This is a genomic window from Blastococcus deserti (assembly GCF_042682525.1).
Classification (GTDB): domain Bacteria; phylum Actinomycetota; class Actinomycetes; order Mycobacteriales; family Geodermatophilaceae; genus Blastococcus_B; species Blastococcus_B deserti.
Map to the genome: position 1 here is coordinate 1 of NZ_JBHUHP010000010.1, position 55,111 is coordinate 55,111.

59 protein-coding genes and 1 other RNA gene (1 of these 60 cut by a window edge) are annotated in these 55,111 nt (G+C 73.8%); 48 read left to right on the plus strand and 12 right to left on the minus strand.

What is annotated here, in order from left to right:
* Positions 1-57: 57 nt before the first annotated feature.
* From ACFSHS_RS10810 to ACFSHS_RS10840, 7 genes are all read left to right on the plus strand, one after another.
* Entirely contained in the window at positions 58-777 is a 720-nt protein-coding gene (locus ACFSHS_RS10810; protein WP_376875209.1) for a PIG-L deacetylase family protein, read from the plus strand.
* 29 nt (positions 778-806) lie between these two features.
* Positions 807-1,232: RNase P RNA component class A (gene rnpB, locus ACFSHS_RS10815), an RNA gene on the plus strand.
* Between the two features lie 136 nt (positions 1,233-1,368).
* A complete protein-coding gene (locus ACFSHS_RS10820; protein WP_376875212.1) occupies positions 1,369-2,640 on the plus strand; it encodes an alpha-hydroxy acid oxidase in 1,272 nt (423 codons plus the stop codon).
* 80 nt (positions 2,641-2,720) lie between these two features.
* On the plus strand, positions 2,721-4,163 hold the full coding sequence (locus ACFSHS_RS10825; RefSeq protein WP_376875215.1) for an Nramp family divalent metal transporter: 1,443 nt from the start codon (positions 2,721-2,723) through the stop codon (positions 4,161-4,163).
* Positions 4,160-5,137: a sugar kinase gene (locus ACFSHS_RS10830; RefSeq protein ID WP_376875218.1), complete on the plus strand. Its 978-nt coding sequence runs from the start codon at positions 4,160-4,162 to the stop codon at positions 5,135-5,137. The genes ACFSHS_RS10825 and ACFSHS_RS10830 overlap by 4 nt, the downstream gene beginning before the upstream one ends.
* A 2-nt stretch (positions 5,138-5,139) precedes the next feature.
* A complete protein-coding gene (locus ACFSHS_RS10835) occupies positions 5,140-6,021 on the plus strand; it encodes a dihydrodipicolinate synthase family protein (RefSeq protein ID WP_376875221.1) in 882 nt (293 codons plus the stop codon).
* A 68-nt stretch (positions 6,022-6,089) separates the two neighbouring features.
* The gene (locus ACFSHS_RS10840) at positions 6,090-6,635 is read left to right on the plus strand and encodes a bifunctional adenosylcobinamide kinase/adenosylcobinamide-phosphate guanylyltransferase (protein ID WP_376875224.1); all 546 of its coding nucleotides are present in this window, start codon (positions 6,090-6,092) and stop codon (positions 6,633-6,635) included.
* A gap of 3 nt (positions 6,636-6,638) precedes the next feature.
* Here ACFSHS_RS10840 and ACFSHS_RS10845 read toward each other — a convergent pair whose 3' ends face one another.
* Positions 6,639-7,700 carry a Gfo/Idh/MocA family protein gene (locus ACFSHS_RS10845; RefSeq protein ID WP_376875226.1) on the minus strand — a complete coding sequence of 354 codons (1,062 nt, stop codon included), beginning with the start codon at positions 7,698-7,700 and terminating at the stop codon, positions 6,639-6,641.
* Positions 7,701-7,857: 157 nt separating this feature from the next.
* Here ACFSHS_RS10845 and ACFSHS_RS10850 point away from each other — a divergent pair, with 157 nt between their 5' ends.
* The 12 genes from ACFSHS_RS10850 to ACFSHS_RS10905 all read left to right on the plus strand — a co-directional run bounded on the left by ACFSHS_RS10850 (position 7,858) and on the right by ACFSHS_RS10905 (position 17,880).
* Entirely contained in the window at positions 7,858-8,334 is a 477-nt protein-coding gene (locus tag ACFSHS_RS10850; protein ID WP_376875229.1) for a Chromate resistance protein ChrB, read from the plus strand.
* Complete coding sequence (locus tag ACFSHS_RS10855; RefSeq protein ID WP_376875232.1) at positions 8,331-8,762, plus strand: chromate resistance protein ChrB domain-containing protein; 432 nt, start codon at positions 8,331-8,333, stop codon at positions 8,760-8,762. The genes ACFSHS_RS10850 and ACFSHS_RS10855 overlap by 4 nt, the downstream gene beginning before the upstream one ends.
* Before the next feature lie 13 nt (positions 8,763-8,775).
* Entirely contained in the window at positions 8,776-10,158 is a 1,383-nt protein-coding gene (gene chrA, locus ACFSHS_RS10860; RefSeq protein WP_376875235.1) for a chromate efflux transporter, read from the plus strand.
* A 66-nt stretch (positions 10,159-10,224) separates the two neighbouring features.
* The gene (locus ACFSHS_RS10865) at positions 10,225-10,878 is read left to right on the plus strand and encodes a prepilin peptidase (RefSeq protein ID WP_376875238.1); all 654 of its coding nucleotides are present in this window, start codon (positions 10,225-10,227) and stop codon (positions 10,876-10,878) included.
* Positions 10,879-10,999: 121 nt separating this feature from the next.
* Positions 11,000-11,194, plus strand: a complete 195-nt coding sequence (locus tag ACFSHS_RS10870) for a Flp family type IVb pilin (protein ID WP_376875241.1) — start codon at positions 11,000-11,002, stop codon at positions 11,192-11,194.
* A gap of 109 nt (positions 11,195-11,303) precedes the next feature.
* Positions 11,304-11,699 carry a TadE/TadG family type IV pilus assembly protein gene (locus ACFSHS_RS10875; protein ID WP_376875244.1) on the plus strand — a complete coding sequence of 132 codons (396 nt, stop codon included), beginning with the start codon at positions 11,304-11,306 and terminating at the stop codon, positions 11,697-11,699.
* The gene (locus tag ACFSHS_RS10880) at positions 11,687-12,643 is read left to right on the plus strand and encodes a pilus assembly protein TadG-related protein (RefSeq protein WP_376875247.1); all 957 of its coding nucleotides are present in this window, start codon (positions 11,687-11,689) and stop codon (positions 12,641-12,643) included. The genes ACFSHS_RS10875 and ACFSHS_RS10880 overlap by 13 nt, the downstream gene beginning before the upstream one ends.
* Before the next feature lie 12 nt (positions 12,644-12,655).
* Positions 12,656-13,405, plus strand: coding sequence for a Flp pilus assembly protein CpaB (cpaB, locus tag ACFSHS_RS10885; RefSeq protein WP_376875250.1), 750 nt, complete (start codon positions 12,656-12,658; stop codon positions 13,403-13,405).
* Positions 13,402-14,592: an AAA family ATPase gene (locus ACFSHS_RS10890; protein WP_376875253.1), complete on the plus strand. Its 1,191-nt coding sequence runs from the start codon at positions 13,402-13,404 to the stop codon at positions 14,590-14,592. The genes cpaB and ACFSHS_RS10890 overlap by 4 nt, the downstream gene beginning before the upstream one ends.
* Positions 14,592-16,022 carry a CpaF family protein gene (locus ACFSHS_RS10895; RefSeq protein ID WP_376875256.1) on the plus strand — a complete coding sequence of 477 codons (1,431 nt, stop codon included), beginning with the start codon at positions 14,592-14,594 and terminating at the stop codon, positions 16,020-16,022. The genes ACFSHS_RS10890 and ACFSHS_RS10895 overlap by 1 nt, the downstream gene beginning before the upstream one ends.
* Positions 16,019-16,966, plus strand: coding sequence for a type II secretion system F family protein (locus ACFSHS_RS10900; protein WP_376875259.1), 948 nt, complete (start codon positions 16,019-16,021; stop codon positions 16,964-16,966). Before ACFSHS_RS10895 ends, ACFSHS_RS10900 begins: the two co-directional genes overlap by 4 nt.
* Positions 16,966-17,880, plus strand: coding sequence for a type II secretion system F family protein (locus tag ACFSHS_RS10905; RefSeq protein WP_376875262.1), 915 nt, complete (start codon positions 16,966-16,968; stop codon positions 17,878-17,880). Before ACFSHS_RS10900 ends, ACFSHS_RS10905 begins: the two co-directional genes overlap by 1 nt.
* 77 nt (positions 17,881-17,957) lie before the next feature.
* Here ACFSHS_RS10905 and ACFSHS_RS10910 read toward each other — a convergent pair whose 3' ends face one another.
* The gene (locus tag ACFSHS_RS10910) at positions 17,958-18,320 is read right to left on the minus strand and encodes a DUF8129 domain-containing protein (RefSeq protein ID WP_376875265.1); all 363 of its coding nucleotides are present in this window, start codon (positions 18,318-18,320) and stop codon (positions 17,958-17,960) included.
* A 156-nt stretch (positions 18,321-18,476) separates the two neighbouring features.
* Here ACFSHS_RS10910 and ACFSHS_RS10915 point away from each other — a divergent pair, with 156 nt between their 5' ends.
* From ACFSHS_RS10915 to ACFSHS_RS10930, 4 genes are read left to right on the plus strand one after another with little or no spacing between them, the layout of a single operon-like run.
* On the plus strand, positions 18,477-19,607 hold the full coding sequence (locus ACFSHS_RS10915) for a baeRF2 domain-containing protein (protein ID WP_376875268.1): 1,131 nt from the start codon (positions 18,477-18,479) through the stop codon (positions 19,605-19,607).
* 31 nt (positions 19,608-19,638) lie between these two features.
* Positions 19,639-19,896: a DUF2795 domain-containing protein gene (locus ACFSHS_RS10920; RefSeq protein WP_376875270.1), complete on the plus strand. Its 258-nt coding sequence runs from the start codon at positions 19,639-19,641 to the stop codon at positions 19,894-19,896.
* A 10-nt stretch (positions 19,897-19,906) separates the two neighbouring features.
* Positions 19,907-20,149, plus strand: a complete 243-nt coding sequence (locus ACFSHS_RS10925; protein ID WP_376875272.1) for a hypothetical protein — start codon at positions 19,907-19,909, stop codon at positions 20,147-20,149.
* Position 20,150: 1 nt separating this feature from the next.
* Positions 20,151-20,537 carry an acyl-CoA thioesterase gene (locus tag ACFSHS_RS10930; RefSeq protein ID WP_376875274.1) on the plus strand — a complete coding sequence of 129 codons (387 nt, stop codon included), beginning with the start codon at positions 20,151-20,153 and terminating at the stop codon, positions 20,535-20,537.
* Between the two features lie 168 nt (positions 20,538-20,705).
* On the opposite strand, the gene ddaH is transcribed toward ACFSHS_RS10930, so the two are convergent.
* Positions 20,706-21,548 carry a dimethylargininase gene (gene ddaH / locus ACFSHS_RS10935; RefSeq protein ID WP_376875277.1) on the minus strand — a complete coding sequence of 281 codons (843 nt, stop codon included), beginning with the start codon at positions 21,546-21,548 and terminating at the stop codon, positions 20,706-20,708.
* Positions 21,549-21,779: 231 nt separating this feature from the next.
* Here ddaH and ACFSHS_RS10940 point away from each other — a divergent pair, with 231 nt between their 5' ends.
* Genes ACFSHS_RS10940 through ACFSHS_RS10950 form a run of 3 tightly spaced genes read left to right on the plus strand, consistent with a single transcriptional unit; the run spans position 21,780 to position 24,190 of the window.
* Positions 21,780-22,667, plus strand: a complete 888-nt coding sequence (locus ACFSHS_RS10940; protein ID WP_376875280.1) for an alpha/beta fold hydrolase — start codon at positions 21,780-21,782, stop codon at positions 22,665-22,667.
* Positions 22,668-22,719: 52 nt separating this feature from the next.
* Entirely contained in the window at positions 22,720-23,148 is a 429-nt protein-coding gene (locus ACFSHS_RS10945; protein ID WP_376875283.1) for a ChaB family protein, read from the plus strand.
* 52 nt (positions 23,149-23,200) lie between these two features.
* Positions 23,201-24,190: an SDR family oxidoreductase gene (locus ACFSHS_RS10950; protein ID WP_376875286.1), complete on the plus strand. Its 990-nt coding sequence runs from the start codon at positions 23,201-23,203 to the stop codon at positions 24,188-24,190.
* Positions 24,191-24,194: 4 nt separating this feature from the next.
* Here the strand turns inward: ACFSHS_RS10950 and ACFSHS_RS10955 are convergent, their stop codons facing one another.
* Together ACFSHS_RS10955 and ACFSHS_RS10960 are read right to left on the minus strand one after the other, a co-directional pair.
* A complete protein-coding gene (locus tag ACFSHS_RS10955; protein WP_376875289.1) occupies positions 24,195-25,505 on the minus strand; it encodes a M24 family metallopeptidase in 1,311 nt (436 codons plus the stop codon).
* A gap of 125 nt (positions 25,506-25,630) precedes the next feature.
* Complete coding sequence (locus ACFSHS_RS10960) at positions 25,631-26,809, minus strand: GGDEF domain-containing protein (protein ID WP_376875292.1); 1,179 nt, start codon at positions 26,807-26,809, stop codon at positions 25,631-25,633.
* Between the two features lie 123 nt (positions 26,810-26,932).
* Between ACFSHS_RS10960 and ACFSHS_RS10965 the strand changes: the two genes are divergently transcribed.
* From ACFSHS_RS10965 to ACFSHS_RS10980, 4 genes are all read left to right on the plus strand, one after another.
* Positions 26,933-27,406 carry a cupin domain-containing protein gene (locus tag ACFSHS_RS10965; RefSeq protein ID WP_376875295.1) on the plus strand — a complete coding sequence of 158 codons (474 nt, stop codon included), beginning with the start codon at positions 26,933-26,935 and terminating at the stop codon, positions 27,404-27,406.
* Positions 27,407-27,477: 71 nt separating this feature from the next.
* Entirely contained in the window at positions 27,478-27,660 is a 183-nt protein-coding gene (locus ACFSHS_RS10970; protein WP_376875298.1) for a hypothetical protein, read from the plus strand.
* Between the two features lie 92 nt (positions 27,661-27,752).
* Positions 27,753-28,448: an NADPH-dependent F420 reductase gene (gene npdG / locus ACFSHS_RS10975; protein ID WP_376875301.1), complete on the plus strand. Its 696-nt coding sequence runs from the start codon at positions 27,753-27,755 to the stop codon at positions 28,446-28,448.
* An 82-nt stretch (positions 28,449-28,530) separates the two neighbouring features.
* Complete coding sequence (locus tag ACFSHS_RS10980; RefSeq protein ID WP_376875304.1) at positions 28,531-29,289, plus strand: helical backbone metal receptor; 759 nt, start codon at positions 28,531-28,533, stop codon at positions 29,287-29,289.
* Here the strand turns inward: ACFSHS_RS10980 and ACFSHS_RS10985 are convergent.
* A complete protein-coding gene (locus tag ACFSHS_RS10985; protein ID WP_376875307.1) occupies positions 29,279-29,509 on the minus strand; it encodes a hypothetical protein in 231 nt (76 codons plus the stop codon). The genes ACFSHS_RS10980 and ACFSHS_RS10985 overlap by 11 nt on opposite strands.
* Before the next feature lie 97 nt (positions 29,510-29,606).
* Between ACFSHS_RS10985 and ACFSHS_RS10990 the strand changes: the two genes are divergently transcribed.
* Entirely contained in the window at positions 29,607-29,987 is a 381-nt protein-coding gene (locus ACFSHS_RS10990) for a DUF2784 domain-containing protein (RefSeq protein ID WP_376875310.1), read from the plus strand.
* Positions 29,988-30,030: 43 nt separating this feature from the next.
* On the opposite strand, the gene ACFSHS_RS10995 is transcribed toward ACFSHS_RS10990, so the two are convergent.
* The 4 genes from ACFSHS_RS10995 to ACFSHS_RS11010 all read right to left on the minus strand — a co-directional run bounded on the left by ACFSHS_RS10995 (position 30,031) and on the right by ACFSHS_RS11010 (position 34,849).
* Positions 30,031-31,167 carry a glycosyltransferase gene (locus ACFSHS_RS10995; protein WP_376875313.1) on the minus strand — a complete coding sequence of 379 codons (1,137 nt, stop codon included), beginning with the start codon at positions 31,165-31,167 and terminating at the stop codon, positions 30,031-30,033.
* Positions 31,168-31,258: 91 nt separating this feature from the next.
* On the minus strand, positions 31,259-32,089 hold the full coding sequence (gene panB, locus ACFSHS_RS11000; protein ID WP_376875316.1) for a 3-methyl-2-oxobutanoate hydroxymethyltransferase: 831 nt from the start codon (positions 32,087-32,089) through the stop codon (positions 31,259-31,261).
* A complete protein-coding gene (locus ACFSHS_RS11005; RefSeq protein ID WP_376875319.1) occupies positions 32,086-33,921 on the minus strand; it encodes an NAD+ synthase in 1,836 nt (611 codons plus the stop codon). Before ACFSHS_RS11005 ends, panB begins: the two co-directional genes overlap by 4 nt.
* Positions 33,922-33,991: 70 nt before the next feature.
* Positions 33,992-34,849 carry a slipin family protein gene (locus tag ACFSHS_RS11010; protein ID WP_376875322.1) on the minus strand — a complete coding sequence of 286 codons (858 nt, stop codon included), beginning with the start codon at positions 34,847-34,849 and terminating at the stop codon, positions 33,992-33,994.
* 202 nt (positions 34,850-35,051) lie between these two features.
* Here ACFSHS_RS11010 and ACFSHS_RS11015 point away from each other — a divergent pair, with 202 nt between their 5' ends.
* Positions 35,052-35,405, plus strand: a complete 354-nt coding sequence (locus tag ACFSHS_RS11015) for a DUF488 domain-containing protein (RefSeq protein WP_376875325.1) — start codon at positions 35,052-35,054, stop codon at positions 35,403-35,405.
* Here ACFSHS_RS11015 and ACFSHS_RS11020 read toward each other — a convergent pair.
* On the minus strand, positions 35,384-36,376 hold the full coding sequence (locus ACFSHS_RS11020) for a universal stress protein (protein ID WP_376875328.1): 993 nt from the start codon (positions 36,374-36,376) through the stop codon (positions 35,384-35,386). The two genes, ACFSHS_RS11015 and ACFSHS_RS11020, sit on opposite strands and share 22 nt — an antisense overlap.
* 151 nt (positions 36,377-36,527) lie before the next feature.
* Here ACFSHS_RS11020 and ACFSHS_RS11025 point away from each other — a divergent pair, with 151 nt between their 5' ends.
* The 9 genes from ACFSHS_RS11025 to ACFSHS_RS11065 all read left to right on the plus strand — a co-directional run bounded on the left by ACFSHS_RS11025 (position 36,528) and on the right by ACFSHS_RS11065 (position 45,928).
* Positions 36,528-36,986: a MarR family winged helix-turn-helix transcriptional regulator gene (locus tag ACFSHS_RS11025; protein ID WP_376875331.1), complete on the plus strand. Its 459-nt coding sequence runs from the start codon at positions 36,528-36,530 to the stop codon at positions 36,984-36,986.
* A gap of 29 nt (positions 36,987-37,015) precedes the next feature.
* Positions 37,016-37,717, plus strand: coding sequence for a helix-turn-helix transcriptional regulator (locus ACFSHS_RS11030; RefSeq protein WP_376875334.1), 702 nt, complete (start codon positions 37,016-37,018; stop codon positions 37,715-37,717).
* Positions 37,718-37,774: 57 nt separating this feature from the next.
* Positions 37,775-38,206, plus strand: coding sequence for a hypothetical protein (locus ACFSHS_RS11035; protein ID WP_376875337.1), 432 nt, complete (start codon positions 37,775-37,777; stop codon positions 38,204-38,206).
* Positions 38,203-38,865 (plus strand): GTP cyclohydrolase I FolE, encoded by a 663-nt coding sequence (gene folE, locus ACFSHS_RS11040; protein ID WP_376875340.1) that lies wholly within the window; start codon positions 38,203-38,205, stop codon positions 38,863-38,865. The genes ACFSHS_RS11035 and folE overlap by 4 nt, the downstream gene beginning before the upstream one ends.
* Positions 38,866-38,870: 5 nt before the next feature.
* Complete coding sequence (locus ACFSHS_RS11045) at positions 38,871-40,103, plus strand: NAD(P)/FAD-dependent oxidoreductase (protein ID WP_376875343.1); 1,233 nt, start codon at positions 38,871-38,873, stop codon at positions 40,101-40,103.
* 171 nt (positions 40,104-40,274) lie between these two features.
* Positions 40,275-41,615 (plus strand): type I glutamate--ammonia ligase, encoded by a 1,341-nt coding sequence (glnA, locus tag ACFSHS_RS11050; RefSeq protein WP_376875346.1) that lies wholly within the window; start codon positions 40,275-40,277, stop codon positions 41,613-41,615.
* Between the two features lie 72 nt (positions 41,616-41,687).
* A complete protein-coding gene (locus ACFSHS_RS11055; protein ID WP_376875349.1) occupies positions 41,688-42,419 on the plus strand; it encodes a type 1 glutamine amidotransferase in 732 nt (243 codons plus the stop codon).
* A 7-nt stretch (positions 42,420-42,426) separates the two neighbouring features.
* On the plus strand, positions 42,427-45,537 hold the full coding sequence (locus ACFSHS_RS11060) for a bifunctional [glutamine synthetase] adenylyltransferase/[glutamine synthetase]-adenylyl-L-tyrosine phosphorylase (protein ID WP_376875352.1): 3,111 nt from the start codon (positions 42,427-42,429) through the stop codon (positions 45,535-45,537).
* Positions 45,538-45,595: 58 nt separating this feature from the next.
* Positions 45,596-45,928: a CDGSH iron-sulfur domain-containing protein gene (locus ACFSHS_RS11065; protein ID WP_376875355.1), complete on the plus strand. Its 333-nt coding sequence runs from the start codon at positions 45,596-45,598 to the stop codon at positions 45,926-45,928.
* A gap of 22 nt (positions 45,929-45,950) precedes the next feature.
* On the opposite strand, the gene ACFSHS_RS11070 is transcribed toward ACFSHS_RS11065, so the two are convergent.
* The gene (locus tag ACFSHS_RS11070; RefSeq protein WP_376875358.1) at positions 45,951-46,964 is read right to left on the minus strand and encodes an iron-containing redox enzyme family protein; all 1,014 of its coding nucleotides are present in this window, start codon (positions 46,962-46,964) and stop codon (positions 45,951-45,953) included.
* A 74-nt stretch (positions 46,965-47,038) separates the two neighbouring features.
* On the opposite strand from ACFSHS_RS11070, the gene ACFSHS_RS11075 reads away from it, so the two are divergent.
* The 7 genes from ACFSHS_RS11075 to ACFSHS_RS11105 all read left to right on the plus strand — a co-directional run.
* Complete coding sequence (locus ACFSHS_RS11075; protein ID WP_376875361.1) at positions 47,039-47,884, plus strand: SDR family NAD(P)-dependent oxidoreductase; 846 nt, start codon at positions 47,039-47,041, stop codon at positions 47,882-47,884.
* Between the two features lie 118 nt (positions 47,885-48,002).
* A complete protein-coding gene (locus ACFSHS_RS11080) occupies positions 48,003-48,875 on the plus strand; it encodes an FAD binding domain-containing protein (RefSeq protein WP_376875364.1) in 873 nt (290 codons plus the stop codon).
* 1 nt (position 48,876) lies between these two features.
* Complete coding sequence (locus tag ACFSHS_RS11085; RefSeq protein ID WP_376875367.1) at positions 48,877-49,347, plus strand: (2Fe-2S)-binding protein; 471 nt, start codon at positions 48,877-48,879, stop codon at positions 49,345-49,347.
* On the plus strand, positions 49,344-51,647 hold the full coding sequence (gene pucD / locus ACFSHS_RS11090; protein ID WP_376875370.1) for a xanthine dehydrogenase subunit D: 2,304 nt from the start codon (positions 49,344-49,346) through the stop codon (positions 51,645-51,647). The genes ACFSHS_RS11085 and pucD overlap by 4 nt, the downstream gene beginning before the upstream one ends.
* Before the next feature lie 118 nt (positions 51,648-51,765).
* Positions 51,766-52,332, plus strand: a complete 567-nt coding sequence (locus ACFSHS_RS11095; protein WP_376875373.1) for a DUF1353 domain-containing protein — start codon at positions 51,766-51,768, stop codon at positions 52,330-52,332.
* Between the two features lie 182 nt (positions 52,333-52,514).
* Positions 52,515-54,311 carry a bifunctional metallophosphatase/5'-nucleotidase gene (locus tag ACFSHS_RS11100; protein WP_376875376.1) on the plus strand — a complete coding sequence of 599 codons (1,797 nt, stop codon included), beginning with the start codon at positions 52,515-52,517 and terminating at the stop codon, positions 54,309-54,311.
* An 84-nt stretch (positions 54,312-54,395) separates the two neighbouring features.
* Positions 54,396-55,111, plus strand: partial view of a glutamine amidotransferase gene (locus tag ACFSHS_RS11105; RefSeq protein WP_376875379.1) — the 5' portion only. 13 nt of this gene lie beyond the right edge of the window; only the first 716 of its 729 coding nucleotides appear in the window; it begins with the start codon at positions 54,396-54,398; its stop codon lies off the right edge, out of view.

Consider the following 55,111-nt stretch of genomic DNA (forward strand, 5'->3'; position numbering starts at 1 on the left):
CACCGACCGAACCGCCGCGGCAGCCCTGCCGCAGGCGGCTTGACATAGGAGCAACGCATGCCGACCCGCCCGATGCCCGACGACTGGGAGCGTGCCCTCGTCGTCGCCGCCCATCCCGACGACATCGAGTACGGCATCGCGGCCGCCGTCGCGGTGTGGACCGCGGCCGGCAAGGACGTCCGTTACCTCCTGGCCACGCGCGGCGAGGCCGGGATGGCGGGGGTCGCCCCGGATGTCGCCGGCCCGCTGAGGGAGGAGGAGGAGCGGCGGTCGGCCGCCGTCGTCGGTGTGACGGAGGTGGAATTCCTCGGCCTCCGCGACGGCGTCCTCGTGGAGGGACCCGATCTGCGCCGTGAGCTGGCCGCGGCCATCCGGCGGCACCAGCCGCAGCTCGTCGTCACCGGGTACTTCGGCGCCACGTGGACGCCGCCGGGTGTGTCGCCGGCCTACGTGAACTCCGCCGATCACCGGGCGCTGGGCCAGTGCGTCGTGGACGCGGTCGCGGACGCGGGGAACGAGTGGATCTTCGCGGACCTGACGGAGCCGCGGTGGTCGGGCGTGCAGTACATCGCGGTGCAGGAGATGACCGACCCTCCGCACGAGGTGGACGTGAGCGCGACGGTGGAGACGGCGGTGGCGTCCTTGGCCGAGCACCGCCGGTACCTCGAGCTGCTGTCCGACGTCCCGGTCGAGGAGCAGGCGCAGCAGGTCATCGACATGTCGACCATGACCGAGGACGGCGGCCGTCGCGTGGGCTTCCGGCTCTACTGGGGGTGATCACCTACTAGACTGGCCGGCACGACGGACGAGTCGGCTGGGCGGTCGCGTCGGCGGGGGAGACCCCGTCGCCGAGGAACGTCCGGGCTCCACAGGGCAGGGTGGTCGCCAACAGCGACCCGGGGTGACCCGCGGGACAGTGCCACAGAGAACAGACCGCCAGCGGTCCTGCTCCGGCAGGGCGGCTGGTAAGGGTGAAACGGCGGTGTAAGAGACCACCGCACACCGGGTGACCGGTGTGGCTCGGTAAACCCCACCCGGAGCAAGGTCGAGAAGGGACGGCGGACTGGATCCCCAGGACGCCGTCTCGCGCAGGCGTTCGAGGGCGGCCCGCCCGATGCCTGCGGGTAGACCGCTCGAGCCTGCCGGCAACGGCAGGCCTAGATGGATGACCGCCCATCGGGAGGCCGTGAGGCACCCGTGGACAGAACCCGGCGTACAGGCCGACTCGTCCGTCGCACCCGCCCGGCCGCTGGGGTTGCGACCGCTGCGCGGACCTGATCACGTTGACCGCAGTGGGTCCGGGCCGCCCGCGCCGCCCGGATCCGTGGATCAGCGCGCCGTGCGACGTGCACGGGGAAGGGGGACGACGTGCCCGCGGACATCCCGCTCGCTCCGATCTCGACCGCGCGGCAGATCCCGCGCTGGTCCGAGCTCCGTGAGGTCGTGCAGTTCCGGAGGCCCCAGGCGGGGCGGACTGCGCGGAGGCTCAGCCGCGCACTCACGGTCGAGGACCTGCGGGCGGCGGCCCGGCGCACCACGCCGCGCGCGGTCTTCGACTACGTGGACGGCGCCGCCGAGGAGGAAATCACGGCGGCCCGCAACCTCGCAGCGTTCCGGCGGGTGGTCTTCCGCCCGGACGCGCTGCGGTCCGTGGCCGACCCCGACACGAGCGTGGAGGTGCTCGGCAAGCGCCTCCCACTGCCGGTGATCTTCGGGCCGACGGGCTACACGCGGATGATGCACCACCACGGGGAGGCGGCGGTGGCGCGCGTCGCCGAGCACTTCGGCGTGCCCTACGCCCTCTCCACGGTCGGCTCCACGTCCATCGAGGACGTCCGCTCCGCGGCGCCCGGGGCCGACCTCTGGTTCCAGGTCTACTACACGACGGACGAGAAGCTGAACCAGCAGCTCCTCGCGCGGGCCGAGGAGCAGGGCTACTCGACGCTCGTGCTCACCGTCGACACGTCGGTCTCCGGGATGCGCCTCCGGGACGTCGTCAACGGCCTGACCATCCCACCGACGCTGACGGCGAAGACGTTCCTGAACATGTCGAGATTTCCGGGCTGGTGGTTCCACAAGCTGACCACCGGCGGCATCGGCTTCGCGTCCCTGGACGCCCTCCCGGGCAACCCGACGCCGGGCGAGGTGGCGAGCATGGTGTTCGACGCGGGGCTGGACTTCACCTCGCTGGACTGGCTGCGCCGGCACTGGACGGGCCGGTTGCTGGTCAAGGGCGTGACGACGGCGGGATCGGCGCGCGAGATCATGGAGCGCGGCGCCGACGGTGTGGTGGTCTCCAACCACGGCGGACGTCAGCTGGACCGCACCGCCGCGACGCTGGACGTGCTGCCCGCCATCCGGGAGGCGGTGGGGCAACAGGCCGCGGTGCTCATCGACAGCGGGATCCGCCACGGGCAGGACATCGTCGCGGCCCGTGCGCTGGGGGCGGACGCCGTGATGCTGGGCCGCGCCTACCTCTACGGGATCATGGCCGGCGGGCAGGACGGCGTCGTCCGTACCTACGAGATCCTCGCCGAGGAGTACCAGCGGTGCATGCAGCTGCTCGGCGTGCGGCGCAGCGAGGACCTCTCCGAGCGCCACGTCGGCTTCGATCCGCCCGGTGCGGGCGCGCCCGCCTGAGCCGTCCCGGCTTGCGGGGGGTCGTCAGGGGTGGGATGTATTGACATCCACGAGTACCGCCTGACGTCCGGAGGCTAGACATGGTCACCACCCGCAGGCCCGGCGATCGCCCCAGGTCCGTCCTGGAGCTCTTCCCGACCAAGCACCTGGAAGCACCGAAGGTGCGGGAGCTGCCCGACCCGCCGAGGAGCTTCCGCCACGTCATCGGGCCGGGGATCATCGCAGCCGGTGTGGGACTGGCCAGCGGCGAGTTCATCCTCTACCCCTACATCGCCTCGCAGGTGGGGCTGGTCTTCGTCTGGGCGGCGTTCGTCGGGCTGGCCACGCAGTACTTCCTCAACATGGAGATCGAGCGCTACACGCTCGCCACGGGGGAGACCGCGCTCACCGGCTTCAGCCGGTACTGGCGCCACTGGGGGCTGGTGTTCGCGCTGCTCGCCTACTTCGCGAACCTCTGGCCGGGGTGGGTGACCAGCTCGGCCACGCTCGTCACCTACCTGGTCGGCGGCAGCGTGGTGCCCATCGCGATCGGCATGCTCCTGCTCATCGGCGTCACCCTGACCCTGTCGCCGGTGGTGTACCAGGCGCTGGAGAAGATCGAGTGGTTCAAGGTCGCCGCCGTCCTGCTGCTGCTCGTCGTCGCCTCGGTCTTCGCCATCGGCGCGGACGCCTGGGCCGATGCGCCGCAGATCGTCACCAACCCGGGGATCCCCTCGGAACTCGGCTTCGCGCTGCTGATGGGCGCGCTGGCCTTCGCCGGTGCCGGCGGCGGGCAGAACCTGTGCCAGAGCAACTGGATCCGGGACAAGGGCTTCGGCATGGGCAGCTACGTCCCGAAGATCGTCAGTCCGGTGACCGGCCACCCCGAGGCCGCGCCGTCGACCGGGTTCGTCTTCGAGCCCACCCCGGAGAACCTCGGCAGGTGGAACCGCTGGTGGAGGTTCGCCAATGTCGAGCAGCTGACGACGTTCGTGCTCATCACCTTCATCACGATCACCTTCACCTCGCTGCTCGCCTATGCCACCGTGTTCGGCCGGGAAGACCTGGCCAGCGACATCTCGTTCATCCAGGCCGAGGGTGAGGCCCTCAACGAGACGGTCGGCGGCTGGTTCGGCACGTTCTTCTGGGTGATCGGTGCGATCTCCCTGTTCGCCGCCGCCCTCGGCATCGTCGACTACACCAGCCGGCTGGCCGCCGACGTGCTCAAGACCGCCTACCTCAAGGGCTGGAACGAGAGCAAGCTCTACTTCGGGCTGGTGTGGGGCCTGGTCCTCATCGGCTGCGTCGTGCTGCTGTCGGGGCTGTCCCAGCCGCTGATCCTGCTCGTCATCTCCGCAGTCACCGGCGGCCTGATGATGTTCATCTACTCGGCGCTGCTGCTGCTGGTCAACAAGCGGACGCTGCCCAAGGAGATCCAGCCCGGAGCCGGCCGCGTCGCGGCGCTGATCTGGGCCTTCCTCCTCTTCGGCTTCCTCTCGGTGCTGACCTTCAACCAGCAGCTGCAGAACCTCTTCGGCGGGTGAGTGCGGCGACGACCGGATCCGGGCACGGCGCCGTCGGCCGGGTGGTGACGGCGGGGGAGACGATGCTGCTCGTCGTCCCGTCGTCGCCCGGCCGGCTGCGGCACGCCACCGACGTCACGCTGTCGATCGGCGGGGCGGAGAGCAACGTGGCCATCGGCCTGTCGCGGCTCGGCGTCCCGGCGAGCTGGCTGAGCCTGCTCGGCGACGACGAGCCGGGCGAGCTCGTCCTCCACCGGGTTCGCGCCGAGGGCGTCGACGCGAGCGCGGTCCGCCGGGTGCCGGACCGGCCGACCGGCCTCTACCTCCGCGAGGAAGTGGCCGGGGCCCTGCGCGTCTACTACTACCGCCGGGGGTCCGCGGCCTCGACGCTGGCGCCCGGCGCCTTCGACGCCTCCGTGTTCGACGGGGCGTCCTTCCTGCACCTCACCGGGATCACCGGCGCCCTGTCCCCGGAGGCGGCCGAGTTCCTCGTGTGGGCGGCGAAGACGGCCCGCGCGGCGGGGGCGCAGGTCAGCTACGACGTGAACTACCGCAGCCGGTTGTGGGAGCCGGCCGCCGCCCGGGCCGCCACCGAGGCCCTGCTGCCCCAGGTCGACGTGCTCCTGGTCGGCGACGAGGAGGCGGCGGCGCTGTGGGGGTGGGACGAGGCTGCCTGCCTGGAGCGGCTGGCCGACGCCGGGCCCCGCGAGGTCGTCGTGAAGCTCGGTGCGCGGGGGTGCGCGGCGATCGTCGACGGCGAGCGGCTGACCGCCCCGGGCTTCCCCGTGCGCCAGGTGGACCCGATCGGTGCAGGGGACGCCTTCGCGGCCGGGTACCTGGCCGCGACCCTGTGGGGCAGCGATCCCGCGGAGCGGCTGCGGACGGCGAACGCCATGGGCGCGTTCTGCGTCCAGAACCTCGGCGACTACGAGGGGCTGCCCAGCCGGCGGGAGCTCACCGCCTTCCTCGACCAGACCATCGACCTCGGGAGATGACCATGCCGAGTGCTCCGGGAACGCTCGGCGGCGTCTACGTCGCCAACGTGACCCCGTTCCGCGACGACGACCGCTGCACCCTGGATCTGGAGTCCTACCTCGGCCACGTGCGCTGGCTCGCCGGTCACGGGGTGGCCGGCGTCATCCCGTTCGGCACCAACGGGGAAGGCCCCTCGGTCAGCGTGGCCGAGAAACGGGCCGTCTTGGACGCGCTCATGCCGGAGGCCGGCTCGCTGCAGGTCGTCCCGACGGTCGCGGAGGGGAACCTGCCCGACACCCTCGATCAGCTCGCCTACCTCGACGACCTGCCGGTGGCGGCCGTCATGGTGCTGCCGCCGTACTACTTCAAGCCCGTGGAGGCCGAGGGGCTGCGGCTGTTCTACGAGCGGGTCCTGAAGGCGACCCGGCACCCGGTGGTGATCTACCACATCCCCAAGTACGCCATCCCGGTCCCGGCCGAGCTGGTGACGGCACTGCCGGTGTGGGGCGTCAAGGACTCCGGCGGGGAGGCCGGCTACTCCGAGACCGTGCACGGTGCGGGCAAGGGGGTGCTCCTCGGCACGGAGGACGACCTGCCGACCCGCCTGCTCACCGCGGACGGCTCGATCTCCGCCCTCGCCAACATCGTCCCCGAGCAGGTGGTCGCTCTCTACGACCACGTGCGGGCCGGCCGGGCCGACGAGGCGGCGAGCCTGTCGGCGCACCTCCAGCGGGTGCGCGCGATGACGAAGGAGTACGTCTCGGCCGGTGTCCTCAAGCGGGTGGCCGAGCAGCGGCACGGGCATCCGATGGGCACCGTGCGACCGCCGCTCGTGCCGGTCCCGTCGTCCTTCGACGCCGCCGCGGCGGCCGAGCGCGCGGTCGCGGGGCCGACGGGCGACTGAACGGGCGCCCTCGCTACGCTCGCCGGCAGCATGAGGGCGGCGCAGCGGGGACGACGGGGACGGCTGCCGTGATCCTCGGCGGACCCCGGCGGGTGCTCGTGCTCGGCGGTGCGCGCTCGGGCAAGTCCTCCTACGCCGAGGGCCTGCTGGGCAGGGCGCGGTCGGTCGAGTACGTCGCCTGCGGCGCGCCTCCTGACGGCGGCGACGCGGAGTGGGCCGACCGGGTCGCGCTGCACCGCGCCCGCCGGCCGGTGTCCTGGACCACGGTCGAGACCGTCGACCTCGCCGCCGTCCTGGGAAGGACCGGACTCCCCGTCCTCGTCGACTGCCTGACCACCTGGCTCGCCCGGGTGATGGACGACTGCGGCATCTGGACGGACGAGCCGGGGGCCGACGCGCGCCTCGTGGCGGCGGTGGACGAGGTCGTCGACGCCTGGACCGGCGCCCGCCGGCGGGTGGTCGGCGTCAGCAACGAGGTCGGGTCGGGCATCGTCCCGGCCACGCCGTCCGGACGGCGGTTCCGCGACGAGCTGGGCGTGCTCAACGCGCGCATCGCCGCCGCGTCGGACCGCGTCTGGCTCGTGACCGCCGGTCTGCCGCAGCGGCTCCGCTGACCGTCAGCCGCTGAACCTGACGACGCCGCCGTCCGTGGCGCTCAGCCGGGCGGCGTCGAGCACGGTCGTCGAGGCGATCGCGTCGCGCGGCTCGACCGGCACGGGTCCCAGACCCCTGACCGCGCGGGCGAACGCCGGGTAGAACGTGTCCCATGCGCCGTTCTCGGTGGGCACCGCATCGCCGTCGTCCCCCCGGTGCACGCGGCCCCAGCGCAGCGACGGTTCGGCGCCCCAGGCGGGGCCCAGCGACCTCGGCGTGTGGCCGCCGAGCAGCAGGTCCTCCTGGCCGTCCATGAGCGTCCGGTTGACGTAGCTGGCGGTGGTCCCGGTGACCCGGAAGCGCGGCCCGGGCGCGCCCTGGCTCCAACTGCCCCACAGGTGCGACCGGGCGCCGCTGGTGTGCGTGAGCGCCACGAAGACGTCGTCGTCCAGGCCGCTGTCGCGCAGCCGCCACTCGGCGTAGACCGACGCCACCGGCCCGAGGAGCACGAGCGCCTGGTCGACGAGGTGGCTGCCGAAGTCCAGGAGGGTCCCGCCCCCCGCGTGCCCGGGGCCGACGTCGGGAGCCAGCCGCTCGAAGCGGGACTCGAACCGGACGACGTCGCCCAGCGTGCCGTCGGCCACCAGCTTCCGGACGGTCAGGAAGTCGGAGTCCCACCGCCGGTTCTGGTAGGGCGACAGCGGCAGGCCGAGCCGTTCGGCCAGCTCCACCGACCGCGTCGCCGCAGCCGCGTCGAGGGCGAACGGCTTGTCGCAGACGACCGCCAGGCCCAGCTCGAGCGCCCGGTCGGTCAGCTCGCTGTGCGTGGCGGCCGGCGTCGAGATCGCCACCGCCTCCGCGCCGGCGGACGCCAGCTCCTCCAGCGACCCGAACGTCCGGCGGCCGGGGGAGTCCTGCTGGACCAGCGTGCGGCGTCCGGCCGACGACGTCACGACACCGAGAAAGTCGCACTCCGGCGCGGAGCCGAGGAGGGGCGCGTGGAAGTAGCGGCCGCCGAAGCCGTACCCCACCAGGCCGAAGCGGACAGGCATGATCGCCGCGGACGGCGGCTGGCTCGTGGTCATCGGGCGATGATGCCCGGAAAGCGCCAGGCGTCGAGGGCCGACGTCGTGACCCACCCGGCCGGCTCCCGGGTGAGTCGACGACGCAGGCGATCCCGCCGTCGCGTCCACGGGGCACCCACCCCTCGACATCGCCATGCAACCGTGGTTGCATTCCTCCGTGGCGACCGGGGAGTGGGTCATGCTCAGCTACCGGCTGCCGCGCGAGCCGTCCGGCCCGAGGACGACGCTGTGGCGGCGCCTCAGGCGGCTGGGCGTGGCGCAGCTGGCAGACGGTCTCGTGGCCCTGCCCGCCGATGCCCGCACCCGGGAGCAGCTCGAATGGCTCGCCGAGGACGTGCTGGCGGCCGGCGGGACGGCCGGGGTGTGGCTGGCGCGGCCGACCACCAGCGCCCAGGAACGCGACCTCGCCGCGTCCATGGCCACTGCCCGGGCCGCCGAGTACCGGGACCTGATGGAGCAGTGCCGGCGCGCAGCCGACGGAGATCGGTCGGAGCGAGCCCGGGCACTGCGCCGGCTGCGGGGCGAGTGGCGGGCCGTCGACCGGCGCGACTTCTTCCCGCCGCCGGAGCGCGAGCAGGCCGCCGCCGCTCTCCGGGAGCTGGAGGCCGGCACGCGGGCGGAGCCGGTCCGTTGAGGTGGGCGACGCGCGCCGGGATCCACATCGACCGGGCCGCGTGCGCCTGGGTGATCCGCCGATTCGTCGACCCGGACGCCGAGTTCGTGTTCGTCGGGGACCCCGCGGACGTTCCCCCCGACGCGACGCCCTTCGACATGCGCGGCGTCGCCCTCGGCCACGTCGGTGGCGACTGCTCCTTCGAGACGGTGCTGCGGCACTTCGACCTCACCGACCCGGTCCTGTGGCGGATCGCCGAGATCGTGCACGTCGCCGATCTCGACGACGACCGCTTCGACGCGCCCGAGGCCGCGGGCCTCGACGTCCTGCTCCGCGGGCTGTCCATGACCGGCACCGACGAGCAGACGCTCGCCGTCTCGGGGCCGATGTTCGACGCCCTCTACGAGTACCACCGCCGTCGGACGCTGCTCGGCCGCGAGCCGGCCTGACCCGAGGAGTCCCGTGACCAGCGAAACCCAACCCCGGAACGAGTCGGTCGCGATCCCGTTCGGCACGGCGGTGCGCACCTGGTTCGCCATCTCGCTCCAGACCTTCGGCGGCCCGGCCGGCCAGATCGCCGTCATGCAGCGGACGCTGGTGGACGAGAAGCGGTGGATCGGGCAGCGCCGGTTCCTGCACGCCATGAACTACTGCATGCTGCTGCCCGGCCCCGAGGCCCAGCAGCTGGCCACCTACGTGGGCTGGCTGCTGCACGGCACCCGCGGCGGGCTGGTCGCCGGCGGGCTGTTCGTGCTGCCGGGTGTGGTGGCGCTCCTGGCGCTCTCGGCCATCTACGTCGCGTTCGGCACCACCACCGCCGTCCTCGCACTGTTCGCGGGGCTCGCACCGGCCGTCCTGGCGATCGTCGCCCAGGCCGTCGTGCGGGTCGCGACGAAGTCGCTGAACAGCCCCGCTCTGGTGGTCATCGCGGTGGCGGCCTTCCTCGCCCTCGCCCTGTTCGGGGTGCCCTTCCCGTTCGTGGTCCTGGCCGCCGGCCTGGTGGGATGGGTGCTCGCGCGGTGGCGGCCCTCCGCCGTGCCCGAGAAGGCCAGGGCCGAGGCCGCCGACGCCGGCCCGGCCCCGGTCATCCCGGACGACGTCCTGCACTCCGAGCGGCCCTCGACGCGCCGGACGCTGCGGGTCCTGCTCGTGGGCCTCGTCGTCTGGGGGGTGCCGGTGGCCGCCGTCGCGCTGCTCACCGGCGCGCACAGCGTCTTCACCGAGCAGGGACTGTTCTTCTCGGGGGCCGCGGTCGTCACGTTCGGCGGGGCCTACGCCGTCCTCGCCTACGTCGCCCAGCAGGCCGTCCAGGTCTACGGCTGGCTGGCACCGGGGGAGATGGTGCGCGGGCTGGCGCTGGCCGAGACCACCCCGGGACCGCTGATCATGGTCGTCCAGTTCGTGGCGTTCCTGGGCGCCTACCGGGCGCCGGGGGAACTCGATCCGTGGGTCGCGGCGGTGCTGGCCTCGCTGCTGGTCACGTGGGTGACCTTCGTGCCGAGCTTCCTCTTCGTGCTCCTCGGGGCCCCGTACATGGAACGCCTGCGCGGCAACCGCTCGCTGTCGGCCGCGCTCACCGGCATCACCGCCGCGGTGGTGGGGGTCATCGCCAACCTGGGCGTCTACTTCGCGGTGCACACCCTGTTCCGGGAGACGCGGGCCGTCGACCGTCTCGGGCTGTCGATCGAGCTGCCCGACCTCACCACACTGCGTCCGGTGGCCCTGGCGATCGCCGTCGTGGCCGCGGTGCTCATCTTCCGGGTCAAGTGGTCGATCCTCCGGACGCTCGGCGTCTGCGCCGTCCTGGGACTGGCCGCCGGCTCGGCGGGACTGCCGGTGTCGTGACCGGTCCCGGCCGGGACGCCGTGCGAAGGTGACCGCCGTGCCCGCCACCGTGTCCCGCTCGTCGAGGTGACCGCGCTGCTCGCCGTGCTCGCGGGCGCCCTCGGACTCGTCACCGGGCACCTGGTCAACCGTGCCGCGGGCCGGTTCCCGTGGGCGGAACGGCGCAACAGCGAGCCGGCGGTGCGGCGACCGGTGGTCGAGGTGGCCACGGCGGTCCTCTTCGCGCTCGTCGCGCTGCGGTTCGGTGCGTCGCCGGAACTGCCCGCCTTCCTCTTCCTCGCCGGGGCCGGCGTGCTGCTCGCCGTCATCGACCTGCGGCACCGGCTGCTGCCCAACCGCGTCGTGGTGCCCTCGATCGGGATCGGCGCGGGGCTCCTGATCGTCGCCGCGGCGGTGGAGGCCTCGTGGCCCGCGCTCTTGAGGGGCGGCCTGGGAGCCGTCGTCCTCTTCGCGGTCTTCCTCGTCCTCGCCCTGATCTCGCCCAGCGGCCTGGGCATGGGTGACGTCAAGCTCGCCGCCCTGCTCGGCCTCTACCTCGGCTGGCTGGGCTGGGGCGTGCTCGTCATCGGTGCCGCGGCCGGCTTCGTCGCCCAGGCGGTCGTCGCCCTGGCGCTCCTGGCCGGACGGCGGATCGGCCTGCGCGGGGAGCTGCCCTTCGGGCCCGCCATGCTGGCCGGCGCGGCGCTCGCCATCGGCTGGAGCGACGCGCTCCTCGGCTGAAGCACCCTTTCGGGTGAAGGGCTCTCAAGCCCCGTCGCCCTGGCGACGACAACGCCTCCAGAAGCCGCAACGACGGGTCACCCGACCCGGCCTGGCCGGCCGACACCACTCTGGAGTGCACGTGCTGAACCCGTACGCCACCCTGGTCAGCCTGGTCGCCTTCGCCCAGGACCGCCTCAAGCGCGAGGAGAAGGGCGCGACCGCCGTCGAGTACGGCCTCATGGTCGGCCTGATCGCCGTCGTGATCATCGCCGCCGTGACCCTGCTCGGCAACGACCTGCGCGCCCTGTTCGAGCGCATCGCCGGCGCGCTCTGACCCTGCCTGCGGCTGCCCGGCGCAGCGGTCCCCGTCGCGGGGCCGCTGCGCCGTTGCACGTATCAGGCCACACGACCCGCTGCTGCGGATCGAGAGGAGGTGAGCGGCGATGCGGGACCGACTGCGTAGCGAGAGCGGCGCCACAGCCGTGGAGTTCGCCCTGATCGTGCCGCTGCTCATCGCGCTCGTGATCGGCATCGCCGAGTTCGGCCGGGCCTTCCAGGTGCAGGGCACGCTGTCGGCCGCCGCCCGTGAGGGCGTGCGACTGATGGCGCTGCAGAACGACCAGGCCGCGGCCCGCGCCGCGGTGCGCGCGGCCGCGTCCTCGCTGGACCCCGCCATCACCGACGGGCAGATCACGATCACGCCGTCGTCGTGCCCGCAGCTCAACGGGGGCAGCACGTCGGTGCGCCTCACCATCGACTACCCGATGCCCTACATCACCGGGTTCTTCGGCACCGGCCTCGACCTGACCGGGACCGGGGTCATGCGATGCAACGGCTGACCGCCCGCCTCCGCCGGGTCGACGGCGAGCGCGGCGCCACGGCCGTCCTGTTCGCCCTCCTGCTCGTGCCCGTGCTGGGATTCACCGCCGTCGCCGTCGACATCGGCGCCCTGTACGCCGAGCGCGCCCGCTTGCAGGTCGGTGCGGACGCCGCGGCCATCGCCGTCGCCCAGGACTGCTCCCGCGGCAACTGCGGCGACATGCAGGCCACGGCGCAGGCGCTCATCAGCGCCAACGACAGCCAGGGAACCGCCGGAGCGCCGGTCCTCAGCAGCGATCCCCTGAGCGTCACCGTCACCGGCGGCACCCCCATGGAGCACTGGTTCGCGCCCGTCCTCGGCATCGACTCCACCCGGGTCTCGGCGACGGCGACCGTCGGCTGGGGCTCTCCGGTCCGGGGCACGGCGGTGCTGCCGCTGACCTTCTCCTGGTGCGAGTTCGAGGAGCAGACCGGGGGTGCACTGCCGTCCGGCGAGACCGTCCACACCATCTACTTCGCCAAGACGTCGCAGACGACGAGCTGCCCCGGTCCCTCGGGCAACGTCGTGCCCGGCGGCTTCGCCTATCTCGACACCGATCCAGGCACCTGCGACACGACGACCGAGATGGACGGGCGGTGGTACTCCAAGACCGGTAACAGTGTGCCGTCGGACTGCTCGACCGGGGACTTCTCGGCATGGCTCGACCGCACCGTGCTCCTGCCGCTGTTCGACGACGCCGGCTCGACCGGGAACAACGCCTGGTACCGCGTGTACGGCTACGCCGCGTTCCGGCTCACCGGCTACCACCTCGGCGGGCAGTACAGCACCAGCCCCAAGCCGTGCGGCGGCAACGACCGCTGCGTCGCCGGTTACTTCACCCGCTTCGTCGAGCTGTCCGACGCGTGGGACTACGACCCGACGGCCCCCGAGCTGGGGTCCTCCGTCCTCCGACTGATCCGATAGGGGCGCCCACTCGTGAGACGTCGACTCCTGGCCGCCATCGCGGCCCTCGTCCTCCTCGTCGCCGGCACCATGGTCCTCCTGGCCTACGTGCGCGGCGCTGACGAACGTGCCCTGGCCGGCGCCCGCACCGTCGAGGTGCTGGTTGCCGACGAGCTGATCCCCCGGGGCACGCCGGGCAGCGAGCTGGCCGGCCTGGTCCGCACCGAGCTCCTGCCCGCCAAGGCCGCCCTGGACGGGCGGGTCACCGACCTGGCGAGCCTCGCCGAGCAGGTGGTGAACGTCGACCTCCAGCCCGGCGAGCAGCTGCTGCCCGGCCGCTTCTCCCGTGCCGAGGAGCTCACGGCGCCGGGCACCGTCGCGGTGCCGGCCGGTCTGCAGGAGGTGAGCCTCCTCCTCGAGCCCCAGCGCGTCGTCGGCGGGCGGGTGACGGCCGGTGACACCGTGGGCGTCTACCTGTCCCAGGTCCTGCCGGACGGCACGGGCCAGACCTCGGCCGTCCTCCACCGCGTCCTGGTCACCCAGGTGCAGGGCGCGCCGGCGGCCGCCGAGGCGGACGCCGAGGGCGGCACGGAGACGGCGGCCGCGGGCACGTCCGCCGCGAGCCTGATGCTGACCCTCGCGGTCAGCTCGAAGGACGCGGAGACGGTGGTCTTCGGCATGGAGCACGGGACCCTCTGGCTGTCCCTGGAGACCGAGGGCGACGAGACGGGCGGCACGCGCGTGCTCGACCCCGGGACAATCTACGGAGGGGTGCCGCGATGAGCCGCGTCGTACTGGCCGGAGCCGGGGAGGAGCTGGTCCTCCGGGTCAAGGAGGCGACCGACGGCGACGTCACCGTGCTGCCGCCGGGCCGTCTGCCGAGCGACCCCGCCCGGCTGTTCGAGCAGCTCCTCGACGGAGAGCTGCCCGACGTGCTGTTCGTGGGCCCGCACGCGCCGGCGCCCGAGGTGCTGACGCTCGCCTCGCGGCTGGACGTGCAGAGCCCCGGCATCGCCGTCGTCCTCATGGCCGAGCCGTCCCCGGAGATGTGGCAGGCCGCGATGCGCGCCGGCATCCGGGACCTCCTCGCGCCCACGGCGGAGGCGGCCGAGATCCGGGCCGCCGTGGAGCGGGCCGGCCACGCGGCCGCCAACCGGCGGCGGGTGCTGCGCCCGGCGAGCGAGACCGAGCGGTACGCGGGCCGCGTCATCACGGTGGCCTCCCCGAAGGGCGGGGTCGGCAAGACCACCGTGTCCACCAACCTGGCGATCGGGCTGACCGCCGCGGCTCCGCAGTCGACGGTGCTGGTCGACCTCGACGTCCAGTTCGGTGACGTCGCGTCGGCACTGGGCCTGGTGCCCGAGTACACGCTGCCCGACGTCGTCCGCGGCCCGGCCAGCGAGGACACGATGGTGCTCAAGACCTTCCTCACCCAGCACCCCAGCGGGATGTACGCGGTGTGCGGGTCGGAGAACCCGGCGGCGGGGGACACCGTCACCGGCGAGGACGTCACCCGGTTGCTGGCCTCGCTGGCGCGGGAGTTCCGTTACGTCGTCGTCGACACCGCTCCCGGGCTGTCGGAGCAGACGCTCGCCGCGCTGGACCGGGCCTCCGACGTCGTGATGCTCACCAGCATGGACGTGCCCGGCGTGCGCGGACTGCGCAAGGAGCTCGACGTCCTCCGCGAGCTGGCCATGATCCCGGCCGGCCGGCACATCGTCATGAACTTCGCCGATCCCAGGGGCGGGCTGTCGGTGCGCGACGTCGAGACGACGATCGGCACCGGTGTCGACGTCGTCCTGCCGCGCTCGAAGGGGGTTCCGGCGTCCACCAACCAGGGTGTGCCCATCCTGCAGAGCAGCAAGCGGGACCCGATGGCCAAGGAGATGCGCCGCCTGGTGGCCCGCTTCGCCGCCACCCCGCTGATGAAGCCCGGCAAGTACCGGGCCAAGCACCGGGCGGCCGGCTGATGAACCTCGCGTCCCGTCTCGAGGCGGCCCGCGGCGGCCCCGCGGCTTCGCCCGCGGCGCCCGCCCCCGGCGTGCCCGTGCCGACCCCGGGCGTTCCCGTGCCGCGCCCGGCGGCGGCACCGGCCCCCCCGCCCCCGACCGATGCCCTGGCCCGGCTGAAGGACCGCGTCGGCAAGGCCCTGTTCGAGCGCATGGGCAGCCGGATGAACGATCCGAGCCTCGGTGAGGACCAGCTGCGCTCCATCGTGCTCGGCGAGCTCGACGAGGTCGTCGAGGAGGAGAACGTCCCGCTCAGCACCGAGGAGCGCCAGCGCCTCACCGCCGAGCTGGCCGACGACGTGCTCGGCTACGGCCCGCTGCAGCGGCTGCTCGACGACCCCGCGGTCAGCGAGATCATGGTCAACGGGCCGGACGCCATCTACGTCGAGCGCGGCGGCCGCCTGGAGCGCACCGCCACGCGGTTCACCTCCGAGGAGCACCTGCGCCGGGTGATCGACCGGATCGTCTCCCGCGTGGGACGGCGGATCGACGAGTCCTCGCCTCTCGTGGACGCCCGCCTCGCCGACGGCTCCCGCGTGAACGCGATCATCCCGCCGCTGGCCTTCAGCGGCTCCACGCTCACCATCCGGAAGTTCTCCAAGGACCCGTTCACCGTCGACGACCTCATCGGCTTCGGCACGCTCTCGCCCGAGATGGCCGAGCTGCTCAACGCCTGCGTCGAGGCGCGGCTCAACGTGATCGTCTCCGGCGGTACCGGTACCGGTAAGACGACGCTGCTCAACGTGCTGTCCTCCTTCATCCCGGAGGGCGAGCGCATCGTGACCATCGAGGACGCCGTCGAGCTGCAGCTGCAGCAGGAGCACGTGGTCCGGCTCGAGTCCCGGCCGCCCAACATCGAGGGCAAGGGCGCGATCACCATCCGCGACCTGGTGCGCAACTCGCTGCGCATGCGCCCCGACCGGATCGTCGTCGGTGAGTGCCGTGGCGGCGAGAGCCTCGACATGCTCCAGGCGATGAACACCGGCCACGACGGCTCGCTGTCCACGGTGCACGCCAACTCCCCGCGTGACGCGATCGCACGCCTGGAGACGCTGGTGCTCATGGCGGGCATGGACCTGCCGCTGCGGGCCATCCGCGAGCAGATCGCCTCCGCCGTCGACGTCGTGGTCCAGCTGACCCGGCTGCGCGACGGGACCCGGCGGGTCACCCACGTGACCGAGGTCCAGGGCATGGAGGGGGAGACCGTCACCCTGCAGGACGCCTTCCTGTTCGACTACTCCGCAGGCGTCGACGCCCACGGCAAGTTCCTCGGCAAGCCGGTGCCGACCGGCGTCCGGCCCCGGTTCACCGAGAAGTTCGACGACCTCGGCATCAAGCTGTCCCCCCGCGTGTTCGGCGTCGCCGAGCCGGCCGCCGGACGGGGCTGGTGACCGTGTCCCCGCTGCTGCTCGTCGCCGGCCTGGCCGCCGTCGCCGCCGCGCTGCTGCTCCTTGCGCTGATCGTGCTGCCGGCCGGTCCCGCGCGGGTGCCGCTGAACCGGCTGGACCCGTCGGTCGCCCCCTCGACGTCCACGCTCGCGGGCGCGGGAGCCGCGGCCGGTGCGGCGGTGGAGAAGGTGCTGGTCAAGCGCGGGCGGCTCGCCTCGGGCGCCGCCGCGCTGGAGCGCGCCGGGATGTCGATGAGCTTTCCGGACTTCGTGCTGGTCGTGGCGCTGGCCACGATCGTCGGCGGGGGGCTCGGTGTCGTGCTGGGCGGGCTCCTCCCGGGCCTGGTGCTGCTGGTCGGCGTGCCGTTCGGCGCCAGGCTGTTCCTGAGGTTCCGGGCCGCGCGCCGGCAGGCGGCCTTCGCCGACCAGCTCGACGACTCGCTGCAGCTGATGGCGGGGAGCCTGCGTGCGGGCCACAGTCTGCTGCGCGCGGTCGACTCGGTGGCCTCGGAGGCCGACGCGCCGACCTCGGAGGAGTTCGCGCGGATCGTCAACGAGACCCGCGTCGGGCGCGACCTCAACGACGCCCTGGACGAGGTCGCCGAGCGCATGGGCAGCGACGACTTCACCTGGGTCGCCCAGGCCATCGCGATCCACCGCGAGGTGGGCGGCAACCTCGCCGAGGTGCTCGACGCGGTCGGTCACACCATCCGCGAGCGCAACGCCATCCGCCGCCAGGTGAAGGCCCTGTCGGCCGAGGGGAAGCTGTCGGCGATCGTGCTGATGGCCCTGCCCTTCGGGGTCTTCGGGTTCATCTCGCTGAGCAATCCTGCCTACGTCGCCAAGTTCACCCAGAGCGTGGCCGGCTACGGCATGCTCGCCGCGGCCGTGGTGATGCTCCTGGTCGGCGGGCTGTGGCTCAAGAGCACCGTGAAGATCAAGTTCTGATGGGCGCCGTGTTCGCCACGGTGCCCGGCTCCGTGCTGGCCGCCGCCGTGGTCGTCGCCTCCGCCGTTCCGCTGCTGGGGTGGGCGCTGCTCGCGCGACCCGACGCCGGAGCGGTGCAGGCCCGCGACAACCTGCTGCGCGGTGTGGGCGCCGCCGATCCCCGCGCTGCCGCGGCGGAGCGTTCCGGACCCGGGCTGCTCGCGCGGCTCGCCGGGAGCCTGACCCCGCGCGGCACCGTGGACCGGCTGAACCGGCTCGCTGGGACCGCCGGACGGCCGGCCGCGTGGCCGGTGCCCAGGCTGGTGGCCGCCAAGTTGGTGCTCGTGGTCGTGGCGGGCACCCTGGGCCTGCTCGTGGTGACCGGCGGACCCAGCGTCCTCACCGTGATCACAGCGGTCGCCGGCACCGCCGTCGCCTGGTTCCTGCCCGAGCTGCTGCTCTTCAGCCGCGGCCAGGAGCGGCAGGAGGCGATCGCCCTGGAGCTGCCCGACACCCTCGACCAGATGACGATCGCCGTCGAGGCCGGGCTCGGCTTCGAGTCGGCCATGGCCCGCGCGGGCAGCAACGGGAAGGGCCCGCTGGCCGAGGAGCTGGTCCGCACGCTGCAGGACATCGCCGTCGGCCAGCCGCGCCGCGAGGCCTACCTGGCCCTGGCCGAGCGGACCGGGGTCACCGACCTGCGGCGCTTCATCCGGGCCGTCGTGCAGGCCGACCAGTACGGCGTCTCCATCGCCGACGTGCTGCGCACCCAGGCGCAGGAGATGCGGCTCAAGCGCCGGCAGCGAGCCGAGGAGAAGGCGATGCAGATCCCGGTCAAGGTGATCTTCCCGCTGATCCTCTGCATCCTCCCGACGCTGTTCATCGTGCTGCTCGGCCCGGCGATCATGGACATCGCGGCCACGTTCGGCGGCTGAGCGCGGGTGCGACGGACAGTGGCATCGGTGCCGACCACGTCCTGACCACGTCCGCCGCACCCGGCTCGATCGAGGGGTCAGCCGGACTTCTTGTGCGATCCGCTTCCCCGGGGCTGGCCCGGGTTGGTCGGGTCGCCGTGGGACGGCGGGTTCACCGGCGGCCCGGTCGTCGCCGCGGAGACCGGCGACCCACCGGCCGCCGACGGCGGTGCGTCCGCGCCCACAGCCGCCGGGTCACCGCCCGAGGGCTGCGCGCCCTCCTGCAGCCCCTTCAGCCGGTTCTGCATCGCCGACACGACCTGCACCCGGTTGGCGTGCCCCTGCTCGTAGTCGAGAAGCGTCTGCAGTCCACCCCTGTCGAGGGTGCGGATGCGGGAGATGAGCGAACCCACGGGCAGGTGGTCGTAGTCGGGCAGCGGCAGGTCGTCGCGCTCGGTCAAGGTTCCTCCTCATGGTGGCCTGCGTCGGGGTGCGGCCTACCCGCTCCGGCGGATCCGACACCGGGTGTGAGGACCGGGTCGATGGGTAGGCGGGCGACAGCGGAGGTGCCCGACGCGCGGGCGCCCACCGATCGACCGAGGAGTTGCCCCACCGTCATGGACGTGTCCTTCCTGCAGCCGGTCTTCGCAGCCACCGGGCCCTTCGCCACGGTCTGCGCGGACGTCACGCACACCACCGAGAACGCCGACACCGAACTCGAGCTGCGGGTGCGAGCGATCGCCGAGCGGCTGAGCGAGCAGGGCGCGCCCGAGGCCGTCGTCGAGGTCCTGCGGAGCCGGCTGCTGGAGGGCAACGACGGCGGCGAGGCAGGAACGCTCCGGGGCCGCGCGGTCGTCGTCGCCGCCGACGGCTCCGTGGTCCTCGACCAGGCACTGCGCGATGCGCCGGCGCGCGAGATCGCGGAGTGGAGCCCCCAGGCGAACCTGCTGCCGATCCTCCGCCAGCTGCCGGGTCGGGTGCCGCACATCGTCGTCCTCACCGACCGCACCGGGGCCGACATCACCTACCTGGGGATGCCGGGCCAGGTCGAGGAGGAGGAGACGGTCAAGGGCGACACCTTCCAGATCCGCAAGTTCCAGGGCGGCGGCTGGGCGCACCACCGCTATCAGCACAACGCCGAGAACAAGTGGATCCAGAACGCCGAGGACGTCGCGGGGCACATCTCGTCGATGGTCCGGCGGCTGTCCCCGCGGTTCGTCCTGATGGCCGGCGACATGCGCGCCCGCCAGATCCTCCACGACCGGGCGAGCGACCTGTGGTCGGACCTGATCGTCTCGATGGACGAGGGCGGCCGGGCCGCCGGCGCCGACCGGGAGCCGGTCGACCGGCGGACGGAGGAGCTCGTCGCCGAGCACGAGGCGCGCGAGTGCGCCGAGGTGCTCGAGCAGATCCAGGCCGCCGGCGCCCACGGGCTGGCAGTCACGGGCAAGGAGCGGGTTGTCGAGGCGCTGCGCAAGGGCCAGGTGGAGACGCTGGTGCTCGCCGACGAGCCCGGCGACGACACCCTCCTGGTCGGCAGCTCTCCGCTGGAGCTCGGCGTCAACCAGCACGACATGGACGCGCTCGCCATCCACGGCGAGATCGTCCCGGCCGACCGCGCCCTGCTCGCCGCCGCCGTCGCCAACAGCGCCGGGGTCGTGGTGGTGCCGCGCTCGGCGATGCCCGACGACGCCCCCGTGGCCGCCGTCCTGCGCTACACCGACGCCTCCACGGCGTCCGGTTCCTGATCCGCGTTCCGACCGAAGGAGAACGTTCCCCGTGAGCGACCCGCACCAGCCCGCCACCTCGCCCGGCACCGACCAGGGCGACATCGAGCGCCGCGCCGCGCTCGCCGAGGCCCTGGGCAAGGAGGTGTGGCCCGCCGACCGGGACACCCTCGTGGCCAAGGCGCAGGAGGGCAACGCGCCGGACGCCGTCCTCGGGCAGCTGCGCCGGCTGCCCGAGGGCCGGCAGTTCCAGAACGTGCAGGACGTCGCCCAGGCGCTGGGTCTGGGCACCGAGCAGCAGCGGTTCTGACATGCCGTCGATGAAGGACCCTTCGCCCGAGGCCATTGCGAACGTCACCGAGCACAACGTGCGGACCCGCGCCCAGCTGCTGCCGGAGGAGGTGGCGGTGGAGGGGCACCCGGACCCGGCGAAGGGCGACCTCGACCCCGAGGTCCAGGCGGCGGTGATCCTCGCCGAGTCCGAGGAACGCACGGTCAACACCGATCCGGACGACGCCCAGGGCGCTCACCGCCAGTCGGCGGAGACCGCCGACCAGCCCTGACGTGCGGCACGAGCACCCGGTCCAGCTGCGCTGGTCCGATCCCGACTCGCTCGGGCACGTCAACCACGCCCGCGCGCTGAGCCTCCTCGAGGACGCCCGGCTCGCGATGGTCGAGGGCCCGGGCGCGTCGATGATCCTGGCGCGGCTGGAGGTGGACTACCTGCGGCAGCTGTACTACCGGGTCGGCGAGCGGCCGTGCGTGACCAGCTGGGTGACGCACCTGGGCACGAAGTCCCTCACGCTGCGGCAGGAGCTGGTGCAGGACGGCGAGGTGGCCATCCGTGCCGACGTCGTCCTCGTGATGTTCGACTTCGCCACCGACGCGAGCCGCGCGCTGACCGAGGACGAGCGCGTGCACTGGTCGAGGTACCTGGACGCGGAGGTCTGAGCGGCCCGGCGCTTCACCCACAGCTGCGGAAGCGGGCAGCGAACCGCTGGGTGGCGGTTGCACCAGCCCGACCGTCGCGGCTGACCCGCGAACAGCGGCCGCCGGCTCCCGGGGAACGTCACGGGAGCCGGCCGGCTGTCCGTTCGGCGGCGGGCGCCGCCGGGGATCTCAGGCGCGGATCTCCAGCGTGCAGCACTTGACGCTGCCGCCCGCCTTGAGCAGCTCCGACAGGTCCACGCCCACGGGCTCGTAACCGCGCTCCCGCAGCTGGGCGGCCAGGTCGGTGGCCGCGGCGGGCAGGACGACGTGCCGGCCGTCGGACACCGCGTTGAGGCCGAGCACCACGGCGTCGCCCTCGGTGGCCAGGACCGCGTCCGGGAACAGCCGCTGCAGGACGCCGCGGCTGCCCGGGCTGAAGGCCTCGGGGAAGTAGGCGACGTTGCTGTCGTCCAGCACGGCCAGCGCCGTGTCGAGGTGGTAGAAGCGCGGGTCGACCAGCTGGAGCGACACGACGGGGATGCCGAAGAGCTCCTGCACCTCGGCGTGCGCGCGGGGGTCGGTGCGGAAGCCGGTGCCCGCGAGCACGAGGTCCCCGAGGGTGAGGAAGTCGCCCTCGCCCTCGTTGACCGCTACCGGTGCCGTGACCTCCTTGAGGCCCAGCGTCTCCAGCCGGCGCAGGTAGGCCGGGCCCTCCGGGACCCGCTCGTCGTGGGTGAACCGGGCGCCCAGGGCCTGACCCTCGATCACCAGGCCGCCGTTGGCGGCGAACACCATGTCGGGCAGCCCCGGCACGGGGTCGATGAGCTCCACCTCGTGCCCGAGGTCCAGGTAGGTCTGCCGCAGGGTCTCCCACTGGCGCAGGGCCAGCTCCCGGTCGACGCCGAGCGTGACGTCCATCCACGGGTTGATGGCGTAGCTGACCTCGAAGTGGTCGGGGCGGCACATCAGGTAGCGCCGCGGCCGGGCGACCCGCTCGGTGCCGACGCGCGGGCGGGGGAGGACAGCCGTCACCGGAACTCCTCGGGGGAAGTCGAGGCGCCGGGGTCGGCGCGTCCGCTGGAACGGTAGACGCGGCCCGGACCGTCGACAACCGCCATCCATTGCGCTATCACCCGCGAACCGTTGCAGCGTCGAGCCGCAAACGACGGATCGTTGCGGACAGTAGGGCGTCCACGTCCGCCGCCCTCGCCGGCAGCCGGGGTCTCCCATGCGAACGCGCGTCGGCCTCGGCACGATGCGCGGATGGCAGGTTTCTTCGACGGCTTCGCGGAGTCGACGGTCGAGGTCGGGGACGGCGTCGAGCTGCGGGTGCGGACCGGCGGCAGCGGCCCCCCGGTGGTCCTGCTCCACGGGCACCCCCGCACGCACACCACCTGGCACCGGGTGGCTCCCCGTCTGGCGGCGGCGAGCCGATCGGTCGTCTGCCCGGACCTGCGCGGCTACGGCCGCTCGTCCAAGCCGCCGACGACCGAGGATCACGCCCCGTACTCGAAGCGGGCGATGGCCGGTGACGTCGTCTCCCTCATGCAGGCACTGGGGCACGACCGGTTCGCCGTCGTCGGCCACGACCGTGGCAGCTACGTGGCGATGCGGACGGCGCTGGACCATCCCGAGCGGGTCAGCCACCTCGCCGTCCTGGACAGCATCCCCATCGCCGAGGCGCTCGACCGCGCCGACGCCCGGTTCGCCGCCGCCTGGTGGCACTGGTTCTTCTTCGCCCAGCCGGACAAGCCCGAGCGGGCCATCACGTCCGATCCCGACGCCTGGTACGGCACCAGCGCACCGGGCAGGTCGGCAGCGATGGGGGAGGAGAACCACGCGGACTTCGTGGCCGCCGTCCACGACCCCGCGACGGTGCGGGCCATGCTGGAGGACTACCGCGCCGGCCTGGGCGTCGACCGCGCCGCCGACGAGGCCGACCGCGCCGCCGGACGGCGGATCACCTGCCCGACCCTCGTCCTCTGGTCGAGCCGCGACGATCTCGAGGAGCTGTTCGGCGATCCGCGAGCCATCTGGGCCGGCTGGACGACGGACCCCCGCGGCGGCGGGCCCGTCGACAGCGGCCATCACATGGCCGAGGAGGCGCCTGACGAGCTCGTCGCCGCGCTGGTCCCGTTCCTCCGGATGTGATCATGTCCGGGCACCTGGGTATGGGCGGGTCCGACGACCCGGGAGGAGACCCATGCCGAAGACCACCAGGGGCGGCAAGGCGAAGAAGGAAGAGCTGCCGAGCACCATCGCGCGCTCCGACGAGAAGGCCCAGCGCACCTACGCCAAGGCGCACGACTCGGCCGTGGAGTCCTACGGCGAAGGACGACGGGCCCATCAGACCGCCTACTCCGCCCTCAAGCACACCCACGAGAAGGTCGGCGACCACTGGGAGCCCAAGGAGGGCGGGAGGAAGGGCCCCAGCGACGAGCAGGCCCAGGGCGGCCGCGGCACGAACCGGAAGACGGCCGGCGGGGTGGACGCCAACGCGTCCAAGGACCACCTGCTCGAGGTCGCCAAGAAGCTCGACATCTCGGGGCGCTCCAGGATGAAGAAGGAGGAACTGGTCGAGGCCATCCAGAAGGCGAACGACAAGAAGACCGCCGACGCCCGCAAGACGTGATCCCGCGGCGCCGCCCGGGTTCCGCCGGGCGGTGCGGGGTAGGGCCGAGGGCATGACGCAGCCACGACCACTGTCCGAGCAGGCCGTCGTCGTCCTCGGTGCCTCCAGCGGCATCGGCCGGGCGACCGCCCTGGAGTTCGCCGGTCGCGGCGTCCGCCGGATCGCCGTGGCCTCACGTGGCGTCGAGGCGCTGGACACCCTCGTCGTCGACCTGGAGGCAGCCGGTGCCGAGGCGCTGGCCGTGCCGACCGACATCACCGACGAGGCGGCGGTCACCGCGCTGGCCCGGACCGCGGAGGAGCGCTTCGGCCGCATCGACACGTGGGTGACCGTGCCCGGGGTCGGCATCTGGGGCGCGGTGCAGGACATCTCGCTCGACGAGTGGCGCCGCGTCCTGGAGGTCAACTTCATCGGGCACGTGGCGGCGGCGCAGGTCGCCGTCCCGGCCCTGCAGCGGGCGGGAGCCGGTGTGCTCATCGGCATCGGTTCGGTCGAGGGCTACCGCTCGATGCCGTTCCACGCCCCCTACTCGGCCAGCAAGTTCGCCCTGCGGGCCTTCTACGACGCGCTGCGCATGGAGCTGGCCGACGCGGGCTCGCCGGTGTCGGTGAGCACGATCCTCCCGGCGGGCATCGGCACGCCGTTCTTCGAGCACGCCCGCACGAAGCTCGGGGCGATGCCCAAGCCGCCGCCGCCGGTCTACGCGCCCGAGCTGGTGGCCGAGGCGATCGTGCGTGCCTCCGAGCACCCACGCCGCGAGATCCCCGTGGGCGACGCCGCGCTGGGTTTCCTCGCCGGTCAGCGGTTCAGCCCCGCCCTGACCGACGCCTTCCTGTCGCTGGCCGGGCGGCAGCTGCAGACCACCGACCGTCCCGACGACGGCACCGACATCCTCGACTCGCCGACGCCGGGTCCCGGCGCCGTGCGCGGCGCGTTCGCCGACCAGCTGCTGACCACCAGCCCCCTCACCCGGGCCGCCGGGGCGGTGGTGCGGCCGGGGGAGCTCCTCCTGAAGGCCAGGCGGTTCCTGGCCAACCGGTGACCCGTCAGCCTGCCGGGACGAGGATGAGCTCGGTCTGCCGGCCGTCGAGGTATTCCACGCCGTCGTCGGTGAGGGCGATGCCCTGCTCGAGTGCCATCCGCACGCACTGCCCGCCCCACTCGGGCACCGGCCTGCGCACCGCGAGCTCGAGCGCGTACACGGTGTCGGGGTGGACCGGATAGTCGCCCGCGCCGGGGACGCCGCCCTGCTCGTCCCACAACCCGATCGCCGGACCCGCCCCGTGGCCGTGGAAGCCGACCGGGTGCGAGTAGACGTCGGCCTCGATCCCCTCGGCGGCGGCCGCCGCACGGGCCCGCGCGAGCACCTCGTTGCCGGTCCGCCCGGGGATGAGCGCTGCCGTGGTCAGGTCCTGCATCCGGTTGCCCACGCGCAGCGCCTCCCGCAGCCCGGCCGGGGCGCCGGTCTCACCGGGCCGCAGCACGTAGCCGTTGCGCTGGGTGTCGGTCCGCAGCCCCAGGCTGGACAGGCCGACGTCGCAGTGCACGAGGTCGCCGGGCTCGATCACGGAGTCGTACGGGACGGCGGGCAGCAGGGTGCCGCGCTCCTCGGCCAGCGGCACCCCCGCGCGCTGCAGCGAGACGGTGGGCTGAAACCACGGCTCGACGCCCAGGTCGTGGAGGCGCTGGCGGATCCACCACGCGAGGTCGAGCGCCGTCGTCGTCCCGGCGACGAGGACGGCGGGCGAGTACGCCTCGTCGATGACCGCGTGCACGAGTCGGTTCAGGGCGTGCAGTGCCCGGATCTCCTCCGGCAGCCGTGTCTCGAGCCAGCCGACGACCAGGTCCTCCGCGGAGACCAGGCGATGGGCGTAGGCGCCGAGGGCCTCGGTCACCAGCCGGTGGTCGGTGTGCGACAGCCCGTCGGCCAGCCCGAAGGTCCCGGAGACGTCGATGCCGATGCGCGCGGGGTCGGCCTGCTCCACGATCCGCCGGACCGCGGCCCACTGGGACCGCTCGGCGGGCACGCCCGGAGCGTCGTCCGGGGACCACGCGGCCAGGAACTGGCCCACCGGATAGCGGGACACCGCGGCCGCGGTGACGCCGTCGTCGCTGCGGTGCAGCACGAGGATCGTGCGGCGGCGGGCGGACAGCCAGGTCGCCGGGAGCAGCGTCGCGAGCACCGGGTCCTCGTTGTACTCGCGGCCGATGACGAGCCACAGGTCGACGCCGGCGCGGTCCATCAGGCCGGGCAGGACGTCGAGCAGGCGTTGGGTGAGCCAGCGGTCGCGCACGTCGGCCTGCTCGCGCAGCGGCAACGGAACCGCGCGGGTGGGGTCCGGCGCCACCAGCGTCATGGGTCCAGCGAAGCAGAAAGAGGACCTTCCTGCCCCCCGGCACTCGCAGGCTCGCGCCGGGCCCCTGCAGGAAGGCCGGGCGTGCGGGGGTCCTCTTTCAGGCGACGTCTTTCAGGCGACGTCTTTCAGGCGACGTCGCTGGTGGGGGAGCCGGCTCCGACGGCGACCTCCCCGGACATCAGGGGAGCCAGCTCCTCGGGTACGGGTGGCCGTGCACGCGGTACCGACACGGCGACGACGCGGTCCCGGCCACGCTGCTTGGCCTCGTACATGGCGGCGTCTGCGCGGTCGATCAGCCGCCACAGCGCGTCGGCCGGGTGCTCGCCGTCGGCCGGCCGCGCCACGGCGACCCCGACCGACGCGGTCACCGCGTGACCGTCCGCGCTGCGCCCGGACGCCACGGCCGACCGGAGCCGCTCGGCGAGGTGCTCGGCCTCGTCCTGGTCGCCGACCAGCCCCAGGACGACCAGTTCCTCGCCGCCGGTCCGGGCCAGGATGTCGCTGGGGCGGACGGCGTCCGAGAGCGAGCCGGCGACCGTCCGCAGGACGGCGTCCCCGGCGGCGTGCCCGTAGGCGTCGTTGAGCCGTTTGAAGTGGTCGAGGTCGAGGACCAGCGCGGTCACGCGGGTGCCGTCGCGACGCGCCTGGCGCCACAGTCGCGGTGCCTGCTCGACGAGGAACCGGCGGTTGAACAGCCCGGTGAGGGGATCCAGCCGGGTCAGGTCCTGCGTGGCGACCAGGAGCCGCTGCACCCGCCGGCGCAGGACGAAGACACCCAGGGCCCCGCCGTTCAGCACCCCGGCGCTGACGCCCACCTGCACGAGCAGCCCGGCGGCGTTGTCGTAGCTGGGCCACAGCGCGACCAGGCAGGCGGCCGTCGTCGCCACCATGTTGGTGCCCAGCTCCCAGGGGCCGAGGAACCAGGCCGCGACGAACGCCGGGAACAGCAGCATGAGCGGACTGGCGTAGCGGACCGGGTCCTGGATGCAGAGCGCGACGACGACGTAGATCAGGTCGCCGAGGAGCACCAGCCCGAACATGTGCCAGCGGCCGGCCCGCCGCCGCACGGCGAGGGGCACCGCCATCGCCAGTAGCATCGCCATCGTGGCGGCGTAGACCCAGCGCGGGCCGCCGGCCCGGAGCACTCCGTCGACGAGCAGGTTGACCGAGCCCATGACGGCGCCCAGGACGAGCATCACCGCCAGGGTGTAGGCCGCTATCCGGTGCTCCGGTCCCCGGCTGATCGCCGTGGCGCCCGGAACGAGGGCACCACCGTCCAGATCGGGCTGCCACCGGCCGGTCATGACAGAAGGATGCCGTACCGGAGCCGTTCTGTAACGGCCACGCCGCCGCATTTCTGTGTCGCGGCGGTACATCGCCGTCGCACCGGGTGCCCAGGAGGGCGCCGGACTGCCAGGGTGAGGCGCATGTCCCATGTCGATCCCGCGCTCGTCGACGTCCGAACGCTCGCCGACCACCCCCTGGTCTCCAACGGCGAGACCAGCAAGCTGCGCATGGTGGCGCCCGGGTCGGTGACGGCCGGCCGCTACGGGCTGGTCGAGTACCACGTCGCGCCGCACAGCCCGGGCGCCATGCCGCACTACCACCAGACGTTCTCGGAGTCCTTCTACGTGCTGTCGGGTCGGCTGACCGTCTACCACGCAGGGTCGTGGAACCCCTTCGGGCCCGGCGACTACGCGCTCGTGCACGAGCGCGGTGCCCACGGCTTCCGCAACGACGGCGACGAGTGGGCCTCGTTCCTCATCCTGTTCGCGCCCGGCATCGCCCGGGAGAACTTCTTCCTCGAGATGGCCGAGCTGCGGCGCAGTGGCCGCACCCTCAGCGCCGAGGAGATGACGGCCTTCTACGCCCGCCACGACCAGGTGATGGTCGACGCCTGAGCAGCCGCTCCCGGCCGGTGGGAGGGTGGACGCCGGCGGGAGCACCGCCCGTGCCACCCGAGGAGGCGCACATGGCCGGAGGACCCTGGTTCTTCTGTCTCAAGCACCACACCGTGGAGCCCCGGGACGGCTGCGCCGAACGGCACCGGCTGGGGCCGTACGAGACGCGCGAAGAGGCCGAGCACGCCCTCCAGTCCGTCGCCGAGCGCAACGCCCGGCTCGACGAGGAGGACCGGAGATGGCAGGGCGACTGAGGTCCGGCCTGGCCAACTGAGGAGCACCGGGCCGGTTCGGGGATGATTCGGCGCGGAGCACCGGGCTGTCCGGGGCCGAGCGAGGAGGTCGCGTGACGGACGGGCGCGCTGTGGAGGATCTGGTCGTCGGTGTGCTGGGCGGCACCGGCCCGCAGGGACGCGGTCTCGCCGTCCGGCTGGCCGCCGTCGGGCAGCGCGTCCTGCTGGGCAGCCGGGACGCCGAACGCGCCTCCGAGGTGGCTGCCGACGTCGCGGGCCGGGCCGCCGCTGCGGCCGGCGGCAGCGAGGTCTCGGTCCAGGGCGGTTCGAACGTCGACGTCGCGGGTGCCGCGGACGTCGTGATCGTCGCGGTCCCGTTCGCCGGGCACGCCGCCACGCTGGCCGAGCTGGCCACCCCGCTGGCCGGCAAGATCGTCGTCGACTGCGTGGTCCCGATGGGCTTCGACGAACTGGGCGCCTACGTCCTCGACGTCGAGGAGGGGAGCGCCGCCCAGCAGGCGGCGGCCCTCCTGCCCGACAGCCACGTCGTCGGCGCGTTCCACCACCTCTCCGCCGTCCTGCTCGAGGACCTGTCCCGGCCGACCCTCGACGGCGACGTCATGGTGGTGGGCGACGACCGGGCCTCGATGGACACGGTGCAGGCGCTGGCCGGCCGGCTGCCGGGCATGCGCGGCATCTACGCCGGGCGCCTGCGCAACGCCCGCCAGGTGGAGGCGCTGACGATCAACCTGGTGTCGGTGAACCGCCGGTACAAGGTCCACGCCGGCATCCGGGTCACCGACGTCTGAGCAAGGACCCCGTCCTCCTCATCCCTCGCAGGCTCGGGACGAGCCTCTGGACGGGGCCAGCGGCGGGGCTCTGCAGGGGGCCGTGACCCCTGTGTGGACCGACGACCGGGGGACGGCGTACACCGGTCCTCCGCCCCGGCGGGTCGTCTCCCTGGTGCCGTCGCTGACCGAGGCGATCGCCGCCACCGACGCCGGGCTGCTGGCCGGCGCCACCGACTGGTGCACCCATCCGGCGGGCCTGGACGTGCCCCGGGTGGGCGGCACGAAGTGGCCGGACCTCGCGCGGGTGCTGGGCCTGCGGCCCGACCTCGTCGTGGCCAACGCCGAGGAGAACCGGGCGGAGGACGTCGAGGCACTGCGGGTCGCCGGCATCCCGGTCTGGGTGACCGCGCCGGCCACGGTCGACCAGGCGCTGGACTCGCTGGAGCGGCTCTGCTCGGTCCTCGACCGCCCCCGGCCGGGGTGGCTGGCCAGAGCCCGCGAGGTCTGGGCGGAGCCGCCGACCGTGCCCGACGTGCGTGCCGTCGTCCCGATCTGGCGGCGCCCGTGGATGGTGCTGGGGCGGAACACCTTCGCCGGCGACCTTCTGGGCCGGCTCGGCGTCCACAACGTGTTCGCGCAGGCCGCGGACCGGTACCCGCGGCTGGCGAAGGACGAGCCGGCCCGCGTCGACGCGGAGCTGGTGGTGTTCCCCGACGAGCCCTACGCCTTCACCCCGGAGGACGGGCCGGAGGCCTGGCCGCAGGCGCGGGCGGTGTTCGTCAGCGGCCGGCACCTCACCTGGTACGGGCCGTCGCTGGTGGAGGCACCGGAGGTGCTGGTCTCCCAGCTCAGCCGCTGACCTCCGGACCCGGGGCGTCCGGGCCGGCGCTGCCACTGCCGAGGGCGTCGACGGCCAGGACCGCGGGCAGGATGCCCAGGCTGGTGCGCTGACGCACCAGCCGCACCGCCTCGGTCCGCCGGCCCTCGGCCAGCAGGGGACGGACCTCGTCAGCCAGCGCGTCCGGCAGGATGACGGGCATCGGGGGATCGTCGAACGCCCAGTTCCGCCACCAGCGCACGGACGGCACGGTACGGAGCCTCGGACGGGGCCGGCGCGATCCGCGCCGGCGACGCAGGATCCTGGTCCCCGTGCCGGTCCGCTGGGAGACTGGGCCCGTGGTGCTCGCCGCCCTGGTCGCGGTCCTGCACGGGGCCGTGGTCGTCCTCGTGCTCACCGGCTCGCTGCTGGCGCTGCGGTGGCCCCGCGTGCTGTGGGCCCACCTGCCGGTGACCCTGGCGGTCCTCGCGCTGTACCTCACGAACTCCCCCTGCCCGCTGACGACCTGGGAGCTCGAGCTGCGGGAGGCGGCGGGGGAGCCGCGCTATCGCGGCGGGTTCATCGGGCACTACATCACCGAGCCGATGGGCATCCCGATCGAGGCGACGGCGACCCAGGTCGCGATCTACCTCCTCGCTCTCTCGGTCAACGTCGTCGGCTACGGGCTGCTGATCGGTCGACACCAGCGCGCCAGGACCAGGGCGCGCACGGCCGCCTGAGCGCGACCGTGCAGTCGCCGGTGCTCGTGCCGGCCGCGAGCGCTCACCCGGCGGCGCGGTCACGACCGGCCAGGGCGGCCAGCGGCTCGACCAGTTCCGCCGGCGCCGGCATCGCGGCGATCTCGGCGGCCACCTCCCGCGCGGCCTCGGCGAGGGACGGGTCGCTGACCAGCCGCTCCAGGGTCGCGGCGGTGATCTCCTTGTCCGGAACCGCCAGGCCGGCGCCCCGGGCGGCCACCAGGCGGGCGTGCAGGGTCCGGTCACCGGCGCCGGGGACGACGACCTGCGGCACGCCCGCGGCGAGCGCGGTCATCACCGTGCCGGAGCCGCCGTGGTGGACGACGCCCGCGACATGCGGCATGACGGCGGCGAAGGGCAGCCAGTCGGTGGTCGTGACGTTCGGCGGCAGCGGACGCCGGACCGCCGCGCGGTCGGGCCGGACCAGGACGACGTCGACGTCGGCGTTCCCGGCCGCCTGCACGACCCGGGACATCATCCGGTCGGGACGCGGGTCGGCCACGGTCGACCGGCTGACCAGGACCACCGGGCGGGATCGGGGCCGGGCGAGGTGCTCGGGCACGTCGCCGTGCCCGGTCGCGGGCACGTAGCGCATCGGCCGTCCCCGGCGCTCTCCGGCGAGGCTCGGCGGCACGGCGACCACCGTGTCGGCCGGGTCGGGCAGCGGGTCGACCCCGAGACGGCGGGCGAGCCGGTCGAGGTGCGAGGTGACCGCGGTGTACAGCCTCCACCCGTCGTAGATGAGGGCGTCGACCAGCACCGACGGCACCGCCCGGCGTGCGGCCGCCAGAGCCCCCACCGGGGCGAGGCCCTCGTGCAGCACCAGGTCCGGCCGCCACTCGTCGGCCAGTGCCATCGTGCCGCCGGCCAACCGGGCGGTCATCGCGGCGAACATGAGACCGACGCCCTCCGTGCCGGTGTCCCCGGCGACCATCCGCAGGATCGGGACGGGATGCCGCAGCAGGGGGCCGGCGAAGACCCGCGCCGGCCGCACCCCGGGGGCGACGTCGTGGACCGGCACGCCCGCCTTCCGTGCGGCGTCCGCGCCCTCGGCCGCGGTGGCGACGACGACGTCGTGGCCGGCGTCCCGGAAGGCCTCGGCCAGCGGGACCAGTGGCAGCACGTGCCCCACCATGGGCGAGGCCACGAAGAGGACTCTCATGGGGCAAGGGTGCCGCCCCCGGCCGGTCCGCGGCAGGTCCCTGGTCGTGGCGGCCCGCGGGGCCGGCGGTGTCCCGGGAGGCCGGTGACCCCTACTCGAAGGAGTGCTCGGGACCGGGGAAGACGCCGCCCCGGACCTCGTCGGCGTACTCCCGAGCCGCCCGCAGCAACTCGCCGCGCAGGTCGGCGTACTTCTTCACGAACTTCGGCACCCGGCCGCCGTTGAGCCCGGCCATGTCCGGCCACACCAGCACCTGGGCATCGCAGTCGGCGCCCGCCCCGATGCCGATCGTCGGGATCGACAGCTCCTTGGTCACCTGGCCGGCGATCTCCGCCGGCACCATCTCCAGCACGACGGCGAACGCACCGGCCTCCTGGACGGCGTGCGCGTCGGCGAGCAGCTGCTCGGCCCCCGCACCGCGGCCCTGCACCCGGAAGCCGCCGAGGGCGTGCTCGCTCTGCGGCGTGAAGCCGATGTGCGCCATGACCGGGATGCCGGAGTCGTGCAGGAGCCTGATCTGCGGCGCGACACGGACGCCGCCCTCGAGCTTGACCGCCTGCGCACCGCCGTCCTTCATCAGCCGCACGGCGCTGGCGAAGGCCTGCTGCGGCCCGGCCTCGTAGCTGCCGAACGGCAGGTCGGCGACGATCAGCGCCCGCTTCGTCGACCGGGTGACCGCCCGGGTCATGAACAGGATGTCCTCGAGCGTCACGGGGACGGTGCTGTTCAGTCCCATCACGACGTTGCCGCCGGAGTCCCCGACCAGCATCACCGGGATGCCGGCCTCCTCGAAGATCTGCGCGCTGTAGGTGTCGTAGGCGGTCAGCATCGCCCACTTCTCGCCGCGCTCCTTGGCCTGCTGGAGGTGGTGGATGCGCACCCGGGCGGACGAGGTGCCGCCGTAGAGGACCGACTCGCTCATTTCCCCGCTCCTTCGCGGACCGTGGGCAGGCTCTCCCGCCACCGGTTGGTGATGGGCAGCCGCCGATCACGTCCGAACGCCTTGAGGCTGATCTTCGTTCCGGGGGCGGACTGCCTCCGCTTGAACTCGGCGGCGTCCACCAGGCGGAGCACCCGCGCCACCACGTCGGGATCGTGGCCGCGCTCGAGCAGCTGCGCCATGCCGAGGTCGCGGTCGACGTAGTCGGCGATGACCGCGTCGAGCTCCTCGTACGAGGGCAGCGAGTCGGTGTCGACCTGACCGGGCGCGAGTTCGGCCGACGGGGGCTTGTCGATCGAGTTCTGCGGGATCGGTTCGGTCTCGCCGCGGCGGCGCGCCTCCGCGTTGCGCCACCGCGCCAGCTCCCACACCAGCGTCTTCGGCACGTCCTTGATGGGCGCGAAGCCGCCCGCGGCGTCCCCGTAGAGCGTCGAGTAGCCGACGGCCACCTCGCTCTTGTTGCTGGTGGCCAGGAGCAGGTGCCCGTGCTGGTTGGACAGGGCCATGAGCAGGGTGCCGCGCACGCGGGCCTGCAGGTTCTCCGCGGCGACGCCGGAGAGCTCCACCGACTTCTCGTAGGCCTCGACCATCGGGGCGATCGGGACGACGGAGTAGTGCAGGCCCAGTCGCTGCGCGGAGTCCGCGGCGTCGGACAGCGAGTGCTCCGTGGACCACTTCGACGGCAGCCCCACGCCGTGCACGCGGTCGGCGCCCAGGGCGTCGACCGCGATGGCGGCGACCAGCGCCGAGTCGATGCCGCCGGACAGGCCCAGCACCACCGACGGCATCCCGTTCTTGTCGATGAAGTCGCGCAGCCCCAGGACCAGGGCGCGCCAGACCTCCTCGCAGTCGGTCAGCGGCTCGGCCACCGCGCCCGGCCGCGCCGCGAACGCCGGCACCGGCTGCTCGGAGAGCACGTGGCGGGTGACGGTCATGGGACCGACCCGCCCCTCGGTGCGCTCGGGCACCGAGGCGGGGTCGATGGTGAGGTCGACGGTGAGCAGGTGCTCGACGAACTGGGGTGCACGGGCGAGCAGCTCGCCGTCCGGCGCGACCGCCAGCGAGTCGCCGTCGAAGACGAGCTCGTCCTGCCCGCCCACCTGGTTGCAGTACAGGACGGTGGCTCGCGCCTCGTGGGCGCGGCGGCGGACCAGCGGCAGCCGCAGGTCGTCCTTGGCGCGCTCGTACGGCGAGGCGTTGGGGGAGACGACGAGGTCGGCACCGGCCGCGCCGATGACGCCGCACGGCCCGCCCTCCACCCAGAGGTCCTCGCACACGGTGAGGGCGACGTCGATGCCGTGCAGCCGCACGATCGGCATCTCGGTGCCGGGCACGAAGTAGCGGGCCTCGTCGAAGACGCCGTAGTTGGGCAGGTGCCGCTTGTAGTAGCGGACCACGACCTCGCCCCGGTACAGCAGCGCGGCGGCGTTGCGCGGGGCCCCGCGGCGGGGGTTGGCGTCGGCCGGCCGGTCGTCGTCGGTCGGGGGCTCGTCGATCGGTGCCGGGCCGCTGCCCTCCGTGTGGGCCAGGTACCCGACGACGACGGCGACGTCCCCGAGCCCCTGCTCGGCGAGCGTGCCGGCCAGGTCGACCACGGCCTGCTCGCTGGCGTGCGCGAACGACTCGCGCAGCACCAGGTCCTCGGGCGGATAGCCGGTCAGCGTCATCTCGGGGAAGACCACGAGATGCACCCCGTCGTCGGCGGCCCTGGCCGTCCACGTGGTCACCAGCTCGGCGTTCCCCGCCAGGTCGCCGACGCGGGTGTCGACCTGGGCCAGGCCCACCCGCAGCTGCACCGGTCGCTGATCGTTCACGGCCCCATCCTCGTCTCGGCCCGGTGCGCCCGGCGAGGCGGGGCACCGGACCGAGAGGGCCGCCGAGGCGTCAGCGGCCGTCGGCCGTCGCCGGTGCGACTCCGCCGGTGCGGTCCCGCGGTCCCGGGATCCCGGGAGCAGCGGAGGCGGCGGGTGCGGACGCGGTCTCCGGCGGCGTGGCGCGCTCGAGGAAGCGGAGGAGCTCCACGGGGAACGGCAGGACCAGCGTCGAGTTCTTCTCCGCGGCCACCTCGACGACGGTCTGCAGCAGCCGGAGCTGGAGTGCGGCCGGGTGCGCCGCCATCACCTCCGCCGCCTGGGCCAACTTCTCCGAGGCCTGCAGTTCCCCCTCGGCGGTGATGACCCGCGACCGGCGCTCCCGCTCCGCCTCCGCCTGGCGCGACATCGACCGCTTCATCGACTCGGGCAGCGCGACGTCCTTGATGTCCACGCGGTCGATGTGGACGCCCCAGTCGACGGCCGGGCTGTCCAGCATCAGCTCCAGGCCCTGGTTGAGCCGCTCGCGGTTGGACAACAGGTCGTCGAGGTCGCTCTTGCCGATGATCGAGCGCAGCGACGCCTGCGCGACCTGGCCGATCGCGGCCTGGTAGTTCTGCACGTCCACCACGACGCGGACGGGGTCGAACACCCGGTAGTAGACGACCGCGTCCACCTTCACGGTCACGTTGTCGCGGGTGATCCCCTCCTGGGCCGGGACCGGCATGGTGACGACCTGCATGTTGACCTTGTGCAGACGGTCCGCCACCGGGGCGATCAGCGTCAGCCCCGGGGGCCGCGGATCACCGCGCAACTGCCCGAAGCGCAGGACCACGCCCCGCTCGAACTGCGTGACGACGCGGACGCTCGTCCCGACCAGGAGGAGCAGACCCGCGAGCACGATCGCCAGGGTCACCAGGATGGCGTCCATCTCGGCCTCCGTCGTCCCGTCGGATGCGGTGCGGGCACGGGGACGACGTGCCCAGCGTAGGACCTCCCGGCCCCGGCGACGGGCCGGAGATCCCGCCTTCGCCGGCCCAGGGTTCTTCCACCCGCCCGGCATCGTGTCCACGCTGGGCGCCGGCGGACCGGCCACGGTCCCCGCTGCTGCCGGAGAACCGACGGAGGCCCGAGTGGGCGCCATCCACGTGGCTCGCGTCTACGACCGGGATGCGCTGCCCCCGGGCCGGCGCTTCCTCGTGGAGCGCCTGTGGCCGCGCGGGGTCCGCCGCGAGGACCTCGGGATCGAGGACTGGTTGCGCGACGTCGCGCCGAGCACGGAGCTGCGCCGCTGGTTCGGTCACGACCCCGACCGCTGGGAGGAGTTCCGACGGCGCTACGCCGCCGAGCTGGACGCCTCGCCCGAGGCCTGGCAGCCCCTGGTCGCCGCCGCCCGCAGGGGTCCGGTCGTCCTGCTGTTCGGCGCCCGCGACGGGGAGCGCAACAGCGCGGTGGCGCTGCGCGACTACCTGGCTGCCCACCGGTGAACCTCCGGTGCGGAGGGCTGGGTCCCGCGGCGCACCACGGCGACGGGACCCGCGGCCCCCTCGAGGAGGGCGCGGCTCACCGAGCGCACCAGGGGGCCGAGCCGCGCCCTCCGTCCGCGTGCGCCCACGACGACGAGCGCGGCACCGGCCGAGGCGCCGATCAGCGCGGAGCACGGGTCGCGCCGCACGACCGCGGTGCAGAGCCGGACCTCCGGGTACACCTGGCGCCAGCCGGCCACGGCGCCGTCGACGAGCGCGTACGCCGCGGCCTCGGTGGTGACCAGGGGAGCGGTCACCGCCTCGAGGTCGGCTGGGCAGTCGGCGGCCCAGGCGTGGAGCGCGGTGAGGGGGAGGCCGCGCTCGAACGCGGTGCGGAAGGCGAAGCCGACGGCGCCGTCGGAGTGCGGCAGGCCGTCGATCCCCACGATCACCCGCGAGAGGACGACCCGTGGGAGCGCGCGCTCCGGGACGGCGTCCCCCGACGGGCGGATCACCACGACGGGGCAGCCGGCGGAGGCCGTCACCCGCAGGCGGACCGATCCCGGTACCAGGCGCGGCACGCCCGGCCGGGGTCGCCGCCGGGACCCCAGGACGAGCAGGTGGGCGTCCCTGCTCTCCCGCAGGAGCACGCGCCGGGGCGAACCCCGGACGCCGTACGCGGAGGCGTCGACGCCCGGTGCGATCGACCGGGCCCGTGCCAGTTCGGCGTCGAGGAGCCGGGTGGCCGCGGCGAGCTGCACCGGCAGGCTGTCGGCCGCGGGGACGACACCCAGCGGATCCAGCACCAGCGGCGCGGGGAACGAGTGCACGATCCGCAGCCGCCGCTGCTGGGCGGCCGCTGCCGTGGCCGCCCACTCGACGGCCGCGGCAGAGCTGCCGTCGGCCGTGACGCCGACGACGAGGGGGGCCGCGAGCCGGTCGATCCGGCGGGTGATGGGCAGCACCGCGCGGGCGAAGGCAGGGTCCGCCATTAGCGCGGAGTCGAGCTCCTGCACGTTCCGACGTTCGTCGTCACTGAGCACGAGCCCTCCTCAGGGCGATGCGCACCGGCATTTGCATCGTAACGCGATACGTCCGGTGGAGGCAGCTCCCGGCGCCCCGTTCCCGTGGTCGAATGGCCCCGTGGCCCCGGTGGACGACGCATCGCCCGGCGCGCCGCTGACCAAGCGGGAGTTCGAGGCCCTCGCGCGGTTCCGGTTCGGCATCCGCCGCTACCTGCGCTTCAGCGAGGAGACCGTGCGCAGGCACGGGCTCACCCCGCAGCAGTACCAGTTGCTGCTCGCCCTGAAGGGGTTTCCCGATCGCGAGTGGGCGACGGTCCGCGAGCTGGCCGAGCGGTTGCAGCTGCGGCACCACAGCGTCGTGGAGCTGGTCGACCGCGCCCAGGGGCAGGATCTCGTCACCCGCGCCGCCAATCCCGACGACGCCCGCTCCGTCCGGATCCTCCTGACCGCGGCGGGGGAGGAGGTGCTGGGCCGGCTCAGCGCGCTGCACCGGGACGAGCTGCGCCGCCTGGATGCGACGCTGACCCCGCCCACCTGGGGGGATTCGGCGTTCCCGGCCGGCGGCGAACCTGTTTGACCAACGTCGATTGCTTCTAGAATCGTCGCGTGGACACCCGCGCCGCTCACGTCGCCGCCGTCGCCGCGCTGGCCGAGCCGACCCGGCGCCGGCTGTACGACCACGTCGTCCGGCAGCCGGCGCCGGTCGGACGTGACGAGGTAGCCGCCGCCGTCGGCGTCCCGCGGGCGACCGTGGCCTTCCACCTGGACCGCCTGGTGGACGACGGGCTGCTCGACGTGCACTACGAGCGCCGGAGCGGGAGGAGCGGCCCGGGTGCCGGCCGGCCCGCGAAGCTCTACCGGCGGTCGGACTGCTCGGTGGCCGTCTCGTTCCCGGAGCGGCACTACGACCTGGCCGGTGACCTCCTGGCCGCCGCCGTGACCGACGCCGAGCGGCAGGGAGAGCGGCCGGCCGTCGCCCTCGACCGGCGCGCGTACGCGCGAGGCCGCGAACTCGCCTCGCCCGTCGGCGGGCCCGCGGGCCGGGAGGCCGTGCTGCGCGTGCTGGAGGCGCACGGGTACGAGCCGCGCGTCGAGGAGGGCGGCATCACCCTCGCCAACTGCCCGTTCCACGCCCTCGCGCGGGAGCACACCCAGCTCGTGTGCGGCATGAACCTGCGGTTGCTCGAGGGGCTCCTGGACGGCGTCGCGTCCAGCGGGCTCACCGCTCGTCTGCGGCCGGCTCCGGGGGCCTGCTGCGTGCGCATGGACCGGGACGTCTCGCCGGGGAGCGGCTCGCCGAACGGTTGACAGCCGTGGAACGCAGGTCTCTACTGATAACCGTCATTGGTTTTAGAGGAGACCTCCATGACCGTCCACCTGACCCGTGCCCACCCCCTGCTCGCCACCGACCCCGGCCGGCAGGCGTTCCTGCTGCTCCGAAGCCTGTTCAGCGTCGCGCCCATCGCCTTCGGCCTGGACAAGTTCGCCAACCTCCTCACCGACTGGCCGGCCTACCTGGCGCCGTGGATCGACGACCTCGTCCCGGGCACCGCGCAGCAGGCGATGTACGCGGTCGGGGTCGTGGAGGTGCTGGCCGGCGTCGTGGTCGCGGTCGCCCCGCGGTTCGGCGGCTGGCTGGTCGCGGCCTGGCTCGGCGGGATCATCGTCGACCTGCTCACCATCCCCGGCTTCTACGACGTGGCCCTGCGGGACTTCGGCCTCCTGGTCGCCGCCGTCGCCCTCGCCCGGCTCGCCGTGCGCTACGCGCCGGGCCGCGATGTCAGGACCCGGTCATGACCGCGCCCCGGCCGGTCACCGGGCCCGAACTGCTGCCCGCGACCGCGGAACGTTCCCGGGCCCTCCGTGTCCTCCGCGCGAGCCGCCGCGCGGTGGACCTGCCGGCCACCGAGCAGGCGGTCGACCAGCTCCTCCGGGCGCTGGGGCGCGACCCGTCCCATCCGCACCTGGCCGACACGCCGCGCCGCGTGGCCGCGACCTACGCCGAGCTGCTGGCCGCTCCCGAGTTCGACCTGACGACCTTTCCCAACGAGGAGGGCTACAACGAGCTGGTGCTCGCCACGGACATCCCGGTCCGGTCGCTGTGCGAGCACCACCTGCTGCCCTTCTCCGGTGTGGCCGCCATCGGCTACCTCCCCGGCGACCGGATCCTCGGGCTGTCGAAGCTGGCCCGCGTGCTCGACCTCTTCGCGCGGGATCTCCAGGTGCAGGAGCGGCTCACCCAGCAGGTGGCGGACTGGCTGCAGGACAACCTCGCCCCGCGGGGGGTCGGGGTGGTGGTCCAGGCCGAGCACCTCTGCATGTCCCTGCGCGGTGTCCGCGCCGCCGGATCGCGCACGATCACCTCCGCGCTGCACGGGCTGATGCGGGACGATGCGCGGACCCGGCAGGAGTTCTTCGCCCTGTCGGGCACGGCGGCCGATCGTCGGAGGGGCTGATCCCCATGACCGCGCAGGAGAAGACGTACGTGCTGGTCGGTGCCGGACTGGCCGGCGCCAAGGCCGCGGAGACCCTGCGTGCCGAGGGCTTCGACGGCCGGGTGGTCCTCGTCGGCTCGGAGCCCGAGCTGCCCTACGAGCGGCCGCCCTTGTCGAAGGGGTACCTCCTGGGCACGGCCGGACGCGACAGCGCCCACGTGCACGCCCAGGACTGGTACGCGGCCCACGGGGTGGAGCTGCGCACCGGCACGCGGGTGACCCGGCTGGACGTGGCCGGCCACCGGCTCGCGCTCGACGACGGGGAGGAGCTGCCCTACGCGAAGGTCCTGCTGGCCACCGGGTCCTCGGCCCGGCGGCTGCCCGTCCCGGGCGCCGAGCTCGAGGGCGTCCGGTACCTGCGGACGCTGGCCGACGCCGACCGGCTGAAGGCAGACCTCGCCGAGGGGGGACGGCGGATCGTGATCGTCGGCGCGGGCTGGATCGGCCTGGAGGTCGCGGCGGCCGCCCGCTCCCACGGCAACGCGGTGACCGTGGTCGAGCCGCAGCCCACGCCCCTGCACGCCGTGCTGGGTCCGCAGATGGGCGGGGTCTTCGCGCGGCTGCACCGGCGGCACGGCGTGGACCTGTTCACCGACACGACCGTGCGGGAGATCCGCGGAGCGGGCGGGCGGGTGGCGTCGGTGGTCACCGACGGTCGCGCCGGCCTCCCCACCGACCTCGTCGTCGTCGGCATCGGCGCCGTCCCGAACACGGAGCTGGCGGCGACGGCCGGGCTGGCGGTGGACAACGGGGTCGTCACCGACCACGCGCTGCGCGCCTCGGCGCCGGACGTGTACGCCGCCGGCGACGTGGCGGCGTCGTTCCATCCGCTCTACGGCCGGCACGTGCGGGTGGAGCACTGGGCCAACGCGCTCAACGGTGGGCCGGCCGCCGCACGGTCGATGCTCGGGCACGACGTCGTGTACGACCGGGTGCCCTACTTCTACACCGACCAGTACGACCTGGGCATGGAGTACTCCGGTCTGGGCGGCCCCGGTGACACGGTGGTCTGCCGCGGCAACCCCGAGGACGGCGGCTTCATCGCGTTCTGGACGGCAGACGGCCGCGTCACGGCCGCGATGAACGTGAACGTCTGGGACGTCACCGCGCCCCTCCAGGAGCTCATCCGCAGTCGCCGGCGGGTGCCGGTCGCCGCGCTCACCGATCCCGACACGCCCCTGGAACGGCTGGTGGGCTGACCCTCGCGTCGATCATCGTCTCCGGGCCCGGGACACGGGGGGACACGTCGATCGGGCGTGCACCGGGACGATGATCGACGCGGAGCGCGCCCCCGTGTGCCGATCGCCCGGAGGGGGCAGGCTGGGGGTGACGTCACACCCCGGAAACGAGCGGACGCGATCATGCCCAACATGGACCGACAGCAGGAGTTCGTCCTGCGGACCCTCGAAGAGCGCGACATCCGGTTCGTCCGGCTGTGGTTCACCGACGTGTCGGGCTACCTCAAGGCGGTCGCGGTGGCCCCGGCCGAGATCGAGGCGGCCTTCGCCGAGGGGATCGGCTTCGACGGCTCGGCGATCGAGGGCTTCGCGCGCGTCTACGAGTCCGACATGCTCGCCAAGCCCGACCCCGGCACGTTCCAGGTGATGCCGGCGAGCGAGGGCCGGCCCAGCGACACGGCGCGGATGTTCTGCGACATCACGCTGCCCGACGGGTCACCCGCCTGGGCCGATCCGCGCCACGTGCTGCGCCGGACGCTGGCCAAGGCCGCCGACATGGGCTTCACCTTCTACACCCACCCCGAGATCGAGTTCTTCCTGCTGAAGGACCTGCCGACCGACGGCAGCCCGCCCGAGCCGGCCGACACCGGCGGCTACTTCGACCTGTCGACGCACAACGTGGCGCACGACTTCCGCCGGGAGGCGGTCTTCGCGCTGGAGGCCATGGGCATCTCGGTGGAGTTCAGCCACCACGAGGTCGCGCCCGGCCAGCAGGAGATCGACCTGCGCTACGCCGACGCCCTGTCGATGGCCGACAACATCATGACGCTGCGCCACGTGGTGCGGGAGGTCGCGCTCGCGCAGGGCGTGCACGCCACGTTCATGCCCAAGCCGTTCACCGACCTGGCCGGCTCGGCCATGCACACCCACGTCTCGCTGTTCGAGGGCGACCGCAACGCCTTCCACGACGCGGCGGACCCGATGCGGCTGTCGACGACCGGCAAGCAGTTCATCGCCGGCCTGCTGATCCACGCCCGCGAGTACACCGCCGTCACCAACCAGACGGTGAACTCCTACCGGCGCCTGCTGGCCGGGACCGAGGCCCCGACGGCGGCCACGTGGGGGCGGGCCAACCGCTCGGCGCTGGTGCGGCTGCCCTCGTACAAGCCGAGCAAGGCGCAGTCGGCCCGCGTCGAGGTCCGCTCCCCGGACTCCGCCTGCAACCCGTACCTCACCTTCGCCGTCCTGCTGGCCGCCGGGCTGCGCGGGATCGAGAAGGGCTACGAGCTGCCGCCCGAGGCGGAGGACGACGTCTGGTCGCTCACCGACACCGAACGGCGCGCGGCCGGCTACGAGGACCTGCCGGTCTCCCTCGGCGAGGCGCTGACCGCGATGCAGGGCAGCGAGCTGGTGGCCGAGACGCTGGGGGAGCACGTCTTCGAGTTCTTCCTGCGCAACAAGTGGGAGGAGTTCAACTCCTACCGGCAGAACGTCACCCCGTTCGAGCTCCGCCGCTACCTCCCCGGCCTCTGAATGGCCTCGTCGCAGGGGTCCGGGCCGAGCCTGCGAGGCCCGGGAGGCGACGAGGTCCTTAGGCTCGACGGCGTGAACCGTCTGCTCGCCGTCGTCCCCAGTGAGAGCGATCCGCCGGCCCGGCTCGGCGACTGGCTGCGGGCGGCCGGGCTGGAGCTCGACGAGCGTCACCTCGGGATCGGCGATCCGCTCCCCGGGAGCCTCGAGGACCACGACGGGCTGGTGGTCCTCGGCGGCCCGCAGTCGGCCACGGACGACGACGCGACCAGCCCCGAGCTGGTCGGCGTCCGGTCGCTGCTGCGGCAGGCCCTGGACGCCGACGTCCCGACGCTCGCCATCTGCCTCGGTGCCCAGTTGCTGGCGGGCGTCGGTGGCGGCCGCGTGCGCACCGGCGTCGACGGGCCCGAGGTGGGGGCGACGCTGGTCGCCAAGCGGGACGCCGCGGACGCCGATCCGCTGTTCGGGCCGCTGCCGCTCTCGCCCGACGTCCTCCAGTGGCACCACGACGAGATCGCCGAGCTGCCCACCGGGGCCACGCTGCTGGCGAGCAATCCGCACTACCCGCACCAGGCGTACCGGGTCGGGCGGCACGTGTACGGCCTCCAGTTCCACATCGAGACGACGCCGGGGATGGTGCGGGAGTGGGCCGGCTCCGACCCGGTCGGCGTGGCCGCGAGCCCCCACGACCTCGAGACGCTCTGTGCCCGGGCCGCGGCCGCCCACCCCGACATCGAAGAGGTCTGGGCGCCGTTCGCCGGCCGGTTCGCCGACCTCGTGCGGGCCCGCGCCCACCAGGCGGCCTGAGCCTGCGATGACGCTGGCCGAGGAGGAGATCCCGCGGCGCGCGGTGGTACGCCTGGTCCGGTTCGGGTTCGAGGACGGCGCCCGCGCGGCGCGGCTCCTGTCCGACCCGGCGCTGGGGCTCTGGGACCTCGAGCGCAACGAGCCGGCCGACCCCGAGGCCGGGCCGGTGGTCGCCGCGCTGGCCAGGGCCGGTGATCCCGACCTGGCGCTCCGGTCCCTGCACCGGCTGGTCGAGGCCCTGGACGCGTCGGACGTCTCCGGTGGCTCGGCGGCGGCGCTGCTGGCGGGGCTGCGCGGCTCGGCCCTGCTGCGCGGCCGCCTGCTCGCCGTCCTGGGCGCCAGTTCCGGGCTCGCCGACCACCTCGCCGCGCACCCGGCCGACTGGACCGTCCTGGACGACGACGCCGACGGCAGGCCGCGGGGCTCCGACCGGCCGAGCCCCGAGGAGCTTCGCCGCGACATGCTGGCCGCGGTCGGCGCCGACCCCGACGACCCGCCGTGGGGCGTGCGCCTCGGCCGGGCGGCGCCCGACGCGTCCCCGGAGCGGATACGGGAGCTGCGGCTGGCCTACCGCCGGGCGATCCTGTCGGTCGCCGGCCGGGACCTGGGCGACGGCCTCCCGGCCGAGGAGGTCGCCGCCGAGCTGGCCGACATCGCCGCCGCCGTGCTCACCGCGGGCCTCGCCCTGGCCGTGGCCGAGCAGCCGGCCACGGCCGCGCCCTGCCGGCTGGCGGTCATCGCGCTGGGCAAGGCGGGGGGTCGGGAGCTCAACTACGTCAGCGACGTGGACGTCGTGTTCGTGGCCGAGCCGGTCGACCCGGACGAGTCCGAGAGCGCGGCCCTGTCCAGCGCGACCCGGGTCGCCGCCGCGCTCATGCGGATCTGCCACGAGGCCGCCTGGGAGGTCGACGCCGCGCTGCGCCCGGAGGGGAAAGCGGGCGCGCTGGTCCGGACCGTGGCCGGGCACGAGGCCTACTACCAGCAGTGGGCCAGCACCTGGGAGTTCCAGGCCCTGCTGAAGATGCGCCCCGTCGCCGGCGACCCCGACCTCGGCCGCGCCTACGTCGAGGCGCTGTGGCCGCTGGTGTGGAAGGCGGGGGACCGGCCGGGGTTCGTCGGCGAGGTCCAGGCCATGCGCCGGCGGGTCGAGGCCAACATCCCTCCTGCCCAGGCCGAGCGGGAGCTCAAGCTGGGCCGCGGCGGGCTGCGCGACGTCGAGTTCGCCGTCCAGCTGCTGCAGATGGTGCACGGGCGCATCGATACGTCGCTGCGGGTGGGGGGCACCCTGCCGGCGCTCATGGCCCTGTCGGCCGGCGGCTACGTGGGCCGCGACGACGCCGCGACCCTCATCGCCTCCTACCGGTTCCTGCGCACGGTCGAGCACCGGCTGCAGCTCCTGCGCCTGCGGCGCACCCACCTGCTGCCCACGGACGAGCAGCAGCTGCGCTGGCTCGCGCGCTCGCTGGGCTACAAGCCCGACGCCCGGGGCAGCGCCGTCGACGTCCTGGACGCCGAGCTGACCCTGCACACCCGCGAGGTGCGCCGGCTGCACGAGAAGCTCTTCTACCGGCCGCTGCTGTCGGCGGTCGCCCGAGTTCCGGGGGAGCACCTGCACCTCGGGTCGAAGGCAGCGGGCGACTGGCTGCGGGCACTCGGGTTCGCCGACCCCGACGGCGCGCTGCGGCACCTGGCCGCGCTCACCGGCGGGGTGTCCCGCTCGGCGTCGATGCAGAAGTACCTGCTGCCGGTCCTCCTGCAGACCTTCGCCTCGTGCCCCAACCCCGACGCGGGTCTGCTGGCCTACCGGCAGGTCAGCGAGGCGCTGGGCGGGAACCAGTGGTACCTGCGGCTGCTGCGCGACGAGGGGCAGGTGGCCGAGCGGCTGGCCCAGCTGCTCGGGTCCAGCCAGTACGTCGCCTCGCTGCTGACGCGCACCCCGGAGGCGCTGCGGCTGCTGGCCGACGACGAGCAGCTGGAGCCGCGGGGCGTCGGCGCCCTCGCCGGTGCGTGGCGGCAGGCGGCCGGGCGGGCACCGGACCCGCAGGCCGGCATCCGGGTGCTGCGGGGGCTGCGCCGCCAGGAGCTGCTCCGGGTCGCCTCGGCCGACCTGCTCGGCCGGCTGGACGTCGTCCGGCTGGGGCAGGCGCTCACCGACATCGCGGCCGCCACGCTGCAGGTCGGCCTGGACGTCGCGGTGCGCGCGCACGGTCTCGAGGCCGGGATCGACCCGGCGGACATGCCGATGGACATGGCGGTCATCGGCATGGGCCGGCTCGGCGGGGCCGAGATGGGGTTCGGCTCCGACGCCGACGTGCTCTTCGTGCACCGCCCCCGGGAGGGCGCCGACGAGGGGAAGGCCACCGCGGCGGCCAACGCCGTCGCCCACACGCTGCGCCGGTTGCTCGCCGAGCCGGCCCCCGATCCCGCGTTCGAGGTCGACGCCGACCTGCGTCCCGAGGGTCGCCAGGGCGCGCTGGTCCGCAGCCTGCCGGCCTTCCGCGAGTACTACGAGCGCTGGGTGTCGGTCTGGGAGGTGCAGTCGCTCCTGCGGGCCGCCCCGGTCGCCGGCGACGAGCAGCTCGGCGCGGACTTCGTGGCGATGATCGACCCGATCCGGTACCCGGACGGTGGCCTGGCCGACGAGCAGGTGGCGGAGATCCGCCGGATCAAGGCACGGGTGGAGCGGGAGCGGCTGCCCCGCGGCGCCGATCCGGCGACGCACACCAAGCTCGGCCGGGGCGGCCTGGCCGACGTCGAGTGGACCGTGCAGCTGCTCCAGCTGCAGCACGCCGCCGAGGTGCCGGCCCTGCGGGTGCAGCCGACGGTCGATGCCCTCGACGCCCTGGGGGACGCGGGGTTGCTCGACCGGGAGCAGGCCGACGCCCTGCGGGCGGCCTGGGAGCTGGCCACCCGCGCCCGCAACGCGATCTTCCTGGTGCGGGGCCGACCGAGCGACCAGCTCCCGCGGCCGGGGCTGGAGCTGGCCGGCGTCGCGCGGGCGTGCGGCTACGGGCCCGACACCGACCCGGGTCAGTTCCTCGACGACTACCGCCGCACGTCCCGGCACGCCCGCGCCGTGGTGGAGCAGGTCTTCTACGGCCGGCCCGCCGACGCCTGACATCCCTCATCGGGTGACCGCGTGTGTGCCGGGCGGTCCCGTCGGGCAGGGGAGGGTCGTGTCGCGCTCCGTGTCGGTCGAACCCGAGCTGCCCGAGGACGCCGACGCCGCCGGGACGCACGACGGCATCGACGACCGGGCCACGATCACTCCGTACCGCGACGGACCCCTGATCGTCCGCGGGAACTTCCGGCTGGTCGACCAGGACGGGAACGAGATCGACCCCGGGCGGCAGACGATCGCCCTGTGCCGGTGCGGCAAGTCGGGCATCAAGCCGTTCTGCGACGGTGCCCACAAGCGGTCGGGCTTCTCCGCCCCGAGCGCGCCCAGCCGCCCCCGCCCCGCGGCGCGGATCCTGCGGGAGGCCCGGGAGCCGGCGGGGGAGGGCTGAGCCGGATCGGGAGCCGGCCCGGTCAGGCGGCGAGGCCGCGTTCCCCCCGCAGGGCGGAGCGGCCGGTCTCCCAGGCGCCGAGCAGGTGCGTGGCGGCTACGCCGTCCATCGCCAGGGAGCAGGCGGCGCCGAAGAGGACGTCGGACGCGAGTTCCGGCTCGTCGGCCACCAGGGAACCGCACATGTCGACCGACGCGATCTGCTCGTGCACGGCGTCGGCCTCCACGTGCTCGTCGTAGAAGACGGTCACCCGCTCGTCGAAGCCCAGGCGGCGCAGGCCGGCCGAGTACCGGCGGCTCGGCTCCGACGAGGTCATCTCCACCGCCGCCAGATGGCCGAGCGCCGCACCGCGCCACCGCCGGTGCAGCCCGAACAGCGACATCGTGTTCACCGACGCGAACGCCACGGCGGGCGCCTCGTCCCACAGTGCCCCGTAGGCCGGGTCCAGACCCAGGTCGCGCATCAGGCCGGCGAACAGCTCGCTGTGCATCCGCGCGGGGGCACCGCCGCCGTACTCATCGGCCTGGATCTCCACCATCGCCGCCTTCGCCCGGCCGGACAGCCGGGGGATGGCGAAGGTGTGCGGATCGGCCTCCTTGAGGTGGTAGACCGACCGGAGGGTGAGGTACTCCCGCCACTGGTCGAGCGTCCCGTGCTTGGCCATGAACGCGGAGAGGGACGGTCCGTCGTCCGCGGCGATCAGCGCGGCCAGCTGGCGATCGATCGGCTCGTCGGTGACCGCGATCGGGCCCACCAGGTGACGGAGCCCGGCAAGGTGGCGGCGCTCCAGCCCGGCGCGCACCCGCAGCAGCGCCGGGTCCCACTCCCAGTCGTCGGCGACGCCGTCGAACCCGCGGTAGTGCAGCTCGTACAGGACGGCGAGGCCGATCTGCAGGTCCTCGTCGGTCAGCGCGCACGCCCCTCCGGCCGCGACACGGTCGGCGCGCTCGATCGTCGTCGCCGACAGCGCGGTGCGGGTGGCCAGGTCGCGGCACAGGGTCTCGCTCAGCGGACCCCGGGGCTCGGGCAGGTGCATGCGGAGGCCATTCCCCCACCTGCGGGATCGATGCGCCCGGCACATGTGATGTCCCCCAGGGGTAGTACGCCCCCATGCCCTCTCCGTGGAGCCGCGTCGTCCTCGTCACTGGCGGTAGTGCCGGCATCGGCCGGGCCACCGTCTCCCGGCTCGTGCGGGAGGGAGCCCTGGTGGTCACCTGCGCCCGCCACGGGGAGCGGCTCGACGAGGCGATCGGCGACGTGCCCGGCGTCACCGGCGTGGTCGCCGACGTGGCCCATGCCGACGACCGGGCGATGCTGGTCGACCGGGTCCTGGACCGGCACGGTCGGCTGGACGCGGTGGTGCACAACGCCGGGCTCGGCTGGGCCGGGCTGCTCGAGGACATGCCCGGGGAGGTGGTCGAGGGCATCGTCGCGCTCAACCTCACCGGGGTCATCGAGCTCACCCGGCTGACGCTGCCGCACCTGCTGACCGCGGCCGAGCGAACCGGCCGGGCCGACGTGGTGGCCGTCTCGTCGGTGGCCGCGTGGTCGCAGATCCCTCCGTTGACGGTCTACTCGGCGACGAAGGCGGGGGTGCACGGCTTCGTGAAGGGCCTGCGGCGCGAGGTGACCGCCCGGGGCGTGCGGGTGCACACGGTCAACCCGTTCTTCGTCGAGACCGAGTGGCTCGCCCGCGGCCACGGCCATCCGCCGCTGTCCGACGCCGACGCCCGGGGGCGGCTGTCGCGCGGGATCGACCCGGCGCGGGTCGCCGAGCAGATCACCCGCTGCCTGGACGCACGAGGTGGGCGCACCGTCGCCGTCCCGCGGTGGTCGGGGCTGGCCCGGCTCGGGGAGCTGCCGCCGGTCGGTCGCACCCTGGATCGCGTGCTGTCGACCCGCGCCGACGGCATCCGCCGGTTGGCCGCTCGCGCCGTGGAGCGGCGGACCCGCTGAGCTGCCCGCGTGGCGGGTCGGTCGTCGGTCCGGTGACGGGAGCGCCGGCAACCCTTGCCACGCCGGGCCCGGAGCGGTTGTCTCCAGGAGGACTTCCCGTGGACGGCGAGAGGCTTCGATGGACTTCCTGCAGCCGACGTCATGGGCCGAGGCCCTGGCGGTGCGTGCCCAGCGCGCCGACGCCGTCCCGATCGCGGGCGGCACCGACGTCATGGTCGACCTCAACTTCGACCGCCGCCGGCCGGGCGCGCTGCTGGACCTGGGTCGGGTCGCCGAGCTGGGGGAGTGGGCGGTCGAGGACGGCTGGGTGCGGCTCGGGGCCGGCGTGCCCTACGCCCGGATCATCGACGAGCTCGGCGCGGAGTTGCCCGGCCTCGCCATGGCCGCGCGCACGGTGGGCTCGCCGCAGATCCGCGCCCGCGGCACGGTCGGCGGCAACCTCGGGTCGGCGTCCCCGGCCGGCGACGCCCACCCTCCGCTGCTGGCCGCCGGCGCCGTGGTCGAGGTCGCGTCCGCGGCCCGCGGCCCGCGGCGCATCCCGGCGGCGGAGTTCTACACCGGCGTGAAGCGCAACGCGCTCGCGCCGGACGAGCTGATCGCCGCCGTCCTCGTGCCCGCGGCCGCGGGGCCGCAGCAGTTCTGCAAGGTGGGCACGCGCAACGCCATGGTCATCGCGGTGTCCGCCTTCGCCTGCGCGCTGCACCCCGACCGCAGGGCGGTGGGCACCGGCATCGGCTCGGCCGCCCCGACCCCGCGCCGGGCCCCGGAGGCCGAGGCGTTCCTGGCCGGGGAACTCGACGCCGCCGGGCTCTGGGAGTCGCGCGGCGAGCTGCCCGACGCGTTGGCGCGGGCCTTCGGCGAGCGGGTCGCCGCCGCCGCGTCGCCCATCGACGACGTCCGGGGGAGCGCGGCCTACCGGCGGCACTCCCTGGCGGTGATGGCGCGGCGCGCCGCCCGCTGGGCCTGGGACGATCTGCGGAAGGCGGCCTGACATGCGCATCACCACCACCGTCAACGGGACCGAGCACGAGGTCGACGACGTCTGGGCCGGGGAGAGCCTGCTCTACGTGCTGCGCGAGCGTCTGGGCCTGCCCGGGTCGAAGAACGCCTGCGAACAGGGCGAGTGCGGCTCCTGCACCGTGTACCTGGACGGAGAGCCGGTCTGCTCGTGCCTCGTCGCGGCGGGCCAGGCGATCGGCCGCGAGGTGACCACGGTCGAGGGCCTCGCCGAGGGCGACAGGCTGCATCCGGTGCAGGTGGCCTTCGTGGAGGCCGGCGCCGTCCAGTGCGGGTTCTGCACCCCGGGGCTGGTGGTCGCCGCGCACGACCTGCTCGCCCGCGTGCCGGTCCCCTCCGACCTGGAGATCCGCGAGGCGCTGGCCGGCAACCTCTGCCGCTGCACCGGCTACGAGAAGATCCTGGACGCCGTCCGGCTGGCGGCGCAGCGGCAGGCGCAGGCATGAGCACCGACGCCGGCACGCGGACGACGACCACCGCCACGACCTCGCCGGGGCGGATCGGCGACAGCCCGCTCCGGCCCGACGGAACGCTCAAGGTCACCGGCGAGTTCGCCTACGCCAGCGACCTGTGGCACGACGACATGGTCTGGGGCGTGACCCTGCGCAGCCCGCACCCGCACGCCCGCATCAGGGGCATCGACCTCACCGAGGCCCTGACCGTCCCCGGCGTGACCGCCGTGCTGGCCGCGGAGGACGTCCCGGGCGAGAACACCTTCGGCCTGGAGCACGCCGACCAGCCGGTGCTGGCCTCGGAGTTCGTCCGCTACGAGGGGGAACCGGTCGCCCTGGTGGCCGCCGACCACCCGGAGACCGCGCGCCGGGCCGCCCGACGGATCCGCGTCGACTACGAGGTGCTGCCCGCGGTCACCGACCCACGGCGGGCGATGGACCCCGACGCGCCGCCGGTGCACCGGCCCGGCAACCTGGTGCGGCACCTGAAGCTGCGCCGCGGGAACCCCGACGCCACGGCGCCGGTCGTCGTGTCGCTGGACTTCGAGGTCGGCATGCAGGACCAGGCCTTCCTGGGGCCCGAGTCCGGGCTCGCCGTCCCGGCCGAGGACGGCGGCGTCGACCTCTACGTCGCCACCCAGTGGCTGCACGTCGACCAGCGGCAGATGTGCCTCGCGCTCGGGATGCCTCCCGAGAAGGTGCGGCTGCACCTGGCCGGGGTCGGTGGCGCCTTCGGCGGCCGCGAGGACCTGTCGGTCCACATCCACGCCTGCCTGCTGGCGCTGCGCACCGGCCGGCCGGTGAAGATGTCCTACGGCCGGGAGGAGTCCTTCTACGGCCACGTCCACCGGCACCCCGCCTGGCTGACCTACGAGTTCGGCGCCGAGCGGGACGGCACCCTCGTCTACGCCCGGGCCCGCACCATCCTCGACGGCGGCGCCTACGCCTCCTCCACGGCCGCCGTCGTCGGCAACGCCGGCACGCTGGGGCTGGGCCCCTACCGCATACCGAACGTGGCGGTCGACGCCTACGGGGTGTTCACGAACAATCCGCCGTGCGGGGCCATGCGCGGTTTCGGCTGCGTGCAGGCGGCGTTCGCCCACGAGGCGCTGATGGACGAGCTGGCCGCCGCCGTCGGGCTGGACCCGGTGGCGATCCGGCAGCTCAACGGCATGCGGGAAGGTGACACGAACATCACCGGCCAGGTCATCGACTCCGCGGCGCCGGTGGCCGAGCTGGTGCAGATCGTCGCGGACCTGCCCCTGCCGCCCGAGCGCGGCGACGATCCCGATCTGCGGTCGCTGCCCGGCTCGGTGGGCAACACGACCCACGGCGAGGGCGTCGTCCGCGGCATCGGCTACGCGGTCACCTACAAGAACGTCGGGTTCTCCGAGGGGTTCGACGACTACTCGACCGCCCGGGTGCGGCTGGAGATGACCGGTGGCGAGGCGGTGGCCACGGTGCACACGGCGGCCGCCGAGGTGGGGCAGGGGCTGATCACCGTCGAGCAGCAGATCTGCCGCACCGAGCTCGGTGTCGAGCGGGTCGTCGTCCATCCCAAGAACACGGCCGTCGGCTCCGGCGGCTCCACGTCGGCGTCCCGGCAGACCTACGTGACCGGTGGGGCGGTGAAGGCGGCGTGCGAGGCGGTGCGCGCCGTCGTCCTGGAGCGGGCGGCCCTGTCGCTCGGACGCGATGCCTCCCAGCTGTGGCTGGACGGCGGCAAGATCGTGGGCGCGTCGGGCGAGGTGCTGGCCGGGCTCGAGGAGGTCCTCGGCCACGACGCGGTCGAGGAGACCGTCGAGTGGCGCCACCGGCCCACCCACGCCGTCGATCCGGAGACCGGGCAGGGCGACGCGCACGTGCAGTTCGCGTTCTCCGCGCACCGGGCCGTCGTGGACGTCGACGTGGAGCTGGGGCTGGTCAAGGTGGTCGCCCTGGACACCGCCCAGGACGTCGGGAAGGCCATCAATCCCGACGCCGTCGTCGGCCAGATCCACGGCGGGTCGGCGCAGGGCATGGGCCTGGCACTGATGGAGGAGATCGTGGTGACCGACGGGCACGTGCGGAACCCGTCGTTCACCGACTACCTGATCCCGACGATCCTCGACATGCCGCCGATGCGGGTCACGGTGCTCGAGTACGCCGATCCGCACGCGCCGTACGGGGTGCGCGGAGTGGGGGAGCCGCCGACGATCTCGTCCGGTCCCGCGGTCGCCGCCGCCGTGCGGGCCGCGTGCGGCAGGCCGCTGCGCCGGGTGCCCATCCGCCCGGAGCACATCACCGGCACCTGACCCGTCGGTGGTCGTGCTGATCGGCCCCGGCGCCTGGACCGCCGGCCGGCTGGTCACCGGACTGTGCTGACCCGGCGGGTCGACGGGCGGGATCGGGCCGGCCGTCGGAGAGTGAGCCGTGCCGTTCGAACCGGGGTCGCTGACCGTCAGCAGGGTCGATGCCGACACGTGGGCGCTCGTCGACGAGCTGGTGTACCGGGGCAGGTGGGAGCGGTTCGTCGTCCCCGCCGGCTTCCGCACCGACTTCGCGTCGGTGCCGCGCGTGGTCACCTGGCTGATCCCGCGGTTCGGCGCGTACACACTGGCCGCAATCCTGCACGACTGGTTGTGCACCGAGGGCATCCGGTCCGGGGCGGTGACCTCCCGCCAGGCCGACGGGATCTTCCGGCGGGTCATGCGGGAGAGCGGAGTGCCGGTGCTGCGGCGCTGGCTCATGTGGGCGGGCGTGCGCTGGGGCGCGCTGACCGACGAGGAGCGGCGGGCCGGCTGGCTGTTCAGCGCCCCGGGGGTGCTGGCGATCTCGCTGCTCGCGGCGCCGCTGGTCGTCCCACCCGTCCTCGTCATCCTGCCGGGGCTGATGGTCTACGCGGTGGCCGAGGGGGTCGTGGCACTCGTGGTCCCGCCACGGCAGCAGCTGGTGCTGCGGACGCCCGGTTCACGGGCCGTCGACGGCCGGCCGGTGTGACAGGTGGGGCGTGGGCGACGCTTCGCGATGGTCCGGCTCCTTTCCGTCAGATCGCTCCGTCGGGCCAACGGACGGCGGAGTTAGCCTCGCGGTGCCTCGTCGTTCACCTGCCGCCCTCCGCTCGGACCTGCCGGTGGCGGTGAATGGGCGCCGTTCCGTGCAGGCATCCGTCAGGAGGATCGATGAACCGCACTGCCCTGCGCCGACTCGCCGCGGGAGCGGCGCTGAGCGCCCTCACGCTGGCCGGCGCCACCGCCGTCGCCCACGCGGCGCCCGGTCAGCCGTCCGGACCGAAGCCGGTGGAGGTGCAGCTCCTGGCCCTCAACGACTTCCACGGTCAGCTGGAGGCCGTTCCCGAGACCAGCTCCAGCGGTCGGATCCAGACCGGGGTGGACGCCGCCGGCAAGCCGGTGAACGTTCCTGCCGGCGGGGTGGAGTACCTCGCCACGCAGCTGGCCCAGCTCGCCGAGGAGCAGAAGAAGCACAACACCATCACGGTGGCGGCGGGTGACCTGATCGGCGCGTCCCCGCTGCTGTCGGCCGCCTTCCACGACGAGCCCGCGATCGAGGCGCTCGGTCTGGCCGGTCTCGACTACGCCAGCGTGGGCAACCACGAGTTCGACGAGGGCGCGGCCGAACTCCTCCGCATCCAGAACGGTGGCTGCCACCCGGTCGACGGCTGTCTCGACGGAACGCCCTACGAGGGGGCCGACTTCCAGTACCTGTCGGCCAATGCGTTCGTGACCGACACCGGTGAACCGTTGCTCGCGCCGTACGCCATCGACAACGTGCAGGGCGTCAAGGTCGGCTTCATCGGCATGACCCTCGAGGACACGAAGGCGATCGTCAGCCAGCAGGGTGTCGCCGGGCTGGACTTCGCCGACGAGGTGGAGACCGCCAACCGGTACGCCGCCGAACTCCAGGCCAAGGGCGTGGAGACCATCGTGGTGCTGCTGCACCAGGGGGGTAACCAGACCGGCCCCGATGCGTGGGACGTGAACGGCTGCAACGGCATGAGCGGCCCCATCGTCGACATCGCCAACGGGATGTCGGACGCGATCGACGTCGTCGTCAGCGGCCACACCCACCAGGCCTACAACTGCGACCTCGACGGGAAGCTGGTCACGAGCGCCAGCTCGCTCGGCCGGCTGGTCACCGACATCGGCTTGTCGATCGACCGCCGTACCGGGGACGTCCTGACCGCCTCGGCGAACAACGTCGTCGTGACCCGGGACGTGGCCAAGGACCCGGCGCAGACCGCGCTCACCACCCGCTACAACACGGCGCTCGGCCCTACGGCCGACCGCGTCGTCGGGTCGACGGCCGTGGCCCTGACCCGGAGCCAGGAGGCTCTGGGCTTCCCCACGTCGGTGACCGACGCCACCACCGGGACACTTCGTCCCGCCCTCGGCGAATCCCACCTCGGCAACGTCATCGCCGACGCCCAGCTCGCGGCGACCGACGACGAGGCCGGCGCCGTCGCCGCGTTCATGAACCCGGGTGGTGTACGAACCGATCTGGACGCCGGTCCGGTCTCCTACCGGGAAGCCTTCGCGGTCCAGCCGTTCACCAACAACCTGGTGACGCTCGACCTCACCGGTGCACAGCTCTACTGCATGCTGGAACAGCAGTTCGCGGTGGGCCACACGCTGTACGTCTCGAAGTCGGTCTCCTACGTGGTCGACCCGAACGGGACCAGCGCGCCGTCCAAGGAGGCCGCCTGCACCGGCACCCGGGTCGTCGACGGCAGCCTCACGATCGCCGGCGTCCCCGTGGCCGAGGCCACGACCTACCGCGTCACCGTGAACAACTTCCTCGCCGGGGGCGGGGACAACTTCTCGGTGATCACCCAGGGCACCAACCCGGTGACCGGGCCGGTGGACCTCGATGCGTTCACCGCTTACCTGGGTGGCAACTCCCCGGTTCCCGCCCCCACCCTCGACCGGATCAGGACCACCGCGGAGATCGCGGCGGGCTGATCCACCGAGCCCGTCGTACGCCTGTGGCCCCCGATCTCGCTCGAGGTCGGGGGCCGCAGGCAGTCGTGGACCTAGGATCCGCCCGTGCGGCCCTTCCTCCTGCTGTCCTCCCGCGGTGAGGACGTGGCCGCAGACGGCGAGTACGACGCCTTTCTCCGCTTCAGCGGACTGCCGCCCGAGCGGCTCCGGCGTATCCGCATGGAGGCCGGACCGCTGCCCGAGCTCGACCTGGACGACTACGCGGGCGTCCTCGTCGGGGGAGGGCCGTTCAACTCCAGTGACAGGCCCGAGGTCAAGTCCGCCGTCCAGCAGCGGGTCGAGCGGGAGCTGTCGGCGCTGCTCGACGAGATCGTGGCCCGCGACTTCCCGTTCTTCGGGGCCTGCTACGGGGTGGGCACGCTCGGCGTCCACCAGGGCGGCGTCATCGACAGCACGTACGCCGAACCGGTGTCCGCGGTGCGGATCCAGCTGACCGACGCGGGGCGGGAGGATCCGGTCCTCACCGGCATGGCCCCGGAGTTCGACGCGTTCGTCGGGCACAAGGAGGCCTGCAGCGTCCTGCCGCCCGGCGCTGTGCTCCTGGCGACCAGCGATGCGTGCCCGGTCCAGATGTTCCGGATGAAGCGCAACCTGTACGCGACCCAGTTCCACCCCGAGCTGGATGTCGAGGGCATCGTGACCCGGGTCCACGTCTACCAGCACGCGGGCTACTTCCCGCCGTCGGAGGTCGAGGCGCTGATCGCCCGTCTGCGTCCGGCCCGCGTCACGGAGCCGGGCCGGATGCTGGCCAACTTCGTCGC

Bases quoted from the DNA above. Each gene is read 5' to 3' on its own strand.
- ACFSHS_RS11020 (WP_376875328.1), bottom strand. From the start codon at position 36,376: ATGGCGGACCCTGCCTTCGCCCGCGCGGTGCTGCCCATCACCCGCCGG.
- ACFSHS_RS10905 (WP_376875262.1), top strand. From the start codon at position 16,966: ATGGGCGCCGTGTTCGCCACGGTGCCCGGCTCCGTGCTGGCCGCCGCC.
- glnA (WP_376875346.1), top strand. From the start codon at position 40,275: ATGGACCGACAGCAGGAGTTCGTCCTGCGGACCCTCGAAGAGCGCGAC.
- ACFSHS_RS10965 (WP_376875295.1), top strand. From the start codon at position 26,933: ATGTCCCATGTCGATCCCGCGCTCGTCGACGTCCGAACGCTCGCCGAC.
- ACFSHS_RS11100 (WP_376875376.1), top strand. From the start codon at position 52,515: ATGAACCGCACTGCCCTGCGCCGACTCGCCGCGGGAGCGGCGCTGAGC.
- ACFSHS_RS10835 (WP_376875221.1), top strand. From the start codon at position 5,140: ATGCCGAGTGCTCCGGGAACGCTCGGCGGCGTCTACGTCGCCAACGTG.
- ACFSHS_RS11085 (WP_376875367.1), top strand. From the start codon at position 48,877: ATGCGCATCACCACCACCGTCAACGGGACCGAGCACGAGGTCGACGAC.
- ACFSHS_RS11070 (WP_376875358.1), bottom strand. From the start codon at position 46,964: ATGCACCTGCCCGAGCCCCGGGGTCCGCTGAGCGAGACCCTGTGCCGC.
- ACFSHS_RS10945 (WP_376875283.1), top strand. From the start codon at position 22,720: ATGCCGAAGACCACCAGGGGCGGCAAGGCGAAGAAGGAAGAGCTGCCG.
- ACFSHS_RS10940 (WP_376875280.1), top strand. From the start codon at position 21,780: ATGGCAGGTTTCTTCGACGGCTTCGCGGAGTCGACGGTCGAGGTCGGG.
- ACFSHS_RS11035 (WP_376875337.1), top strand. From the start codon at position 37,775: ATGACCGTCCACCTGACCCGTGCCCACCCCCTGCTCGCCACCGACCCC.
- ACFSHS_RS10950 (WP_376875286.1), top strand. From the start codon at position 23,201: ATGACGCAGCCACGACCACTGTCCGAGCAGGCCGTCGTCGTCCTCGGT.
- folE (WP_376875340.1), top strand. From the start codon at position 38,203: ATGACCGCGCCCCGGCCGGTCACCGGGCCCGAACTGCTGCCCGCGACC.
- ACFSHS_RS10895 (WP_376875256.1), top strand. From the start codon at position 14,592: ATGAACCTCGCGTCCCGTCTCGAGGCGGCCCGCGGCGGCCCCGCGGCT.
- ACFSHS_RS10960 (WP_376875292.1), bottom strand. From the start codon at position 26,809: ATGACCGGCCGGTGGCAGCCCGATCTGGACGGTGGTGCCCTCGTTCCG.
- ACFSHS_RS11045 (WP_376875343.1), top strand. From the start codon at position 38,871: ATGACCGCGCAGGAGAAGACGTACGTGCTGGTCGGTGCCGGACTGGCC.
- ACFSHS_RS11060 (WP_376875352.1), top strand. From the start codon at position 42,427: ATGACGCTGGCCGAGGAGGAGATCCCGCGGCGCGCGGTGGTACGCCTG.
- ACFSHS_RS10810 (WP_376875209.1), top strand. From the start codon at position 58: ATGCCGACCCGCCCGATGCCCGACGACTGGGAGCGTGCCCTCGTCGTC.
- ACFSHS_RS10875 (WP_376875244.1), top strand. From the start codon at position 11,304: ATGCGGGACCGACTGCGTAGCGAGAGCGGCGCCACAGCCGTGGAGTTC.
- ACFSHS_RS10995 (WP_376875313.1), bottom strand. From the start codon at position 31,167: ATGAGAGTCCTCTTCGTGGCCTCGCCCATGGTGGGGCACGTGCTGCCA.
- ACFSHS_RS10955 (WP_376875289.1), bottom strand. From the start codon at position 25,505: ATGACGCTGGTGGCGCCGGACCCCACCCGCGCGGTTCCGTTGCCGCTG.
- ACFSHS_RS11080 (WP_376875364.1), top strand. From the start codon at position 48,003: ATGGACTTCCTGCAGCCGACGTCATGGGCCGAGGCCCTGGCGGTGCGT.
- ACFSHS_RS11010 (WP_376875322.1), bottom strand. From the start codon at position 34,849: ATGGACGCCATCCTGGTGACCCTGGCGATCGTGCTCGCGGGTCTGCTC.
- ACFSHS_RS10845 (WP_376875226.1), bottom strand. From the start codon at position 7,700: ATGACCACGAGCCAGCCGCCGTCCGCGGCGATCATGCCTGTCCGCTTC.
- ACFSHS_RS11075 (WP_376875361.1), top strand. From the start codon at position 47,039: ATGCCCTCTCCGTGGAGCCGCGTCGTCCTCGTCACTGGCGGTAGTGCC.
- ACFSHS_RS10890 (WP_376875253.1), top strand. From the start codon at position 13,402: ATGAGCCGCGTCGTACTGGCCGGAGCCGGGGAGGAGCTGGTCCTCCGG.
- pucD (WP_376875370.1), top strand. From the start codon at position 49,344: ATGAGCACCGACGCCGGCACGCGGACGACGACCACCGCCACGACCTCG.
- ACFSHS_RS10880 (WP_376875247.1), top strand. From the start codon at position 11,687: ATGCAACGGCTGACCGCCCGCCTCCGCCGGGTCGACGGCGAGCGCGGC.
- ACFSHS_RS10970 (WP_376875298.1), top strand. From the start codon at position 27,478: ATGGCCGGAGGACCCTGGTTCTTCTGTCTCAAGCACCACACCGTGGAG.
- ACFSHS_RS10825 (WP_376875215.1), top strand. From the start codon at position 2,721: ATGGTCACCACCCGCAGGCCCGGCGATCGCCCCAGGTCCGTCCTGGAG.
- ACFSHS_RS10925 (WP_376875272.1), top strand. From the start codon at position 19,907: ATGAAGGACCCTTCGCCCGAGGCCATTGCGAACGTCACCGAGCACAAC.
- ACFSHS_RS10915 (WP_376875268.1), top strand. From the start codon at position 18,477: ATGGACGTGTCCTTCCTGCAGCCGGTCTTCGCAGCCACCGGGCCCTTC.
- panB (WP_376875316.1), bottom strand. From the start codon at position 32,089: ATGAGCGAGTCGGTCCTCTACGGCGGCACCTCGTCCGCCCGGGTGCGC.